We start from the raw sequence: 57,671 nt of genomic DNA on the forward strand, positions 1-57,671 counted from the left end.
AGGCTGGTATTTTGTATTTGGTCATTTTTTAACTATTTCAACCGATGTTTAAATCCTGAAACGACCAAACTACGTTAAATAGTTGAGAATTTTCTCAATTATTTTCGACATACTAAAAAACCTATCCTTGAAAGGAAGAAAAGGGGGAGAGACTTGTCTTCAACTCTTCAGTTCAAGAAACCTTTGCCTGCTTGACTTTTGTGAACTTTTGTTCGGTAATGAGGGAAACAAGGAAAGTTAAAGTAAACAGGATTCAATCGTCGCTACAACTGATTGAGAAAGAGTATCAAAATCGTAACCACCTTCTAAGCCAAACAGAATTTTACGAGTTAGCCCTAGACAATAATTAGTAAATAAAGCATAGTCTTCTGGCTGCAAATTGATACTTGCTAGAGGATCGGCGGCATTGCCATCATAACCAGCACTCACAATCAGTAAATCCGCTTTAAAATTCTCTAAAAACGGTATGACTTGCCTTTCAAATAGTGGCTGATACACTGCAATATCACTACCAGGAGGTACTGGTAAATTTAATACATTATTATGAAAGCCGCGTTCTGTGGCTCTCCCAGTACCGGGATAACATGGATATTGATGTAGGGAACAGTAGGCGATACGTGCTTCAGTTTCAACGATCGCCTGAGTACCATTACCGTGATGCACATCCCAATCGAGAATGGCGACGCGGTTAATTCCGGGTTGTTCGAGGGCAAATAAAGCGGCGATCGCAGCATTAGAAAATAGGCAAAAGCCCATCCCAGCATCGCTTTCTGCATGATGTCCTGGGGGACGTGCTAATACAAAAGCTGGATTAGCCGACCTTAACACAGCTTCAACACCATCCAGCCATGCACTAACTGCCAACAATGCCACATCATAACTGCGTGGGGAAACTGGTGTATCTCCATCCAAAGGGCCGCCGCCACTAGAAGCGATTTGCCAAAGTTTTTTGATGTAGGCTGGGCTATGAGCTTTAACCAACATAGACATCAGTGATGACTGTTCTGATACTGGTGTGGGCGATCGCCAGTCAATTTTATCTGTGAATGTAGCTGCTTTTAGGGCATTAGCGATCGCAGTTAAACGTTCTGGTTTTTCGGGATGGTATTTTCCAGTCTTGTGATCTAAAAATTCGTCGGAATAGATGACTGGCAGCATAGGACGAAAAAAGTCGGCAGTAGGACAATAAACAATTCGTAATTCGTAATTCGTAGTTATGTCGTGTGACCGAATTTTAACCCCGACACAAAACAAGCTGTGTATGGGAACGGAGGTATCAACCCCTATTCAATTAGTAATTACGAATTATGATGAATGCTATTGTATCGTTACTGGTACAAACAGTTTTTTCTTGTATTAGATGATTGGTCGTTTACTTTCGAGGATTTCTGTTGCTTTCTGTTCAGGAAGTGGCCGGTAGAAGAAATAGCCCTGTACCTCCTCACAGTTGATAGATTTCAAGAACTCCAATTGCTCTGCTGTTTCCACCCCTTCGGCTGTCAACTTCAATCCCAAGCTGTGTCCCAAGGTAACTATGGCCTGGATAATATGAGATACTTTTGAATCCGGTTTCAAATCTCTCATGAAAGACTGATCTATTTTGAGATTGTGGAGTGGCAAAAGCTGTAGGCGCGAGAGCGAGGAGTGACCCGTACCAAAGTCATCAATGGAGATGTTAACACCCATCTGCTTTAGCTCCTCTAACACCGTTCTGGTAAAACCCAAGTCCTCAATGGCTGTGGTTTCCATAATTTCTAATTCTAAAAAGTGGGCATCTAGACCCGTTTGCTCTAAAACTCTGGTTATAATCTCCACCAATTTGGGTTGGCGGAACTGCTTCAGAGAAAGATTGACAGCCATAGTTATAGGTGGCAATCCTGAATCTTGCCAGGTTTTATTTTGCATACAGGCTGTCCGTAGCACCCATTCGCCGATGGCGATAATTAATCCGCTTTCTTCGGCGAGGGGAATGAAGACACTGGGTGCAACCAATCCCATTTCTGGGTGCTGCCAACGCAACAGAGCCTCCATACCAGTAATTTCTCCTGTGCCAATGTTTACACGAGGTTGATAGAACACCGTAAATTCTTCACGTTCTAGGGCATAGCGCAAACTCTTTTCTAAAGTCAGAAGTTCAGGATTCTTGGCGCTCAGAGAAACACTATAAAATTGATAGTTATTCCGCCCTTTGTCTTTGGCGTAGTATAAAGCGGCATCTGCGTGCTGGATTAGTGTTTCGGCATCAGGACTGTTGTTATCAAGCAACGCAATACCGAGGCTGGCAGTCACATAAAGTTCATGCCCTTGGAGATAAAAAGGATCTTCTAAGGTTTGTAAAATTCTGTACGCCACTTGCGTTACTTCTTCAATATCAGTGACTCGTGGGAGTAAGATAGTAAACTCATCGCCTCCCCAACGGGCTATAGTGTCTCCCCCTCTGAGTAAATTTTGTAATCTTTGAGCGACGTTTTTTAACAATTGGTCTCCCAAAGTATGCCCCAGAGTGTCATTAATTACCTTGAAGCGATCCAGGTCGAGGAAGATCACAGCTAAACTTTCGTCATTCCGAGTGGCATTGGGCAGAGTTTTACTCAGCAGTTCGTTAAATAGTAGGCGATTGGGCAACCCTGTCAGCATGTCATGGAGGGCTTGATAGCGGATCTTTTCTTCTACTTGCTGACGTTGCCGGGCACCAATAATACTAGCGGCCATTGTCAAAAGTGTAGATTCTTCGTGCTTTGACCAATGACGCTCAAAGGTACAGTCTGCCAAGCCAAGATAGCCCCAGCACTCATTTTCCAAGCGGAGAGGCACCAAAAGAAGGGATTGAATGCCATCTCTAATGAGGAATTCTTGTTCGGCGATCGGAAATTTTTGGGTGAGTCCGCTAATTGACTGGCCGCTACAAAGAACAGTATACCAACGGGCTAATCCAGAACCTTGATAAACCTGATTCTGCCAATGGTGGTGGGTAGATTCAATTAAAGATTGCGTCCATTCAAACCGCAAACTGACTGCTATTTCCCCTGTAGCAGGATGGGGATGATTCTGAAAAAGATAAGCACGGTCTGCTTTGGCAGCTTCGCCCAGTATAGCTAAAGCTTGCTCAATACCAGTTTCGTAATTCATTTCCCCCAGCAAATAATTAGCGGCTTCTGCAACTGCTTGCAGCAAGCGATCGCGCTGACGCAATTCGGCTGTAGCTTGTTTTTGCTCTGTAATATCCCTAATAATAAAAGTTCTAATTAAATCACTTTGAGGAAGGTAGAGAACAGATTGTTCAAAAACTTCTGTATCTACTTCCACCTCCCGCACAAAAGAATTTTTTTCTAAATTTTTAACCGTACTCAGGAGTCCTGCTAATATTGGGTGTTCTGTGCCAAGTTCCCTAAGTTTGGGAAACTTGAGAGTAGCAGCAGGATTGATATAAGTAACTATTCCCTCAAAATCCATCTCAACAATTGGATTGGGGATGAGTTCAGGGAAAGATGCTAGACGAGCTAAGGCAGACTCACTAGCTGCTTCCAAGCTGGGATCGATAGCTAGGGTTTGAAAAGGATTTGCAGGACTGGCTTGCTCTGATAGGAAGCCAGATAAGTCTTCAACATCAAAAGATTCAGAAAATACTTCTTCTGAAATGTTGGAAATAGCATAATATTTAGCCTGAGCTTGATGACTGCCAAAGTCAATGGTATCTCCATTTCTAAGATTATGAGAAAAGGCTTTAGTACCATTTATAAATAAACCATTAGTACTTCCTTTACCCTTGAAGTTGCCATCAATAATTTGGAAGCCATATTGGTCAGTCTCTGGAACAGTTACTCGCAACAAAATTGCGTGTTGCATTGATACTGACCGGGAAACCAAGACAATGGTGTTTGCAGGATGCCGGCCCAGAGAATAAGTAGTCTCTCGCAGGGGGACAGTTCTCCGCCCTTGCAGGTCTTTGATGACCAACAGATGGCGTATTTTTTCCCGCTCATTTCCTAACATGACTGTTCCTCAAATTCTCATATATTTTTGTCTTAATCTGAAAAATACAACTCCCAGAAATGCGATCTGAAAGTCTTAACTTCTAGCAAAACTTGCTTCATAAAATTTGTCACCACCTACAGATAACAGTTGCGTTACCTTATCGCGATAACACACCCTACAACCACGATCATTGGTTGAAAAATTTTTAGCTGGAAGTCCCAGAGATAAGTTATCAGCTTTGTCCCTTCGTCTATTCAGCCCAACCTTGTCTTTCTTAGGATACCCAGAATAAAATCAAACACTGAATAGAATATATAGTATATTTACGGGTTTTTATTCTGAGTGGTAGAGAAACTCCGAATTATATAAATAACCGTCTGATTTTTAGTTTTTAATGGCGGGAACCCCCCGTTAATGTACTCCTAGGTCGAAATAGCATCTCGTTAGAGAAGCCTATTGTAGATGAGGTAAGAGAATAAACTGTTTCTAACACCTAAATTTTAAAAAGGATTATACAGTAAACTAAAATACAGACCGTTTTCTTGTAATGTTCTCTCATTTGATTCAACTGATATTAAAGGAACGCCCCAATCAAGACGAACAGTAAAGCGATCGCCCTGTGACCAACGCAACCCCAGACCAACAGCAGCTAAAGTATTAGGGTTAGGATTCTCTCTACCTGAACTATTCCAGCCAACACCAAAATCCACAAAGGGAACAACCTGTAACGTGCTATCTATCTTGGGTAAGCGCAGAATTGGTACTTGAACTTCCGCAGAGACAAAAGTGCCATTATCCGTTAACAGGTAATCTTGACGATAGCCGCGAATACTATCTTGTCCACCTAAGCCAAATTGCTCTAAAGGCAGAAGTGTTCTAGATGCAAGTTGCGTATTTAAACGAAATAACATTAAGGTTTCAGGAGCTAAAAGGCGTACCCACTGCGCTTGCCCTTGCCAAGCAAAAAAACGGCTATCGGGAGCATTTTGATTAATCGTGGGACTTAAAATATCTATACCCAAACTAAATTGAGAGCGGAGGGCGATGACTTCACGGCTGTTACGACTCGTCCATTCTTGAAAAAATCGGAATGCAGACACCTTAGTGTGTCCCTGTTCATCAGCTCCAGGTGAAAGTACAGAGCCGGGAAGGCCTTCTCTCTGTAGCAAAGACGAAATATCACTTTCCCGTCGGGAGGCTGTCAACCCAAGGGCGAATTCTTGTGTCGGAGTTTGAACTATGGGCTGGCGGAATGTCAGTTCGTAATAGCGAGAATCTGAGTGGATATCTAAAACGTTGAAAGGAGGTTCAATCACATTGCTTGATGTGATGCCATAGTTGAAAGTCAGTGTGCCATTGCGGGGATTGAGTGGTAATGTATAGTTCGCGTCAAGGGAGTTGCTACCATCGGTATTAGTGTAAGCGACACCTAGAGCGTCTCCCAATCCCAATAAGTTGGCTTCATTCAATTGTAATCGGCGGCGAAAACTGCCAACACTAGGCGATCGCCCATTATCAAGAACTATCTGGCTACTAAAGGTTTTTGCCTCACTAACCTTGACTTCTAAAAGACTCGAACCAGTCCGCGATCCTGCGGAGAGTTCAGCAGAAACATTTTGAATCAAAGGATTCAGTTGCAAGAGTTGTAGTGCTTCTAGTAGACGCTGCCGATTCAGAGGCGGTGATGTAGCGATTGCTAGGCGGCTGCGGACATAATTCGGATTCAACCGCCGAGTTCCAGTTACTTGAATATCTTCTAATTTACCTTCAACGACCTGAATTTTTACAACACCAGATTTGATTGTTTGGGGTGGGATGTATGCACCAGAGGTAATATAACCATTTCTGACGTATAGATCAGTAATTTTAGAACGTGCTTGATACACTTCAGTCAGCGAGATTGGTCGTTTGGTAAATTCAGCAGTGGCGAGGGCTAACTCTTCGGGACTGAAAACTGTGCTACCAATAACTTCAAACCGTTCAACAACAATAGTTTGAGGAAACTTACCAGGTAGTGGTTCATCAGGTGTGGGAGTTGGGACAGAGGGGGGAAATAGTTCTGCTGGTGGGGGAAGTGGCTGAGGCAGTTCAGGTGAGGGAACTGGTGAAGGTACGGATGGTTGTAAATCTTGTGGTGGTGGGAGTTGTTGTTGTGAAAGGATGAAAGTACTAGTTGGTAATTGTGTAGTATCAACAGCCTGAGCTTTCACTGGATTAGAAGAGATGCTGCTGAGTAATACAAGCATACTCAGTGGTAAATGGGACGCTATAAGATTCTGAGGATATTTATTAATCATCGCACTGCACTATTTTTTGTCCGTAACTATGGAATTATACGGAAACTGTCTCAGATGTGAATCTTACTTCATCTTTTGCCGCTAAGGTTAATATCTTGGGCAAATCTCAATTTAAAAGCTAAAGAATTTGGTAATTGCAAACTTCAAAGCATTGATGGTGTTCAATCTGCATCAGCAAGAAGACATAGCCGCAGCAATAGACTTAGTGGTTTGTCTCATTAGCTAAGAGGGCTGATCGGAACTTTATTCCTAGATTTTTCAGCACTGTTCGCGCAATGTTCCCACAGGGTAGTGCTTACTACTAAATCATCAGAATTAATGGTTCATGTCATTCAATTTGATTAGTTTATTTGTCATCAAAACTTTCTAGAGACGTAAAACTTTGCGTCTCTACAACCCATTAAATGAAAGCTTAAAAATAATAGTTTTTACTCCATATCCCTTTGCTGCAACATCCCCATCAATTTACGTTTACGAGCGTGGGTTTGCATCAAGTTTTCCCGATAACTTAACCAGTCAGCTTTCTTCCCAGATTCCAAGTAGGCGGCACGGACTTTTTTTAACCATTCAACCGCATAGTAGTAATATTCTGCCTTACCTCCATCCATAATCTTTTCAGCACGGCGACGCGCATTAGCAATCACCCAAGCAGGATTGTGAGGGATAGCGGCATTCATGACGCGATGAATCAATTCTGAATAATAAGAACTGAGTTCACTAGCGATCGCAATTGCATCATCAATTAGCCCCTCATGCAAGAATATATCTACCTTGGCTGATTCTGTTCCCCAACCACTATAAGTACGAATAATTCTCAGCAGGTCTATTTTGACAGTTTCCCAGTTTTCCCCAGCTAATCCTGCCATCCTTTCGTAGTCAACAAAAGAGGGCTTGACTTGGAAAGCCGCCTTAATTGCTAATAAAGCAGCTTCGCTATTACCCAACTCAACAGCTAAATCACTTGTCCAAATTCCTAATTCGTACTGACAATTCCCTGGTAAAGTTAACCCACTCTGGGCTATATCTAGTGCTTGCTGTAATGCCCCTTGTTCGCTGATTGCTTTCGCTAGGGCAAACGCCTCTTCTATTGAGTTCATCTGGGTTTGAGCAGCATCAACTGCTTCTTCTACTCTGCCCAAACGCCCTAACATTGTGAGATAGTGCTGGGTTTGTCCTTCTGCTTCTGCTAAATAGAGATATTCTTGGTAACGTTCTTGACGTTCGAGAATTTTTAGCCGAATTAGTGCCAAATCATCTGCATAGTCTGGCACGTCTTCTTCCCAAGCTCCCCTTTCGGTAATATTACCTTGGAGAACTTGCACTAGGGGCAGATAATCCCAACCTTGCCGTAAAGCTTCCATAACTAGGCCAAAATCAGCATTCCACTCATCTTGCCAAGCCTCCAAATTTATTTGAATATCAACTTTTTCTTCTGGGGTAAGTTCAGCAGTCAGAATTGCTTCACACCAAGCCTCATTTAATTCCCCGACAATTTCATCATTTTCAGCACCGTAATCTGCAATATCGTCCCAATTTTCTACACAAGTAAAGGTAATCGCTTCTAAAATAGCGATCGCATTTTCACCCTCTCCCCGTTCGCTAAAAGCTACCGCAGTTTGCACCACACTCACCAATTCTTCGGCAATCGGGTCTTCTTCACACCCTTCCTCAAAAAAGCGCACAGCATCCCGAATAATTTGCCGGACTTGCCGTCGAATGGGAGCTGGATCAATAGTACGGCGACGCAAGGGTTTTATGCTTGTTTGCTCAACAATAGGATTCGTCATCCAACCTACATGACGGTCAATCGCATCAATTAGTGGTGGGTATTCATTGACCAACTCTTGCAGCAGCCTTTGAGTTTGGATATTATCCAGGCGATTGAGTAGTTGTTCTAGGGTGGGGCGCTGTTCAATACTTTCTGAATCACGCACACAGACAAGCATCGTGGCGATAATGTGTTTGCACCACCCGTCAAAGTTGTAGGCACAGGTGCAGTTTGCTGAGGTTAACCCACTGCTATCGAAACTCAAATTGACATGATAAGGTCTTGCTTCAGTACCTGCAACTTCCGCTTGAAGCAGATGACCACGTTGGGTAACAGTATGAACAGCACCAGCCTCATAGTATGCCTCGCCGCGTTGGAAAGATTTGGTGTTGGCATGACGGCGGATAGTAAATTCAGTAATTTGGGGAATAGACATCGAGCGATCGCCTGTGTAAATCCTCTGGATGAATCCTAAATCCAGCTTAGGTGTTAGGCGATGGCGCTGTAAAGTTATTGGGGATTGGGGATTGGGGATTGGGCATTGAGCATTGGGAAGTAGAGACTGATTCATCCACCTCAGAACCTCATTTCCCATTCCCCATTCCCCATTCCCAATTCCCAATTCCCCATTGCCTTTAAAAAAATAAGTATCTAGATTTGACTATAATTACTGAAAACATCCATCTTTTCGCCCGAAGTCAGTGAATCATAATTGAAGTTAGCAACACCTGAACGTTAAATCAGTAAATAGTTATCAGGCAGATGGTAGGGGATTTAAATCAGTTAGCAGTTTCCAGTGTTCACTGAAAACTATGTGTTGGGGGCTTAAACCCAGCAATAAAACTGACAACTGATAACTGATAACTGTTAAAGGGGTTGCGCTGATTGTCGGTCAAGTTGAGAATAAATAGGCGAAGCAGACGGGGAACCTAACGTGAGTCAAGGATTTGATTACGATTTAGTCATTATCGGCGCTGGTGTAGGCGGGCATGGCGCAGCCTTACACGCCGTAAGTTGTGGTTTAAAAACAGCGATTATTGAAGCTGGTGATATGGGAGGAACCTGTGTTAATCGGGGTTGTATTCCTTCTAAAGCGCTGCTGGCGGCATCTGGACGGGTGCGGGAGTTACGCAATGCCCACCACCTCAAATCGCTGGGAATTCAAATTGGTAGCGTGGAATTTGATCGCCAAGCGATCGCTAATCATGCTAATAATCTCGTCTCGAAAATTCAAGGGGACTTAACCAACAGTCTCAAACGTCTAGGAGTCGATATTATCAGAGGTTGGGGAAAAATCGCTGGGGCGCAAAAAGTTGCTGTCACCGGAGACGGTGGCGAAAAAATCATCACAGCTAAAGACATCATCCTTTCCCCTGGTTCAATTCCTTTTGTACCTCCAGGAATTGAAGTAGACGGCAAAACTGTCTTTACTAGCGACCAAGGTGTGAAGTTAGAGTCGCTACCAGATTGGGTGGCGATTATTGGTAGTGGTTACATTGGCTTGGAATTTTCTGATGTTTACTCAGCTTTGGGTTGTGAAATCACCTTGATTGAAGCCCTAGATCAGTTAATGCCAGGATTTGACCGCGATATTGCCAAACTTGCCGAACGAGTCCTGATTACTCCCCGCGATATTGAAACCAAAGTGGGGATATACGCCAAAAAAGTTACCCCTGGTTCACCAGTGGTAATTGAGTTAGCAGATTTCAAAACCAAAGAAGATGTAGATGTCATCGAAGTAGATGCTTGTTTGGTGGCTACAGGACGCATCCCAGCGACCAAAAATCTTGGTTTGGAGTCTGTGGGTATAGAACTCGATCGGCGGAATTTTATCCCAGTTGACGATCGCATGGCAGTGCTATCAGCTGGTGAAGTAGTACCAAATGTCTGGGCAATTGGCGATGCTAATGGGAAGATGATGTTAGCACATGCGGCTTCTGCTCAGGGCATCATCGCGGTAGAAAATATAGTTGGGAGGGAAAGAATAGTAGACTATCGCAGCATCCCCGCAGCAGCTTTTACCCACCCAGAAGTTAGCTATGTAGGTTTAACAGAAACCGCAGCGAAGGAATTGGGACAAACCGAAGGGTTTGAAATCGCCACAAGTCGGAGTTACTTCAAAGGGAATTCCAAAGCGTTGGCAGAAAATGAAGCCGACGGTATTGCCAAAGTGATATATCGCAAAGACACAGGAGAAGTCTTAGGCGTTCACATTTTCGGGCTGCACGCCTCAGACTTAATTCATGAAGCGTCAGCCGCGATCGCAAACCGTCAATCCGTCCAAAGCCTCGCACATCTAGTTCACGCCCACCCAACACTCTCGGAAGTCTTGGACGAAGCTTATAAACGAGCTATTTAGTCATTTGTCCTCTGTCATTTGTCCTTTGTCAATAAACAAGGACAAATGACCAATGACAAATGACCAATGACCACTGACAAATGACTAATTATGCAAATCCGTCGTCGTTCCCCTAACCCAGCTATTGCTGTATCCATGTTACGTTACCAGGCTGCCGTACCTGATTCAGCGCCAAACAATATCTTGGAAGAAATTGTCTGGCAGAAAGAAGCAGAATATGACTTGATGCGGGAAAAGGTTCCTTTACAAGAATTGCGAAAGCAGGTACTGACTGCGCCCCCAACCCGTGATTTTGTCGCTGCTTTGCGCCAAGGCAAGACTAAACCAGCATTGATTGCCGAAGTTAAAAAAGCTTCACCAAGTAAAGGCGTTTTCCGAGAAGATTTTGACCCAGTAGCGATCGCCCAATCTTATCAGCAAGGTGGTGCTAGTTGTCTTTCGGTGCTAACCGATGTCAAGTTCTTTCAAGGTAGTTTTGAAAACTTAGCCAAGATTCGGGCTGCCGTAGATTTGCCCCTATTATGCAAAGAGTTTATCATTTATGCTTACCAAATATACTTGGCACGGATTCATGGTGCAGATGCAATTTTATTGATTGCGGCTATCCTGAGCGATCAAGATTTGAAATACTTCCTCAAAATTGCTAACAACTTGAAAATGGCAGCCCTGATTGAAGTCCATAGCTTGGCAGAACTTGACCGTGTGTTAGCCTTGGATGGGGTCTCTTTAGTAGGAATCAATAATCGCAACTTGGAAGATTTCTCCGTTGACTTGCAAACTACTTGCCAACTTTTAGCTGCAAGGGGTAGCCAATTGCAGGAGAAAAACATCCTTGTTGTCAGCGAGTCAGGACTACACAACCCAGATAATTTGAGTTTAGTGCTTACAGCAGGTGCATCTGCTGTACTCATTGGAGAGTCTTTGGTAAAACAACCAGATCCCGGCGCTGCGATCGCCACTATATTACCGAAAAATTTCTGAAATAAAAACTTCCCCTGTACCTCTTAGTACAGGGCAACTAATGGGGCATACTATGCGTAGACACGCAGCACTTTGCTGTCAACTATTATCAATATCTTTGCTAAATCTTCATCGCTAATCAAATCAAAGCCATAAGCAACTAGTTATTTCTTATGTAACAATTTATGTACGAGAGATGAAATTTGACTAAGGCAAAATTCCAAATATGAAATCAAAATTAAACTTCATGGAGCAAATTCCTCTACCTTCACCTATTCATTACGAACTTATACTTCAACTTTTAGAAAGACAAACTATGTTAGCGGTTAATGATAATCCAGATTTACGACATCAAGTAAATCAACTAATTATTACTCTCCGTAAAGCTGCGGTACAACAAAAACGACTAGAAGAAATTTGCGAATTTTCCTCTGTAACTGTCGATCACCGTTGGTCAATCAACCATCATAATGGTAGCAAAGTTGTTGCCCCCGATTGAAGCTGATAACTGGATATCTCAACCTCAAATTTGGCATCTTTTTACTTACTTATGTAGAAAAAGACTGTCATCTTTCTCAAATTTTGGATTGTAACAAGTTCATACTGATTTAGCGGAAACTGTAATTCAGCTAAAATATTTATGAGATTCTCTCTCGAATTTGACGAAAGATGAAATATAACAGCATTGATGAACTCTTCAGAAATAATCAGGCTTGGGTTGCAGAGAAATTAGCTATAGATCCAACTTACTTTCAAGAATTATCTAAGGGACAAACACCACCTTTTCTATACATCGGGTGTTCTGATAGTCGTTTACCCTTGACAAACCTTACTCGTACAGAACCAGGAGAATTATTTGTTCATCGTAATATTGCGAATCAAGTTTCTCTAACGGATATTAACTTTTTAGCCGTTTTAGAATACGCAATTTTACATCTTCAGGTGGAACATATTATTGTTTGTGGTCACTACGACTGCGGAGGAATTAAAGCGGCTTTAGAAGGAAGAACCATCGGCATTCTTGATAATTGGGTAAATCCGATTCGGGAACTGTATTTACACAAACAAGAAGAAATTGATGCTTTACCAACCAGAGAAGAACGTCTGAATCGTTTGGCAGAAATAAATGTAGTGGCGCAAGTGAAAAATCTCTACCAAACTTCTATCATGCGTCAGGCACTTTATGAGCGAAAAGCGCCTATGGTTCATGGTTGGGTACTAGATATACGCACTGGCTTAATCAAAGATTTAAATGTCTCAACTGTGCAATGGCAGTTACACATCTGCCCTTTGCTTCTAGAGTTTAGACTCTATGCGATGTTAAAAAATGAGAGCTAATTTGGGATTGACTGCCACAGAGATTAATACTTTATCGACATGATTTATTGTGTCTTTAGAGTTTTTTAATTAAAAGAAATATGGTATTGTGATATATCCGTGCAGACATCCAACTCAAAAGCCTTTTTGTAGAGGCAATTGATTAATTGCCTCTGTAGAGATGGTTACACCCAATTTACTCGTACAAAGAATTATTTCTTAGCAATTATCCATACTGCATGAATAATTCCAGGAATGTAACCGAAAAGCGTCAGAACTATATTAATCCAAAAGTCTATACCAAAACCTACTTGTAAAAAAACTCCCAAAGGTGGTACGAAAATGGCACACAGAATCCGAACTAAATCCATTTAAACCTCCTGTTTATCTCACTAAAAATAGCTTGTTAGCGAAGTAATCCACCACCGTTCAAGCATATTTGTACTTTTCAAAGATAACATTCCATTTCTCAATCTAGGTGACAGTTAAGATGCGGTAAACCGCACTCAAAATTAGCCACCGCTAATTTTGGCTTTATAACCTAGCTTGGTCAAAATCTCGACAATTTTCTGCTTGTGTTCGCCCTGAATTTCAATTTCGTTATCTTTAAGTGTCCCACCTGTCCCACACTGGGTTTTTAACTGCTTTACTAAATCTGCCAAGGTTTCTGGTTTAGCTTGAAAACCGCTAATCACTGTGACAGTTTTGCCTTTACGTCCTTTACGGGAAGCTTGTACTTTAAGATTTTGTTGTTGTGGGGGTAGTTCTGGAATTGGTCTTTCTGTGGCGGCGGAGTTGTCATTACCAAATTCGCGGTAGGCGAAGCTTTTGTCAGAAGATTTAGAATTGGAAGAAGACATAAAATATTTGTTAAGAAAAATTTCAAAGGCAGTGGAAACTTCTACGCAACCATTCTGCTGGGATGTCAATTTCTAGGCTAACATTACAAATCCATTGCCAGGAATTGGGAATTGTTTTTCTACCTCATCCCCAGGTATACCCCAGATATGCCCCAGACTTTTCTATAATAATTAAGTCATTTCCGTCATCGAAAACAGCCTGTGACTACCACTCCCCTCTCTCCAAGTTCAACTGCTCAGGTTCCCGATGCGTTAGGTCGCTTTGGACGCTTCGGCGGTAAGTATGTACCTGAAACGCTGATGCCTGCCCTTTCTGAATTAGAAACAGCTTATCAGCAATACCGCAATGACCCTGGTTTTCAAGCAGAATTACAGCAGTTGTTACGAGACTATGTGGGACGCGCCACACCATTGTATTTCGCGGAACGCCTGACTGCTCATTATGCGCGACCCGATCGCACTGGGCCACAAATTTATCTAAAGCGCGAAGATTTAAATCATACAGGCGCTCACAAAATCAATAATGCTCTTGGTCAGGTTTTGTTAGCGAAACGCATGGGTAAGCAACGGATTATTGCCGAAACTGGTGCTGGACAACATGGAGTTGCTACAGCCACAGTTTGCGCTCGTTTTGGGCTGGAATGCGTAATTTACATGGGCGTTCATGATATGGAACGCCAATCTTTAAATGTTTTCAGAATGCGGTTGATGGGGGCAGAAGTGCGTCCGGTGGAAGCGGGAACTGGAACCCTGAAAGATGCCACTTCGGAAGCAATCCGCGATTGGGTAACAAATGTGGAAACAACTCACTACATCCTGGGTTCAGTAGCAGGCCCCCATCCTTACCCGATGATGGTACGTGATTTCCATGCAGTAATCGGCCAAGAAACTCGCGCCCAAGCAATGGAAAAGTGGGGCACATTGCCTGATATTCTCTTGGCTTGTGTGGGTGGTGGTTCCAATGCAATGGGACTATTCTATGAGTTTATTAATGAGCCTTCTATCCGGTTCATTGGGGTTGAGGCAGCCGGAGAAGGTGTTAATACCGAAAAACACGCAGCAACCTTGACAAAAGGACGGGTTGGTGTGTTACACGGAGCAATGAGCTATCTATTACAAGACGAGGATGGGCAAATCATTGAGGCGCACTCAATTAGTGCAGGGTTAGATTATCCCGGTGTGGGGCCAGAACATAGCTATTTGAAAGACACTGGTCGCGCTGAATATTATAGTGTGACAGATGCAGAGGCAATGGCAGCATTCCAGCGATTATCGAAATTGGAAGGGATTATCCCAGCATTAGAAACAGCCCATGCGATCGCATATCTTGAAACCTTATGTCCCCAACTAAGCGGCAGTCCTCGGATTGTAATTAACTGTTCTGGACGCGGTGATAAAGATGTACAAACGGTAGCTAAGTTATTAGATCCAGCGTAAATCTACTTAAAATATTTGGGAAGAAGCAATGATGGATCAACAATTCCAACACGCTATGCTACCACAACCCACTCATGATGAGTTGGCACGCCAAAACTTTGTGCAAAGCCTGAAAACGCACATTTTCAGGAATATTTCTCCTGGCAATAAAGTAGTTTATGAAAAACTAGCCAAGCCGAAGTTTGAACAAGAACATCAGCGTCCTCCCCAAAATCGCCATGAAATTCGGGAAGTAATGCAGCATGAACCCTACTACCGATGGACTAGTGCCCTCAAGCGCATCAACCAAGAAATATTATGGAATGCTGTAAATACCAGTGTTGACAGACAACTACCAGAATTGATTGAGCGTGCCAAAGATCGTGGTAGTGAACTGGGTACTTTAACTCTCGACCCAAATTTTCAAATACCTAATTATCAAAAAGCTGTAGACATTCACTGTATGCCTGGAGGATATCACAGCGAATTCACTGCTGATGATGTGGCTGCTGGCGCAACCTACGATCGCGGCGCTTACCTTTATGGTCTTGGTTGGTTGGGGCCGCTTAATAATGATATGGGGCTATCTATAGTCCAAAACTACCTTCTGCCAGAGTATCCAGACTTTCGACCCAGAAAAATTCTTGATATGGGATGTTCTATTGGTAATAGCACATTACCCTACGTAGATGCTTACCCAGATGCAGAAGTCCATGCCATCGATGTCGGCGCACCCATGTTGCGTTACGGTCATGCAAGAGCCGAAGCTTTAGGCAAACGGGTACACTTCTGGCAGCAAAATGCCGAACATACTAACTTTCCAAATGAATCATTTGACTTAGTGGTTTCTCATATTTTGCTGCATGAAATTCCCCCGCCAGCCGTCCGTAAAGTCATGCAAGAATCTTATCGTCTACTGGCTCCCGGTGGAATCATGCTCCATCTGGAAGCACCCTTATATCATCACATGGATATTTATACACAGTTCATTTTTGATTGGGAAACCGCTAACAACAACGAACCCTTCTGGAGTGCAGTACGCGATCTGGATTTGGTGACATTAGCTACTGAGGCTGGTTTTGCAGCAGATAAGACATTTGAGAAGTTTGTCCCTAATGGGGCATGGAAAGCAAAAGTAACTAATGGTCTTTTTCAAAATGGTAACTCAGGCAGCCTAAACACGTGGTTTGTTGTTGCTGCAACGAAGTAAATACCAATTCGTAATTCGTAATTGAGAAAGCCAGATTTTATCTGGGTTTCTTTGTTTTGTGTATGTAGTCTTACTTTGGGAGAATTGGTATTAGGATGACAAAAATAGCTAAGGGCAAACGACCTGTTTACTTAGACAATCCACAAATCGATAAATTGTTAGCGATCGTCATGGCTTTGACTGGCGAGGTGTCTGTGCTGCATGAGCGTCTGGACACCATTGAAAGGTTACTAGAGGTTAAAGGTATTTTATCGGCTACTGAGATCGAAGCTTACGAACCAGATGCAAAAGTAACAAAAGAGCGAGAACTGTGGCGTGCAGAATATATTGCACGGGTGTTACGTGTAGTGCAGGAAGAGTTATAAACCCTCAACCAAAGCTATTCGCACAGAGGCTTTAGTGGAGAAAATTATGCTATTTAAATAGCGAAAATAATCCTAATGATAGAGGGAATTTTTTCATAAACAGCACTTTTTTCGTAAGATTGTGAATTTTAAAGTTTTGTAGTCGCGTTTGAACAAAAAAGAGCATAAACAGAAATATATAGACCTATAAGCAATTTGTCACATTTAGATTAGTTTGATTAGATTGTCTGGAAGTTTACTTTCAGCACATGATTAAAAGAACAATCTACGGCGTTGCTTTAGGCACTATTGTCCTCAGTAGCGGAGCGATCGCTACTCCTGTAACAAATTCAACTTTTACACCAGTGTCTTCATCTATATCAAGTGATGCTTTCAAAATTGCAGCATTTAGTATCAACACTACTGCTGTAGAGCAATCGGTTTTCAACCAAATTAATAGCTACAGAACTTCCCAAAGGCTACCAGCACTAACTCGTAATTCTGCTATCGATAATCAAGCTAGGATTCATAGTCAGAATATGGCTAGTGGGAAAGTTCCCTTTGGACATACAGGATTTTCACAGCGTATTCAAGCAATCGGTATTTCTTACACATCTGCTGGTGAAAATGTTGCTTACAACCAGGGATCTACTGACCCTGCGACGACAGCCGTTCAAGGCTGGCTCAAAAGTCCAGGGCATCTAGCCAACATCAGAGGCAATTTTAATAAGACGGGGATTGGTGTCGCCAGCAATAGTGCAGGCAAAGTCTACTTCACACAAATTTTCCTTCGCTGATATAGCGGTTCTCAATTGCATAGAATACAGACTTAACAAGAGCAACCCCTTACCTACTAGCGTTGGGGAGTAAGATTCAAAACCTCTCTCATAAAAGTTTTCTCAAATTCCCCAGACTTCAGTCTGGGGAAAAAGCTTGTTCTAAATTAGGACTTACGCAAAAAGGCAGTGAAAGCCTTGATTTACCTAGGGGCAATACTCTGTGGGAAACCACTTTGCATCTATATGAATGCCCCGACATTTCATACCTAATCTGTAAGTCTTGTATAGCAGTTATCGTTTGAATGCAATACAGTTTAACCTCTCTCCTAAAAGTAGAGAGGCTTTGAGTCTTACTCCCCTTCCCTTATAGGGAAGGGGCTGGGGGTTAGGTCTATATTGCACTCAACTAAGAACCGCTATAAATTAAATGTTGAATTATGTAGTATTTAATAGACAAATGTAATTGAAACTACATTATTTTTTAGTAATTCATGAAAATCTTAAATTCTCAGCAAAAATAACCGTTATTTGATGAAGATGAACTATTGAAATATTGACAATTGAAAATGATTTTTTCTATTTCTTGTAAAGGATGCAGCCAGATTGCCGAAATTCATCAATCCTTAATAGTATCGTGGTATATATCGTTGGAACAATAAGGTAGAGTAGAAGTCTTATATCTCTACACATCACGCAATTCTCCATGTTCCGACAAACTGCTTTTGGCATCGCTTTAAGTGCGCTTGTCCTTGCTAGTGGATTAACGACTGTTCCGATACCAAATCATCCTTCTACGAATACATCCACCCGTAATAAGCTGTTGTCGCTTTTTTCCAGTCAGGTTGCAATATCGACTCCTACTTTTAAAACTACTGAGCTAGAAAAATCAGTTTTTGAGCAAATTAATCGATATCGGGCTGCTAAAGGACTGCCAAAGTTGACCCTGAATGCAAATATTACTCGACAGGCAAGAATTCATAGTCAGAATATGGCTAAGGGTAAAACCCCATTTAGCCATCAAGGATTTGAAAGGCGAGTCAAAGCTGTCCCTATTCGCTACAACAGTGCGGCAGAAAATGTTGCTTTTAACCGGGGATATAGCAACCCCGTAGAGGAAGCTGTTACTGGTTGGATCAACAGTCCCGGGCATCTAAAGAATCTGAAAGGAAATTACAACCTGACTGGAATTGGCGTTGCTACTAATAATCAAGGCGAAGTCTACCTGACACAAATCTTTTTTCGCACTAGGTAGATTTAATTTATGATTTTTTGCACAATAATAATGTAGTGTCTGACAAGACTTGTATCTATTGGACACTGCTATTATTTTTGAACAATTCATGACATTACAAGATTTTCAGGTAAGCGATCGCGATCTCAGTGACGCGGCCCTTGGACAGTATTTAGAATCGACAGCGATCGCAGTTGATACAGAAACGATGGGATTATTGCCACAGCGCGATCGCTTGTGTCTTGTCCAGCTGTGCAACCTAGAAGGGAAAGTCACTGTAATTCGCATAGCCAAAGGACAAACTGAGGCCCCAAATTTAAAAAAACTCTTCGAAGCGGCCAATGTTGTAAAAGTGTTTCACTTTGCTCGCTTTGACATTGCCACTTTGCGGGCCAATCTGGGGATTCAGGTTAGCCCTGTTTTTTGCACCAAAATTGCTAGTAAGTTAGCCCGTACTTACACAAATCGCCACGGACTCAAAGATGTGGTGCAAGAGTTAGAAAAAGTAGAACTAGATAAAAGCTCTCAAAGTTCTGATTGGGGTAACGCCATTAGCTTATCTGAAGCTCAACTGAGTTATGCTGCCAATGATGTGCGTTACTTACTTAGTGTGCAGCAGAAGTTAACAGAAATGCTCAAACGAGAAGAACGCTGGGAAATTGCTCAAGAGTGTTTTGAATTTTTGCCAACGATAGTTTCTTTAGATTTATTGCAATTTAAGGATTTATTTGAACATTAGACCAAACACTAAATCTATTTCAAAATAGTGTATTGGTTATTGCAAGAGAGATTTTCATCTTTCCTTGTGAGTGTAATTCATGGAGTCTCTTGCAAAATTTATTGATGCTGTATTCCAGCATTAAAAGTCAAAATCTTCTGTCTTTCGACTAGTAAATTGTGACCTCTTTGCTCATACCAAATCAAGATTAGACCTCTTGGAAAATTCTCTAACACCCCACCTGTAGCCTCTCCCTGCAAGCAAACAGGGGAGACTGTGGTGTAACTCAAAGGTATAGTGGGGTTTTTATTCTTGATTTCTGCAAGAGGTCTATCGCTGATTTTCTCAGTTATTTTTCCTTAAGAGCCGACATTGGAATCATCTCTGTCTTTAGATTCACTAATGCCTTCTTTAAGGTTGCTAGCTCCCTCTTGAATACCTTCTTTGAGATTACTAGCTCCTTCTTGAATGCTGTCTTTGAGGTTACTAGCTCCTTTCTTGATGGCTTCCGTCGCGCTAGTACCTCCCCTTGGCTGATTTTGTTCGTGATTCTTTAGCCGATCTACGATATTGTAGTCGTCTGCACCTGCGGGAGTTTTTGATTCAACAATCCCTTCTGTTGGGCCACCAATAGCCTTCCATCCAGCAAGACCACCTATCAGTTGAGAGACATGCTCAAATCCATTAGAACGCAGTTGTTGCGCGGCTTGAGCAGTTTCTTCTTCATTAGCGCCGTAAACGTAAATATCACGGCTCTTATCTAAAGAAGGTACTGCACGCTCTACCAATTCATCTATGGGCATGGGCATTGCTCCCATAATGTGACCTTCATTGAAGGTGTTGCGATCGCGCACATCCAGTATTGTAAAAGCTGGTTCGCCCCATTCTAAACGAGACTTCAGGACATGAGCATCAGATTGTCCTTGTATTGGTGGTTGGGGGGGAATGATGCCGCCTACTAAATTGTTAACCATAGGTATTCCTTGCTGACGATATTAATAGCAATTTAACGGAGTCAATATCTTTAATTACTCTTTCTCTAGGCTGAATCTATTCAAAATCTCTCTTGAGATAGAGTAGCTAATTAAAATATTTTCTACCATTTAACCCATTGCAAATATAGTCAAATTAGACTATTAAAAGAGATTTTTATTTATATTATTTTTAATAAAATGTTTAAAATTAATATTTTGGATATTTACTTATTTAAATAATAGGCTTTATTCTATTTTATTAAACATCCTATCCAAAATCGTCTAAAAATTAAAATTATTCAGCGAATATTAGAGGAATTACGTAGCTTTTCAATATCTGCGATCGCTAATAATAATGTTTCTTCAATCTCGTGCCGCACTATTGGAGTTACATCAGCCGCAATATTGAGGCAATCAACTAGTAATTTATTACCATTATAATATTTTTGGAGCAATTCTTTTTGCTGTTCGTTGAACTGCCAATCATAACCAATATGGCGATGCTTAATTAGCATATCTCTTAATTGTTCACCCCAAATTTTACTTTTAGCTTTCCACCAGTCCCTAAACTGCTCTGGATTACTATCTATTTTTGGTAATTGTTTCTTGAGTTTTTGCAGCACTTGCTTAAATTTAAGATCAACAACAACCTCAATAGCTTTATCAAAGGCAATAACAAGAGCATAAGCATGATCGAGGGTATCGTTGAGGGTATACTCAAAGGCCAAGTCAAGATCGTGAATACAGGCAACAGTACTGAATAAAAACTCATCTAATACAAGCTCTGCATTAAAGGTGATGTTACCTACAAGAGCGCACTCAAGGTCATAACCAGAGGCATATACAAAAGCATTATGTCTACTGCAAATGCAAGAGCTTCGCTCAACGCAAATGAGATAAAAAGCACGAATACCTGCTGCTTTGTAACTACTAGAAACTGAACTAGATTTTTGATGCAGCCAGGTTAAAAAATACTGCAATTTTTCATCGTCAGCCAATAGCAAATCAATTTTTTGTTTCATTAAATGTAGTATTTCATTAGCATTTGGCAACATAGTAACAGTTAGTAAAAATACTTGCCGCCAGTGCCTTTCAGTTATATGATTGACGAGATTGTTACAATCATAGTCTTGGTAACTTTCAACAATTTTTCGAGCCGTGAAATACTCTTGAAATGTCAGATGAGAAAAAGAGTAAATTCCCCGTGCCCTTTCCACCAATAACCCATTCTGTACCTCAATTGCTTTTAGCACTGCTTCATTATCTAGCTGGCATTGAGTTGCATCAGAGTTAAGATTTTGTATGGGTTCAAGATAGTCAGCAATAAGTTGCAGGATATTTTCTTGTTCAAAAAAGTATTTTTTTTGCTCAAAAGTGATAGCTGCAAGTTGAAAAATCAGTTTTTTCTTACTTGCTAGAGTTAAATTATAAGCAACGCGATCGCGTTTAATTCCTCTGACTTCATCCCATCTGAACAACAAAATGTTCAGTGCTTGCTCATATAACTTGGCTGGATTTACGGGAAATTGATTTTTTACTTGGAACACTAAGCAAATCAAATGCAGCAGTAAGGGAGTGACCGCCAATTCTCGGATATGCTGATTTTCTGGTAGATGAAGCTGATTAATAAATAAATTTCCTATTGCTTCCCCATCTTCTTTAGACTTAAGAGCAACTCCAACAAACCAATTTTTGGCAAAAAATTCTATTTGTCCTTGGTCAAAGTCTTCTAACTCAACTTCAGTAAATCCCTGAAATCTATATTTTTGGGCAGCAATCCGACAGCTAATAACAAACTTATTTTTATAAAAAGTTTGAGTAAGTCTCCGAATTTCGATTGTTAATTGTTCTGCCTTTTCTGCTGGCACTTCATCTAATCCATCTAGCAAAATCAGCAGTTTTCCTTCTGTCAGCAGAGTTTTAGTTGATTCCTTTGCAACACCGCAATTGAGAAAATCTTGGATGATGTAGTTTAATAGATTGAATTCACTATCATTTTTGACATCTTCAGCAAATTCTTTCATCCTAATAAAAGTTGCGATGCGGTTTGGCTGAAAATCGCCTTTGTTACACTCAATCGCTAGATATTGTAAAAATATAGTTTTACCTGACCCTGGTTTACCCAGCACCATCAGTTTTGAGTGCCTTAATACTGCTTCCAACCCTGGTAATCTTTTCTGACGGTTGTATCCTCCAAGTTGATTAAAGTCTGATTCAGATTTCAAGTCTTTCAACAGATCAGAAATTTCTTGCCATTGTAGGCTTACTATCTCCTCTAAGACATTAGTATTGGTGTAAATATCCATCAGTTGGACTGTCTGGGAAATGTCCAACATTTGCAGAGTGTTGCACTGGTCTTGAATTTTCTCTTGGCGCTTTTGACGCACTTCCCGCACCAGTGTATCGAGGTCAGTACCTTTGATTTGCGTCTTAGTAGTTACCTCAAATGCCACATTTTCAGGTAAACCAGCAACCTTTTGCCAAGACAACCCTAGCTGTTGGCAAATTTGCACAAAACAAGATCGGGAAACTGACTCACCTGCAAAAAATTTGGAAACTGGTTGACGTGTAATGCCTAAAGCTATTGCTAATTTATGCTGACTCCAAGTTTTGTCTGTTAAAGCTGTTTTTGCTGCTCTTATACCTTCTGGTGATGCTCTGAGTCCTTGGCTTGTCATAGTCTCAGGCTGAAATTTGTAGTATAGTATATGCTTAAAAGGGTAGCTACATGTAAATGCACGTAGAGTGAATTTTCGTAGTCCCTCTTCAGGAGCAGATACTAGTTAGTTCAAGTAGGATTGGGTAGAATCTAAATTGGCTTATGGCTTAGTTTGTGGGCCTCTACGAATCACTAATTAATCAGGGAGTACATTGCTTTTCCAAAGTTGTAGGAAACTGCCGTAGCGTCTGGTGTCTCTCTAGACTATTTTTGATTATACAAATTGTCTCACATTACACTTATCTTAAGTATTAAAGTCAATAATTATACAATGTAAATTCAAAATTATACAAAAACCATACAAAAATCATACAATTTATCAGCATTACGGTGGCTGAAGTTTTCACAAACTTCATGGAAAATTAATTGTATACAAGTACTACAGTAGCGATCGTACTCAGCAGAGACGCGCGTGAATCCACTCTCAACAGAAACACGTACAGCAAAACTGGGACAACAGCGAATCGCCCAATCTACAATAGGCAGCATTATGGTTATGATTACCGCTACTACTCCTAAAATTCTGATTGTTGATGACGACTTCGGCGTGAGAAATCTCGTTCATCGTTTTTTGAGTCGGAAATATCAAATAGAGGCAGCAGCAGATGGTAAGACTGCCTTATCGATGTTTGAGCAATTCAACCCAGCCTTAGTAATTCTGGATTGGAATTTGCCGGATGTTAATGGTTATAGCCTTTGTCAAGAAATGCAGAGTCGTACTAATGTTTTAGTGCTGATACTGACTAGTAGGACTGATGAGGCTGATAAAATTAAAATCTTGAGTGCAGGTGCTGATGATTTCATGACTAAACCATTTAGTCTTGCAGAAGTAGAAGTTAGAGTAGAAGCTCTTTTGAGGCGGATACGCTATATCAACCCTTCACCAACACAACGGATCATTTTCAAGCAGCTAGTAATTAACCCAGAAGGACGGGAGGTAATACTAAACGATAAGCTTCTCGCTTTAACAGCACTGGAATTTAATATTTTACATTTTTTGGCAAGTCATCCTAATCAAGCTTGGAGTCGTCCACAGTTAATCCAAAAAATCTGGGGTTGCGACTACGTAGGAGATGGCCGGGTAGTTGACGTACATATTGGTCAGCTTCGCAAGAAGATGGAAGTCGATCCTAGCGTACCAGAGTTTATTAAAACTGTACGCGGCTATGGTTATAAGTTTGAAGCACCCGACGAAAATACTACTTCCTGAGCTTTGCGATTTCAGGAGTAGTTTATAACAAAAAATTAGTCAGCATTTATCCTATTGCTTACTTAAATACTTTTACTGAGGCTTGACCGTATAAATTACGTTAATTTGGGACGTTTATATATCCCAGAAATTCTCAAGTATCAGGTGAAAGAGTCAGATTTGGTGGGTAATAGAGAATGGTTTTTAGAGTTAACCCGTCAGCTGCATAAAAGTAGAGCGATCGCTGTTGGGGGTATACTCAGGCAGTATATGCGGGAATTAGAGGAGAAAAACCAAGACCTCATTGATGAAAGTGAAGAGACAGACGAGGTGGATGGAGAAAGTTTGTATTTCCGATGGGAGCGCAAGTTACAAAGATTTAATATAGAGTGACACCTTCCAAAATTAGGAAGCAAAAAAACCAGACAAACAACTAGTGAATGACTGAGATATGCAAATTAGCTTCACTCGAAATTAGTAAATAACTTCGAGGGGCAATTTATAAATTGTAAAAATAAATTGGGAAGGTATAAGACTGAGCGATTTAAACTGTCCTTAAAAAATCACCTCATGCTGACTTCACTGTTACTGCTAGCTGTAATCCCAATGCATCCAGTAATTTCGTCAGACAATAAAATTCAATTTCTCCTTGCTGAGATAACATCAAGTCAAGTTGCTCATAGCATTGCTTAACTTGCGCTGGAAACTGATCAATCCCACCCTGTGCTTCAATTAAATTCTTGAGCGCTTTTCCTAACATTTTAGGATCGCCCTCTTCTAGAACTACTTCAATATAAGATGCTGCTTCTAGTGGATCTTGGACATGTTTAACTAGTCCTTCGTGATAGCTTACACTTCTAGGCATTATCTCTACTCCTATAGTCTTTCCAATATTCCTGAGCTTTATCAACATCTTGTTTCTGAGTGCTTTTATCTCCACCACATAAAAGAATAATAATTGTTATATCTTATTGTCCAAAGTATATGCGGTAGCCTTGCCCATAATCGATTCTCAATTCAAAAACACCTTCTCCAACTGACTTACTATCACCTAAATTACCATCTTAAATTCGGTCAAGTCTGGCTCTTATTTTAGCTTTTGCTTTTCTATCTCGCAGAGAATCAAGCCACTCATCAAAAATATTTTTTCCATCTACTGTTAGATAATTCCTAATTTCTCTTGGTTGCACTTCCACGATTCTTTGGACAAGTCTATTTATAAATCATGAAATAATTCATAGTTTTCTCGCCGCCAGCCTTTGACTAACTAACTCAGCCGCTAAATGTATTGCTGCTTTCATACTCGTAGCATCAGCAATTCCCTTACCCGCAATATCAAACGCTGTTCCATGATCCGGTGAAGTCCGAACGAAAGGAAGACCAATAGAAGTATTAACTGCCCGATCAAACGCCATCAGCTTCACAGGAATTAAGCCTTGGTCGTGGTAAAGTGCCAAGTAGCCATCAGCAGGATTTTGTACTAAAGAATTTCCATACCAAGCTTGACCAGGTTTAACCCACATCGTATCTGGTGGTATTGGCCCATCTAGTTGTAATTTTGGTCTGTTTTGCCGCTCTTGCTCCAACCAGGGAATTAACCAATCCTGTTCTTCATGTCCAAGTTGCCCTTGTTCGCCACTGTGAGGATTCAAACCTGCGATCGCAATTCTCCCATTTTTTATGCCGAAATCTTTCTCCAAACACTCCACCAGCAAATCCAATTTCTGTGTCAACAATTGTGGTGTCAATGTATCCGCTACTTGACGGAGGGGAATATGTGTGGTAGCAAGTAAAGCGCGGAGTGTCCAGTTAGTATGGGGCGATCGCGCTACAAATAACATTCCAAAACGGTCAACACCTGACTTGTGTGCCAAAAGTTCCGTTTGCCCTGGATAATTATACCCTGCGGCTTTCCAAGCAGATTTAGCGATCGGCCCCGTGACTATCCCATCAAATTTACCAGCGAGTGTTTGTGCGATCGCACATTCCATATAAGCAAAACTAGCCGCACCACTAGCCGCATTACCTATTCCTGGAATAATTTGACCTTTAATTTTTCCATCCAATTGCACATCACTAACAGACAACTCTTCTGGATTTGCCAAAGGTGCTAAATTCTCGATTAAATTCAATTTGTGATAAGTCTGTGCCAGCAAATCCCCATTACCCACCACTGTTACGTCGTATTTTTTACTAATTTCCGGTTCTGCTAAAGCTTTTAAAATCACCTCCGGCCCAATACCTGCCGGATCTCCCAGCGTCAGCGCCAAACGTGGGCGATTCTTTTTGCTAAAATTCACTAAATCACCTTGATTATTTTGATACATAAAATTTATTCATAATTATTATCATTAAAATTTTCCCCATCCCCCTCATCTCCCGCTCTACAGTAGGGATTGCCCCCCAAACCAGTAGGGATTACTTGCTAAACTAGTTTAAAATTATTTACACAGGTCTAATCCTACAGTAACTATTGAAAAGCTTCTGCTAGACCTAGTTTACACACACTAATTTGCATAAGGAGAATCACACCAATGGGCGGCGAAATTTTGAATGCAGCTATATTGTCCTTCGGTTTAATCTTCGTGGGCTGGGGCTTAGGCGCATTGTTACTGAAAATTCAAGGCGGAGAAGAATAACTTCTACGGTAATTGAGTATTGAGAGGGAAGAGGTTTTCCTCTGCCTTGAAAAGTTCTGTTCGCCCCAAGCTGGCGTTCATACTTTTCGCTAACTGGGAAAAAAGCTTGTCCGTTTACCGGACAGCGATTTTCCCATGAATTCTTCCATAACAAACGATTTTCTTAGAAAAGATGTAAACTTTTGTTTACATAGGTTATTCTGATAACATTCTTTTCATAAAACATTAAAATTTATTACAAACCTCATGACATTATTAATCGTCGGTGCCACTGGCACCTTAGGAAGACAAGTGGCTCGTCGTGCAATCGATGAGGGATATAAAGTACGCTGCCTCGTGCGGAGTAGTAAAAAAGCAGCTTTTCTCAAAGAATGGGGTGCAGAACTTGTACCAGGAAATTTACGTTACCCCGATACCCTAGCGGCAGCTTTAGTTGGTGTAACCCAAGTTATTGATGCGTCAACATCTCGTCCTACAGATTCATTGAGTATCAAACAAGTTGACTGGGAGGGCAAAGTAGCATTAATTCAAGCAGCAAAAGCAGCAGGTGTAGAGCGCTTTATCTTCTTTTCAATTTTGGATGCGGATAAATACCCAGAAGTACCGCTAATGGAAATTAAGCGTTGTACAGAACTATTCTTAGCTGAGTCAGGCTTGAATTATACCATCTTGCGGCTAGCTGGTTTTATGCAAGGGTTAATCGGTCAATATGGGATTCCCATTTTGGAAGGACAGCCAGTTTGGGTGACAGGTAATTCTTCTCCTATTGCCTATATGGACACTCAGGACATTGCTAAGTTTGCAATTCGTGCATTGAGTGTGCCCGAAACGGAAAACCAAGCTTTTCCTGTAGTTGGTACTCGTGCATGGAGTGCAGAAGAAATCATCAACCTGTGCGAACGCTTATCTGGAAAAGATGCCAGGGTAACGCGGATGCCAATCAGCGTACTGCGTGCCGTGCGGGGCTTAATGCGGTCTTTTCAGTGGGGATGGAACGTGGCAGACAGGCTAGCGTTTACAGAAGTATTGGCTAGTGGTAAACAGCTAAACGCTTCAATGGATGAAGTATATACAGTTTTTGGTTTAGATCCGCAACAAACCACAACTCTAGAAAGCTATCTCCAAGAGTATTTCAGCCGAATCATGAAGAAGCTCAAAGAGGTAGACTACCAGAAAAATAAAAATAAAAAGCAGAAACCTAAAAAAACTCCTTTTAAACAGTCTTCAAAAGCCAATAGTCAATAGTAATTACAGAAGAGACATTAGTCATGAAACTCTACACTCTGGATATTTGACTCCAGATTAATGACTACATGACCCAAAATGTGTAAGGATTACATAATACAAAGCATCGCCTAAACTTGGATATTTGAGTGTGCCGAAAGCAGGCATTATCTACAATGACGTTAAACCGATAGCGGGTCGTGTCGCTATCGAGTTGAAAGACAAGCTAACCGCAGCCGGTTGGGATGTGTGTATCACATCAAGTATCGGTGGAATATTAGGCTACTCTAATCCAGATAGTCCTGTATGCCACACCCCCATTGATGGTCTAACGCCCCCTGGTTTTGACTCAGATATGGAGTTTGCAGTGGTGTTAGGGGGAGACGGCACTGTTTTAGCAGCGTCTCGTCAGGTAGCCCCCTGTGGTATTCCACTATTAACAGTGAATACCGGTCACATGGGATTTTTGACAGAAACTTTCCTGAATCAATTGCCCCAAGCACTTGAACAGGCAATGAATGGTGAGTATGAAATTGAAGAACGAGCCATGCTCACCGTCAAAGTATTTCGGGGAGATGCAGTACTGTGGGAAGCTCTCTGCTTGAATGAAATGGTTCTGCACCGAGAACCTTTGACCTCTATGTGCCATTTTGAAATTGCCATAGGTCGTCATGCACCAGTAGATATCGCGGCGGATGGTGTGATTGTTTCTACGCCTACTGGTTCTACAGCTTACTCATTGAGTGCTGGTGGCCCAGTCGTGACTCCTGGTGTACCTGTTTTACAGCTAGTACCCATTTGTCCCCATTCTCTAGCTTCTAGAGCATTGGTATTTCCAGATACTGAATCGGTGAACATTTATCCAGTCAACATTCCTCGGCTAGTGATGGTGGTGGATGGTAATGGAGGGTGTTATGTCCTACCAGAAGATAGAGTATATATGGAGCGATCGCAATATAGTGTGCGATTTATTCGCCTGCAACCGCCTGAGTTTTTCCGAATTTTACGAGAAAAATTAGGTTGGGGTTTACCACATATTGCCAAACCAACTTCGGTAGAATTACCGTAATTATTGGGCATTGGGCATTGGGCATTGGTTATTAATTCTTCTCCCTCAGTCCCACCCTGCGGGAAGCTAAAGCTACATCACCCTATTCTCTATGCCCAATGCCCAATTTACTGATTTCCGTCCAGAATTACTGGTACAGGGATGGTATTTGGAGTTAGTTATTAAGATTGCATCGGAGAATTCGATTGCTGACACCTGAACGTGCTAAAAGATTCTTAGCCGTGCGTCAAATCAGGATTGCTTCATCGTTAAAAACTCGTAATTGCACTTTATAACTGATGTAAAGATTTTCTCTGGAACATCTTTACAATCCCAAATCCAATATCCCAAATTGTTATGACAGTTGCTCCAAGTCCCTGTGTTTTGGTGATTGAAACCGATGAGAGCCTAGCAAATCAGCTCGCTTGCGATTTGCAAGAAGCTGGCTATGAATCGATATTGGCTCATGATGCGACCAGTGGTTTGCAATACTGTCGCGATCGCCAACCTGCTTTAATTGTTTTAGACCGGATGTTAGCAGGAGAATCAGGACTCTCATTGTGTAAAAATTTGAGAAGCACTGGTATGCGATCGCCTGTGTTGATTTTAATGGCAAGAGATACCGTCGATGATCGTGTAGCTTGTCTAGAAGCAGGAGCGGATGATTACATCCTCAAACCTTACCGCTCTGAAGACTTTTTGAAGTTAATTCGGCTCTACTTAAAACCCGATGTGGATACCACGGAGCAATTACGCTTTGGGGATCTTATTTTAGACATCGCAAGTCGCCGTGCTATCCACGGCGGTCGGGCAATTGACTTGACAATGAAAGAATTTGAACTATTAAAATTCTTAATGGAACATCCCCGTGAGGTGTTAACCCGCGAACAAATTTTAGAAAATGTTTGGGGTTATGACTTCCTGGGTGAGTCGAATGTCATTGAAGTGTACATCCGCTACCTGCGCCTCAAAATCGAAGATGAAGGTCAAAAGCGCCTAATTCAGACAGTGCGCGGTGTAGGGTACGTTTTAAGAGAATCCTAGTAGAGATGGCGAAAGTTTGCCTACCTTTGACAATGGGCTTAAGCCCATTGTCTAGTTAATTCAGCCTGAAAACGCCTGTGTATTACCAGACAAATAAAAACGTGAGCTTTCTAGCTTAAATTCTGTAAAATTGAAATCTAAATTACAAAATCAAAAATAATTATGAATCGTTGGCTAGGTTTATTCTCAATGTTGCTGAGTGTTTTATTGATGGGCTGTTCTGTGCCAACAACGGCTAAACCTCCAACCCCCACGTCTGATTCTAAACCTCCAACCCCAGCGAGTTTAGGTCAAAAACTACCAATTTCTGCAAAAGCCATTCTTCCTAATGGCACAACTATTCAGCTAGAAGTCGCGAAGACACCACAACAGCAACAAATGGGGTTGATGTATCGACCAGCTTTACCAGATGACCGAGGAATGCTATTTGGGTTCGCTTCACCACAACCAGTTAGTTTCTGGATGAAAAATGTACCTGTAGCCTTGGATATGGTATTTTTACAGAACGGTGTAGTTAAATATATCCAATCTGCTGCACCTCCTTGTGCAAGTGAGCCTTGTCCTACTTATGGCCCCAACACACCAATCGATAAGGTAATTGAACTTCGCTCTGGAAGAGCTGCCGAATTGAAGTTGAAAGTGGGCGATATTGTCAAAATTGAGAGTTCTGAGACTTAGCTACTTTTCAAGGATAAAGATTTGGATAGTTGCTCTGTTCAGACCGTATACTACCTAAATCGATGTTTTTTTTGTAAAAAATGTCACGTGCTGTAGCAAAAAGTCATCTGTAACGCTACTATTTAAAAACTGTGGTAATAATGTAAAATTCTACTGTCTCCAATCTGAAATCGCGAACTTGAGGTTTGGTTGCAAAAATATTCCCTTCGGCGTAAGTGTAAATAGTCGCCAATAAGAGAGTATAGGTTATGGAATCTTTGTTACTACATGTGTAATTAAAAAAACTACACAAGTAAACAAGATAGAGTCATTGAATTAAGTAAAAATGCTGCTTGATAATTGAGCAGATGACAAGCCTCTCTTAAAGGCAAATCAAAAAAAACTGTGCTGGGGTGTATAGCCAATAACGGCACAGTGACAGATGAAATACTGGCTACTGGCTACCGAGCAATGGTGAACTGATATATGACAATACATTCTGCACAAGGAGGTGAGATTCAAATGTCACCATCAAAATATTCCCGACTGATTCATTTTTTGCAAGAAGATTTGGCAATTTCCACAGCATCGCTGGCGGTTGCACTGCGCCATCGGGAGCAAGACCCAGGCCCTTTGGCAATGATTCTTTGGCAGTATGGTTTGATTACTCTAGAACAGTTAGAACAAATTTATGATTGGCTGGAGACGGCATAATTTATGCCAATTTTGGGTTTTGGATTAAAAGTCTCTATCAAAAGGCTGTTACCGGAATCTCAAACAATACTATGTTATGCAAATTCTGGATCGTACTAAGTTGCCAAAGTTGGTATTGTTTGGTGTCAAATAAGCTGTGTGACTCTCTCAGAAGCAAATAATACTATCTAGGGCAAGTTGGTCTCATTTAAGAGAATAAAAGTATGTCACATCAACTCTATCTTGTACAAAGGTTGATATATAGGTTTATTAACTCTGACGGTTTCTACTTATTTATATACAACAAATCAAAAGAGCGAGTTGATAATTTAACTCGCTCTTTTGATTTATTAGGACTGACTAAACACTTTAACTGCTGCTGCTATACCAGAACCAGGGGTGAAGTCTTTGTATCCAAGTTCTGTTAGGGTAACTTCTAAGGATGCTATACAGCTAAGGATATCGCGATCGCTCACAAAGCCCAAGTGACCAATGCGGAAAATCTTATTACTCAAATGGTCTTGACCACCAGCAAGGGCAATATCAAAGCGTTTTTTCATCAATGACCGAATCTTATCCGATTCAATTCCCTGTGGTGCTACAGCCGTAATCGCCGGACTAGCGGAACTATCTGCTGCAAACAGAGGCAAATTCAACCCTTGAATGGCGGCGCGGGTAGCATTTTTCAGCCGTTCATGTCGAGCAAATATTGACTCTAATCCTTCCTCTTTCATCATTCGCAACGTGGTGTGTAACGCTACGATCAAGTTCACGGGTGGAGTAAATGGAGTTGTATTTTTGGCTGTGGCTTTGCGATATTTGCCTAAGTCCAAATAATATTTCGGTAGTTTCGCAGTTTTGTAAGCTTCCCAAGCTTTGGGACTAACAGAGACAAAACCCAATCCCGGCGGAATCATATAACCTTTTTGAGAACCGGAGGCGACTATATCCAAACCCCAAGCATCTACCGGGAGATTGAATGCACCCAAGCTTGTGACGGCATCAACGATAATCAAAGCTTCACCGTGTTCTTTCACATGGCGGTTGATGCTTTCTAGGTCATTCAACACACCTGTCGAGGTTTCACTGTGGGTAATGATTACAGCTTTAATTTGCTTTTGGGTATCTGCTTGGAGTTTTTCGGCAAATACTGCGGGGTCTAAGGGTTTTCCCCATTCCACCTTAACTTCTTCTACATTCAAACCGTAGGCTTGGCCAACTTCTACCCAGCGTTCGCCAAATTTACCATTAGAGCCAACTAAAATGCGATCGCCTGGAGAGAGAAAATTAATTATTCCAGCTTCTACAGCACCCGTACCACTGACATTCAGTGTCAGCACATCACTTTGAGTTTGGTGCAACCACTTCAGGTTTTCCGTCACCTCTGCCAAGATGTTGCTAAATTCACTGGTACGGTGTCCAATCGGATGCTTGGCTAATGCCAGTAAAGCAGCTTCTGGCACCGGGGTTGGGCCTGGAATCATTAGCATCAGCTTATCGTTCATGTGTCTATCCTAAAAGTCAAATAAAAGTCAAAATTGTGGGAAATTGGTTTAGTCTGGTAGCAAATTTTAGATATTCATCTACAAATTACACTCAGATCGCCACCAGTCTTGTTGTATATTTTCCAAATACATAGGAAAAGTATCGTGGGAGTTAATGATCGGTCAGCTTGACCTTCGCAATTTCTACGAGACTCCAACTCAAATAAAACCTCTGTTCCAGGCAATCTTACCATACACTTAGACACCAGGTTAAGGCGTGTGCTAGTAGGGGAGTAGCTAAAATAGCTGAGGCTGAAGCGTCCATTTAAGCTCTCCCAATTTTAGGTATAGATATTATAAATTCTTTAATCTTCCCCATCATCGGCCTCAGTTGTTTTGATAGAAATATGCGAAATCGATTTAAATATCGTGGAAATCGTCGGTGAAAAAGCTCTGTTTTGCTTCAACCAAGGAAGTAACCGCCTACACTATGCGGAAGAGTTAGATGTCATCGTTTGCTAAGAGATAAAAGATACCCAACCAAAAGTTTTCAATCTGCCTAGGTAGAAGATTTGTTCTTTGGTTCTCATTCTCTAAAGAATAGCTTTATCTATTGAGGAGGTGATGATTTTATTGCAGTCTAAATCGCTTTCATGCAGATATATAAGCCATCTCAGGCTTACTTGATGGCGATTTTTCACTGATACCTTCCAGTTTATTTGCTGCTAAATTTGAGATATTTATGCTGCTAATTGCTGCACATTTTGAAGCTTTACTCAAAGGCAGGCAATGCCTATGCCTACGCTAATCAACTATAAGTTTTTATACTATACTTACAAACTTGCTACAATTGTGCTTAGTTTCGTTAATTACCATTCATGGTGAGTCGTTTTTAACTAGTGTTCAGTTCATAAACTGTCACTCACCAGATCCCCGATTTTCTTGTAAAAGAGATATTCTTAGTTAGTGCAAGGAGTGATACCATTTCACCAAATGTTTGTCACAAGTTATCCCCGCAATACTCCCTGATAAGGGGGTGTTGCAGATTTCAAATGTTGCATCAAACAAGTGAGTTGGTATAAGCTTTTACGGGGAAGCGCTTGAGTGAGCAAAACTCTCAAGCGCTTTTTCGTGTATAAATAAAACAGTTTAACTCTTTGAACGATAATTATAGATGTTTTTAAATACACACATACCAGAGAAAGAGACTACTGTTACAATATTTTTTGCAACAGATTCTTGATGGTTTTAACATCTGTGCATTCCATCAAAATCTTTTTAAGTGACTGGACGTACCACACGAATTAGTTTTCCTTGCAACGCTTGTTCTGCTGTGACAGTCTCATCTATCCGTGATGCAAACTGTCCCCAATTACGATTGTTCGTACAAACAATAATACCGAAGTGGTTAGAATCACGACGATGCAAACGGATAAAATCAATTCTGTTGATAGTTAATATCGAGGGTTCTTGACTTACAGCAAATGCTAGCACTTCCTCATCAGGTACACCTTGGTCTGCATTTTCTGCTTCTTGAACTGTCAAAACATCATGCCCCAAAGCGCGTAATAATTCCACAACTGGAAATGGAAACTGCTCATCTGCGTAAAACCTTGCCATCGACTAGGCTACCTCATTACGCTCAATTGCCAATTCGATTTCATTAAGATGAGCTTCTGCATATACCCAAGCATTGGCTAAATCTGTAGCTGTAATAGTTGGATAGCTCGTCAAAAGGTCAGCATCACTATATCCAAGACGGCTAGCTTCCACAAGTACCCAGACAGGAATACGAGTTTTAGCGATACGAGCCTCTCCACCACAGACTTTAGGAGTTTTCTCAATTCCTTGCCAATTGTTGCCGAGGCTTTGAGCAAGTAACTGTATAGCCTGCAATTTTTCACGCTTGTCTGAGGGCAAGAAGTTGTTGTTCTAACTCTTTGAGTGTCACGGATGTAAATCCTTTGGTGTTTTGGAAGTCTTGAGCAACTGGTGTAGTCTAGAGGGAAAGACATTTCAGGTTTTCAGTGCATAAATCCTAAGCATATCTCTTCCCTCTACTTTTAGCTGACTACAAAATTCACTAACTTTCCAGGCACTACAATTACCTTCTTAATCTCTTTGCCTTCAATGTAACGCTGGGCAATTTCTGATTCACGAGCGTATTTCTCCAACGCTGCTTTATCTGCTTGTGCTGGTACTTGAATCGCGCCACGAGTTTTGCCCATAACTTGAATCACTAAAGTGATTTCATCAGCTACCAAAGCAACAGGGTCAAATGATGGCCAAGTTTGAGTGTGAACTGAATCACTTTCACCCAACAAATGCCACAATTCATCAGCAATATGTGGTGCAAAGGGTGCGAGTAACATCACCAAAGTCCGAATACCTTCTGCGTAAATTGGTGAATTTTTGTCGGCATCACTTAGGGCATTACTCAACTTCATCAATTCGGAAATAGCTGTGTTGAATTGATATTCGTCTTCCACGTCTTCCGTTACCGCTTGAATAGCCGTGTGAATCGTCCGCCGTAATTCTTTTTCAGCCTTAGTTAAATCAGAGAGTTGAGCTTTTTTACGAGATACCCCAGCAGTAATATAATCCGTCACCAAACGCCAAACCCGATTTAAAAAGCGGAATTGTCCTTCCACATCGGCTTCATCCCATTCCAGGTCTTTTTCTGGCGGCGCTTTGAACAAGATGAACATCCGCGCTGTGTCTATACCGTATTTGGTAACTACATCTTCTGGCGCGACACCGTTGCCCTTTGATTTAGACATGGTGGCGTAGAGACGTTGCAAAGGTTCGCCTGTCTGAGGGTCACGAGGGTCAGCAGAATTGACCAGATTAGAAGGAATCCATTTATCCTTACCGCCCTTATTGGGATTTAGATAAGTTAAACCCTGTACCATCCCTTGAGTTAACAGACGTTGGAAAGGTTCATCAAAGTTCAGTACCCCTCTGTCGCGCAGTACCTTAGTAAAGAACCGCGAATATAACAAATGTAAAATCGCGTGTTCAATCCCACCCACGTACTGATTCACTGGCATCCAGTCATTAACTTTACTGGAATCAAAAACCTGTTGTTCATTTTTAGCGTCAGGGAAGCGCAAGAAATACCACGAGGAATCAATAAAAGTGTCCATCGTGTCAGTTTCGCGCTTCGCTGGAGTGCCGCAAGTTGGACAAGGCACATTTACCCAGCTTTCCAACTGAGTCAAAGGTGAACCCCCACGTCCAGTAAATTCCACTTCTTCTGGCAACTGGACTGGCAAATCTTTGTCAGGTACTGGCACTATTCCACAGTTTGGACAGTGAATTACAGGTATCGGTGCGCCCCAGTAACGCTGCCGGGAAATTAACCAATCCCGCAAGCGATATTGCACCCGCACTTTACCAAAACCTTGTTTTTCGGCGTATTCAATTATGGCTTGTTTAGCGTCTGTGGAAGATATACCAGTAAAAGCCCCAGAATTAATTAAAATTCCTGGTTCAGTGTATGCCTGTTTATAGTCAACTTCGACAAGTTGTGTGATTCCATCAATCTCTGATGTTGGAGTTAAGTCAAAACCTGCAACATCATCTGGGGAAGCGATGACAAAATTAATTGGTAAATCGTAATTTTTAGCAAACTTAAAATCTCGGACATCGTGTGCGGGTACACCCATCACTGCCCCAGTACCATACTCATACAGTACATAGTCAGCAATCCAAATAGGCACTTCTTCCCCTGTAAACGGGTTAATTGCCACCCCACCGGTTGGGATACCCCGCTTAGGTTTGTCTTCAGAAGTACGTTCCAACTCACTTTGATTAGAAACCTCTTTAATAAAGACTTCTACCGCCGCTTGTTGTTCTTTTGTGGTAACGCGATTTGTTAAGGGATGTTCTGGTGCTAATACTAAATAACTGACACCATAAACGGTATCTGGACGCGTGGTATACACGGCAATTTTTTCATCTATCCCGATAATGGGAAATTCTAAATAAGCGCCTGTGGATTTACCAATCCAGTTTGCCTGCATCAATTTGACCCGTTCTGGCCAACCTGTCAACTTATCTAAGTCATTGAGCAATTCTTCGGCATAGTCAGTAATCTTAAAAAACCACTGCCGTAACAATTTGCGCTCAACTATTGCACCACTGCGCCAGGAACGTCCTTCGTTATCAACTTGCTCATTTGCTAATACAGTTTGGTCAATGGGGTCCCAGTTTACGGCTGCTTCTTTTTGGTAAGCTAACCCTGCTTGCAAAAACTGCAAGAAAATCCATTGTGTCCACTTGTAATAATCTGGTGAACAAGTAGCTAGTTCACATTCCCAATCAATTGATAAACCAAGACGCTGCAATTGCTGCCGCATCTGGGCAATATTCTGATAAGTCCACTTTGCTGGCGGTACACCACGGTCAATAGCGGCATTTTCTGCTGGCAAGCCAAAGGCATCCCAACCCATTGGGTGTATTACCCGATACCCTTGCATTCGCTTGAGGCGGGCAATCACGTCAGTAATGGTATAATTACGGACGTGACCCATGTGTAGGCTGCCCGATGGATAAGGGAACATGGATAAGGCGTAGAATTTTGGCTTGTTGCTAGCTGAAGGTGTTTTATCTAAGCCAAGTTCTAACCATGTTTTCTGCCATTTTTCCTCAATCGCTGCGGGGTTATATCGGGAATCCACCAAAAATTCTCCTAATGGGTCTGTCGTAGGTTAACCTTTTATGTCAACCTTTTAGGTTAACCTATATTGTAGGTCAACTAATCACAGATTTATATAATTGAGCATCAGCCAAATTATGCCTGAACTGCTAGTGTTTCAGGTATGGCAACAGTCATTTGATAAAGGTTTAGATGGTTGAATTAAATATAAAATTTTCTGATTTGGTGCGGGTTTTTGTCTACGGCACACTCAAACCAGGTGAGGCTAACTATAAAAAATACTGTGCTGGCAAAGTAGTTGATGTCAAAAGAGTTTTTGTAGAAGGTAGATTGTTTGCTCTGCCAATGGGCTACCCAGCAATGACGCTGGGAAATAGCAAAGTTTACGGATATTTACTTTCTTTTCCCAACACAAGAATTTTAAATGAGCTAGATGTGCTGGAAAATTACCAGCCCACTAGACAACCCTCAGAAGACCTCTATAATCGGCAAATTATCGAGGTTTATAAACCACAGTCGCTCTTTCTGGGTTGGGCTTGGGTTTATTTAATGGCTCTAGAGCAAGTTGCCCAACTAGGAGGATTACTCCAACCTGACGGCTGGTGGAGTGGCTGTGGTTTAACTGCAAAGCACAATTACGAGCTGTGAACCGTTAACTTTGCAATTAGTTTATGTCCTGTTTGGAGTCGTGCCGTTGTGGTTGTACCGGATAAATTGGATTTTTTGGAGAAGCTACTGCTGCTTTAGGAATCTCAATTACCGGGTTATTTAGTCCCACCATCAGAGGAGAAGGTGGAATTATAGACGCTGAGGATGTTTGAATCGGTTCTTTTTGTGGTCGTTGCGCCAGTTGCGGCACATTCAAACCACCAGGTACTAAGCTAGATACTGCACCGATTACGCAAGCAGCAACGGCTGCACCTCCCGCCATCCAGTTTAAACGGGAACGGCGGCGCAAACGTGTGAATACTTGCTGAACTGTTGCTTCTGGTGACTCTTGGGCTGTGGTGGGGACTGGAAGAGTCCGCAAGCCTTGGCGCAGCTTTAACAGTCGGGCATACAAGCATTGAACCGAGGCATCATTTGCCAGCCATTCTTCTACTTGCCTGCGTTCAGGGGCTGTGACTTCACCATCAAGGTAAGCACTCAATAACTCGAAGCGATCGCGCTTCACCATATCCATAAGACCCGTTGATTCATTGGTATGCTTGGCCATTCCATCTGACAAATCTTGAGGAAGTTGCAAAGAAGAACGGTCGTAAAACTGAGAATCAGTAGTCATCTTAACATTATTACCAATTCATACACGGGTAAACTGGGCGGGAATTTCGGGAAAATTAGCCATTTTTCCTTCTTAAGATAGAAGTGATCTACGTCTTTATGCTAATTCTTAATCTATGCTTAAATTCTGTCATTGGGCAGAGGCAAGATGCTGTAAATTAGGAGTCTAGATAATTCTGCAAGTGAGCTTGCAGCCTCGATCTAGCTCTGGCTATTCTTGACTTCACAGTTCCTAAAGAAACTCCAGTGATTTCAGCAATTTCTTCATAAGCCATGCCCTCGATTTCTCTCAGGACAATGGTAGTACGAAAGACTTCTGGTAAATCCGCGATCGCTTCCCGCAATTGCTCGTAAAATTCTCTAGTTGTCAGTTCTTCTTCAGGCCCGGGAGTATCGCCAGCGATTTCCCAATCCATCTCACCGTCCTCTAACGAGCGGGGAGCATCCAGTGATAAAGGGCTAACAACCCGCTTGCGTTTCCGTAACTCATCGTAAAACAAGTTGGTGGCAATGCGGCTTAACCAGCCCCGAAATTTAGCAGGCTCTTGTAATCGGTTAATATTCCGATAGACTCGAATCCAAACTTCTTGAGCTAAATCGGCTCTGTCAGACCAATCTGGAGCTAGGTGGTAGAGAACTCTATCAACTTGACTTTGATAGCGGCGTAATAGTTCTGAAAACGCAACACGATCTGGCCGCAGTCCCGCTTGACAGCGCAAAATTAAATCGTGGTTAGGGAGTTTGTCAACTTGCACTGATGCTTCTGGATACTTTGCATCAACCGTTGACCAGGATACAGTAATCGACTGACTCATAGATCGTACTGGCTCTAAATCATCCCTATCTATTAGACCTGCTAATGGGACAGAAGTTCCATGCTAAGGTGACGGATTTATGACTGGAACACGGAGGCAGACAATTTTGGATACATTTATAGCAATAAGGTGAGCCACTTTTTCCTTATACTGCTCGCATAGTTGCCCTTACAACCATCAACTCAAAAAAGCGCAGCAATATGCACATTTTAGTACTTTTAGCAACTGGGTATATACGCTTGATAAAAATAATTAAATCTGGTTATTAAGGATGAAGAGAAAAATTTTGTAATTCTACCTTCTTGATACCTTTAAAATTCAGGTAATAATTTCTGGGAGTTGGGTTGCTGTGGTTACTATAATGGTGATTTATTTTTTTGATTTTGTTACCAGAATAGTTGCTGATTGTTCTAGTTGTGACCCGTAAATAGCACCAGAGTTATGTTGCTCTGGTACACGAACTTGAAAAAATAAATTGAGGGAAAATGTAATTGTGACCGCTAGCAATAGTTTTTCAAACATGGTTTTTCTCCCGCCGACACCACTAATCATTGATTGCTACATTGCAAAAGTTCCGCCAGAAAGTCTAAGTATTGGCTTACAACCCCCAGAACTTTGGAGGAATGAGGTTGGTCACTTGAAGTTTTGCTGCTGGGACAATTTGCATAGTCTTAGTTTGCCCAGAGGTGTTGGCAGATTTATAACGGAAATGATAAGTATTGATAAATTTTTGATAATCGGATGATGAACACATCCAATTTCTCGGCTGGATATGTCAGGGATAAACAATAGGCGATGGCAATGGTAAGAAACGAATCTGTAGGGCGGATGGTAATGTTGCTCTGTTTTGGCACAGCATTTTTATCTTTAGCTGTCCATTGGCGCATTACTACGGCACAACGGCAGTCTGATAAGTCTGCATCTACTTCGATGCGGCGAGATTCTACCCTAACCAATCCCAAGGGAAGCCGCTCAGAGGAAGTCTACAAGAATCTGTCACAAGTGAGTTTAGGGGAAATTGCGCTGGGTGCATCTGTGCCACCTGCTGAAGTTGCCCAAGGCTCAAGTGTTCAGAGGGCGGTTACACCAAAGTCCTCTGCTATTAAGCCTCGAACTAAGTCGAAAATAATTAAGAAGAATGTAGCTAAAGCAACGACTCGCAAGGCTTCTACACTCAAATATTCTGCGATTAAGTCGAAAATAATTAAGAAGAATGTAGCTAAAGCAACGACTCGCAAGGCTTCTACACCAAAATCTTCTACTATCAAGCCTCAAACTCAGCCGAAAACAATTAGAAATAATGTAGCTCAAGCAACTGAACTACCAATTAAGATGCAGCTGGTGGCGCAAGCCGAAAGACAAAATCCAGTTGTGGATAGTTGGCCAAAAGGTTTATGGTCTAAGGCTTCAGCCCAACAAGCACCATCCGCATCTGATAGTCTGGCAGATGGCAAAACGCAAGTGGTGGTTGATTTAAGCGATCGCCGCACTTACGTATATGCAGGAGATGAGGTAATAGCTAGCTACCCAATTGCTGTAGGTAAGAAAGGTTGGGAAACGCCCACAGGTTCTTTCCAGGTGATCCACATGCGACACTATCCAATCTGGCGGCACCCAATTACAGGCAAAGTATTTGAGGCTGGTACGGATAGTCCCTTGGGAGACAGATGGATTGGTTTTTGGTCAGATGGACGCAATGAAATTGGCTTTCATGGTACGCCGGAAATTGACCTGGTAGGAACAGCTGTATCCCACGGTTGTTTAAGAATGCGTAATTCTGATGTCAGAATGCTTTATGAGCAAGTAAGTATAGGGACAACAGTACTGGTACGTAATTAATTAAGAGTCATTAGTCATTAGTCCTTTGTCTAAAACAAATGACAAATGACAAATGACAATGACTATTGAAATTATAATTTTTGCTCAAAATTAGGTGCGTATGTCTGGAGTAAGGCACTAACCTGGCGTACAACCTCATTACCAGTATTTTTGCCCAAAGCTTGCCGTTCTGGGAAGAAATTGGGTCGATCTAGGTAACGATTAATCGCTTCACTCACTTGCTGAGAAATTAATTCTTGCAGTTCTGCCTGAGCCGTTTGGCGCTGGAAGCTAGCACCCTCTTCTGTAGTAGCATACAAAGGTGGTAGTCGATTGAGAGCATAAGCAGCAATATCTCCTACATCTAGAGAACTTTCGCTGGTGGCTTCAATTTCTGCGACTCTGGCGATCGCTTCTGTCAATACCAATTCTTCCATAACGTTAATGAATTGTTTGCGAGGTACCGCCACTACCTCACCAGTCAATAGCGCTCCCATGAGCCGATCCAGCGCCATATACTCTTCAATTGAGAGTTCCGAGGCGTTATCACAGATTCTACCGACTTCTGCTTCCATTGCTGGTGTTAAATAACCATCCTGGAGAGCTTGTTCTACAATTTTTTCGATACTCATAACACTTATCATCATTTATGTTAGCCAAGCAAGGTAGGGACGGTATCAATCCAATTGATTTTGCTTAATCTTCAGCAAAAAAAACACAAATTACGCACAGACGCGATTATTCCGCCTCTACTAATTAACGACCTTAGTTCGCCAAGGTGTTGGATCAACAGATTGTCCGTTGACATACAGACCCCAGTGCAAATGTGGACCTGTGGAAGCACCTGTTGAACCAACTGCACCAATTAGTTGACCAGCTTTCACAAGATCACCTTCTTTAACGTTAATACGACTCAGGTGCATGAAAATACTGGTTACTCCTTGACCGTGGTCAATGCCAACTACGTTACCGTGTATCCTAAACCCTTGGGATACCCTACCCACCAAAGCAACTCGCCCAGCAGCTGGGGCAATCACCGATGAACCGGCAGCACCAGCGTAGTCAAGACCACGATGATAGTAGTCCTTTGCAAATGTACCATTATAGTAGCGACGAACACCATAGGTTGTACTCATTCGCCCTGCATTTGGTTTCAGAAATACTCCATTCCAATACTTTTCTGGTGTTTTTAATGCTTTAAAAGCCGCTACACGCTTAAGTTCGTATTCTGTGGCATCTACTCCGGCTTTGCCAGGTGGCAAAGTAATGCGTTGTACAGGGAACTTGCGATTAAGCACATTCACTGCCAAGTTTTGGACTTGACCATCCCCTACAACGCGAAGTGTTCTAGTTCCAGGTTTTTCTAGGGGAGTTGTGGGAACAAAAGCCCGATACTGATTGGGGGCAATTTGAAAGGCTGGGTATGTATTATTACCATTCGCTACTGTTGGATTTGTACCATTCTCAGGATTATCTAGATTAATCTCTACCGAGAGTGTATCCCCTAATTTAGGACTAGTTGGAGTCACCTTTACTTGTAAAGCATCTACAGGCAATGCCAAGGTGATAGGGAGAACAGCAAATATTCCCATTAACACATTTATTGCAAGGCGATTGGCTGTCAAACTTTTGACATCAAAACCGAGCAACTTCTGGTTTGAACTACTAGCACTATTCTCAATAATCATAGAGCTACAAAAATTCCTTGCTTGTGTTGGAAAATAGACTAGCTTATTTTTACTCGTGTTTCCTCTTTGACGTAGATGTTTTTGAAACCCTCCAGAGACTTATAGACCTCAGAGTTACATCAGGTAGGAGATAAGAGAGAATGATTTGTAACTGTAATTTAGTTAGTTGGTATTAACTTTATGTATTACATTGACATTGGTAATGATCTTAAAATTTAACTAGATTGGAGGCAAAGACTCTATAAGTGTTTGCCAAGGTATCATTTATTAGGCAACAAAAGAAACACCTTGTGATTATACCCATTACATAATAATACTTGAAGAAAATCTTGGAATCAACTGGACACTTGTTTAACTGGACACTCGTACTAGATTGCTAAGTTAAAATTGGTGTAAGTAAATGGCGCAAGCCAGGTAAACCCTGACTTTTCACGGCATCTGCAAAACCTCTCTCTAAATCTCTCTCCTAAAAGAAGAGAGACTTTGAATTTTCACCCTTCCCGTGTCGGGAAGGGGGTTAGGTTTTTGGTGGACTTTTCCACATAATGTGAAAAGTCAGGGTAAACCAAGGGCAAAGTATTAGAAATAACCCTATTAAGCTTAGACAAAGTTCGATTTATTAAGTTATTGAGCATTTAATTTGCAAAAGTAGGGTAGGCAAGATACCTACCCTACAATAGTTTTTAGTAAAATATAGTGTGAAATTATATTATTTTTAATTTATCTAATTCTTAATCACCGTTTATACACTAATAACAGATATTATTATTGTTAATATAAGGTATAAAACAACAGTGATTATACTTAAATTGTTCTGGTTTCGATTTCTGAGCTTGAGGAATGAAAGCTGATTAACTTCAGGTTGAGAGCGTTAATTCTGACTTCAGCTTACCATCTTCCATATCAACGATGCGATCGGCAATGTCAAGGATGCGGTTGTCATGAGTAACCATCAAGATAGTACAGCTTTGTTCTTTTGCCAGTTTTTGCATAAGATTGACTACATCCCGACCTGATTGACTGTCAAGGGCGGCGGTGGGTTCATCCGCTAGGATTATTTGAGGATGACTGACTAAGGCGCGAGCGATCGCTACTCGTTGCTTTTGTCCTCCAGATAGTTTTTCAGGATAGTAATGTAAATGATTTCCTAATCCTACCTGCTCTAACATCTGGGCTGACCTAGCTAGCATATTTTTTAACCCAAGATATTTGTGCAATTCCAAAGCCATTTTGACGTTTTGGAGTGCCGTTAAACTCCCATGTAAGTTATGTGCTTGGAAAATATAACCGTTATGCCGTCGCGCTTGTACTAATTGTTCAGCACTAGCACCACAAAGTTCTCGCCCCAACACCTGCAAACTACCAGATTGAGCAGAACGCAATCCACCAACTAAGGTTAGCAAGGTAGTCTTTCCAGAACCAGAGGGCCCAGTCATAATAATAATTTCACCGGCGTTAATCTCTAAGTTGATATTAGATAAAACTTGCTTGCGGAGGGAACTGTTACCAAAGTGGTGGTCAAGATTTTTAATAGAGATCACAGGTTGACTAGTCATAAATGGCTCGATTACTGGTAACAATTGTCATTGGTCATTTGTCCTTTGTCCTTTGGAAATGACCAATGACAAATTACAAATTTAGAACATATCAGCAGGATCGGTGGCTTGAAGTTTGCGGGTGGCGATCGCACCGGAAATTGTACACATAATGATAGTCAGCACTAATACCTGCAATGCCCGAATCGCAGTCATGTACATGGGTAAATTTGTGGCGCTGCGAGTCAGTTGGTAAAGTGCTAAGGACACTCCCAATCCGGGGAGGAAGCCTAGTGCTGCTAATATCAACGATTCTTCAAGCACCACACCCAGCAGATAGTAATTGCGATATCCCATTGCTTTAAAGGTGGCGTATTCACGAACATGGGCATTAACATCGGTGGAAAGGACTTGATAGACGATAATCACGCCCACCACAAAGCCCATTGATACACCCAGGCTGAAAATAAAGCCAATTGGGGAATTTGTCCTCCAAAAGTTGTTCTCAAATTCAATAAATTCGGCGTGGGTTAAGACTCTGACATCATCTCTCAGGTAGGCTTTTAAGCTTACTGCTACTTTTTTTGGGTCATAGCCTGGTTTTACCTTAATCAAACCTAGACTGATGCTACTTGACTGTCGCCCAGAAAATAGCCGCAAAAAGTTTTGATCGCTAGTAATCAGATTGCCATCAGAACCAAAGGAAGCCCCGACTTGAAATAAGCCACTAATGGTAATTGTGCGCCGTTCTATTTCGGTGGTTAGGGTTTTACCTTGGTTAATTTGAGCGATCGCTTTTTGATAATCTCCTCTTGCGCCACGATCGAACAAAACCGTATCTGGTAGCTTAATTGCCTGCAATTGCTGGTTAACATCCGGTAAGTCAAAGGCTGGCTTATCTGGATTAAACCCGATAACTAACACCCCCGTCTCACGATGTGTTTGAGGATTTTTCCAGATTGTATTATTGAAATACATTGGTTCTGCCGACTTCACCCCTGGTATATCCATTGCTTGGTAAAGTCGCCGACGAGAAAATGTAGACAAGCTTGGCAGGTTACGGGCTTGGGGACTGGTTAAAACAATGTCTGCTTGCAAACTGCGATGTAGTCTGGTGTTACTGTCATACAGCGCAGTCTGAAAGCCCAGCTGCATGAACATGAGAAGATCCGCAAAAGCAATACCTGACAAAGCCACCAAGAGGCGGCTTTTTTCATGGTTCAGTTGCAGCCATCCTAGAGGGGTTCGCCGTCGCAGTTGTTTGATCAATCCCATAATTAGGTACTGGGTATTGGGTATTGGGGACTGGGTATTAGGGATTGGGATTATTCTTCCCCAGTCACTAGTCCCTAGTCCCCAATCCCTTATTTTTCACAATTCAATTACTGCCTTAACTTGCATATTGGTTAAGCTGGCAGCTTTTCGACTGGAAACTTCATCTAGTCGGATATAAACTTCTACTACTCGGTTGTCGATATTGCTGACAGGATCTGTGTTAATGACACTCTGTCGTCGCACTTGCAAACCTTTGCGATCTACGATTCCCTGCAATTCAAGGGGGAGGTAATCACCAAATATTCGTACTTGTTGCCCTGAATGAACTTTGCCGATATCGCTTTCATAGACTTCGGCTATGACATACATTTGGCTAGTTTGTCCAATATCAGCAATGCCATTATTTGATACTAATTCGCCAGGATGGGTGTGGATCTCAAATACCTGTCCATTTTGGGGCGATCGCACTTGGGCCTGTTTTAGATTGATTTTTGCCAGATTCATGGCTGCTACAGCCCGATTAATTTCTGCTTGGGCAGCTTCTACATCTACTCCTCGTACCTCAGCAATTTCCTCAAGGGTTGCTGTGGCCTGTTTTACCTGTTGCTGGCTAGCTGATTGGGTACGATTTAACTTTGCTTGTGCTTCTTGCAGGCTTTTTTGGGCGGTTTCTAGGTTTAAACGTTTAGTATCTCGTTGGGAGGCGGAAATTGCACCTTGTTGATATAGTTGCTGATAACGTTCGTCTTCTGCTTGGGCATTTTGCACTTCGGCTTGGAATCGCTCAATTGTCGCTGCTTGAGTATTAATATCACCTTGGCGTTCTGCTTCTAAGCGAGCGATCGCGGCTTTTTGAGCAGCAATTTCACCACGTTTAGCACCTGCTTGGGTGCGGTTTAGATTTGCCTGTGCTACTTTTACCTGTTCCTGCGCCTCTTTTAATTCTGCCTGCAAGCGATCGCGGCTATTCAAAATTGCAATCAATTGTCCCGCTTTTACCCAATCCCCCTCCTTTACTAACAACTTTTCTACCCGGCTTCCTTCAGCAGATACCGCAGCAGAAAGTTTTATTACCTTTCCCTGTGGTTCAATTCGCCCTAAAGCTGTTACCGTTTTTAACTGTGGCAATTGTGCTGCTGGCACTTGTGTTTCTGGATTTGCATAATTTTGCCAGCGTTTTACTATATAAAAACTTATTCCGCCAACCAATAAAGATGCAATTATACCTATAGCAACAGATGGACGCAGAATAGACTTAGGGAACGTTCTGTACCCTAGTTTTGAGTTTCGCACCATAGATTACCTCTTAACTAGTGGCGCAGAAAAAACTAAATAGATTAAGTTTTTATCCTTACTTCTGTTAGTTGTTGTTAATTTATCAATTCAAAGTTCATAAAAAATGAAAATTGTTGACAATTTATCAATCTGCTGCGGTTTTCTGTATACGATAATAAATCACTCTTCAGTATTAATACCATTTCACTTTAAGGTCGATACAAATAGCCACCAGGAAAGCAAGGTGACAGAATTAGAGACAAATCATTTGTATCAGTCATTTCGTGAAATGGTATAAGAGCCTTATGTTAATGATGAGCTAGTTTTCTTTTTTGAAAGTACTTAGGTATAGTAAACGGTTTCCAAATCACGGGTTGTAACAGTGCCAACAATCAGAGGTAAATTAAGCCAAAAAGAAATATTCTTTGTCATGATAAATTAATAATCTTTAATTCCTAAAAAATCTCTTTAGATTTTATATCTTCATAATTTTTTGTGATATATTTTCACTGTCAAAAGTTATTTTTATAAATTAATTCTGTTAGCATATCCGCAATTTCTTCAGATGTCACAAGCTTTTATTGAGATATAGCTTCTAAATATCTATCCACATAATAAGGGCGCACAGCTAAGTGTACGCCCCCATAAATAAATGTATTCCACTGAATTGAAATATGTGATTTAGCTGATCGAATTGCTCAAAAACACGATGCCGATCGCACAGAAAGCAAAGCCAGCAATGCTAATTTTCCAGGGTAGAGTTCGGTTTATTTCTCCCATACCCATTGCACCACCAATTTCTCTGGCACTCATAGCAACCACAAACAGAGTCAATGTCATACCTACTATATAGGCAATTAGTGGGAGCATTCCTGCCCCAATAATAGAATCAGCAACAGTGTAACCTTGAAATAAACCAGCACTGATACCCATTAGAGCAAGTACCACAAAGTTTGGTTGATTTGGCATCATCAGCATAGTACTAAAAACGATGGTAGAAATAGCGATGGCTATTTCTATGCCTGGGAAATTTAGCTGGAATAGATGAATTACAATACCCAAGATTGCTGCTAAGACGAAATATCCAGCGATCGCAGCGCCACGAACAAACATAGATGACAGTAAGCCAATAGCAACAATCCCCACTAAACAATCTAAGGCAATTACTGGATCTGCCAATCCCCAGAGAAAGCCTTCCCACCAGGTAGTGATGGTATGACTATCTGGTGTTCCACTCAATGAACTCAGTAAGCTAATTAAAATTAAAGCTGCGATCGCTCCAATATGGCGATCCATTACCTTCGAGGTGGACAATTCCTGTGAAGCACGGAATTCTGATAATTTCCTTTTGAACATCACTATATGCCAAATTAGTTTTTTCGGTAATTTATACTACCCACCTATCCCAAAAAACTAACGTGGTAATTACACTACCTTGTACTAGCTTCATGAAGTTATCCAAAGCCACGGTGATTGAAAAGTATCACGGTCTACGTAAGCACTGCTATAGCCTCTTGTAGAGAACCCGTCACAGACATCGCTACCAATAATTAATTATCAATATTTGATATTAAACAGGGTATCTAATAGACTGCAAATGTAGTAAGTGAATAGAGCCAAATTTCCTTGTGTCCTGGTATTTTCTCTCAGATAGAATGCTCACCTTTACTCAACCTAAAACTTATCTTAATTGAACTCTATTCAAAAGAAGACTAATCTAGAAAATATCTTCATTGGAAGAGAGAATGAAACTCATCAAATTGTTGTTACTATTTAGTACTGTTCTCATCTTCTTTGTATGGATTAGTCCACTGCATGCTAGTCCAATAGCCCAATTGCCAACTCCTTTACTTCCAGTTACTCAACGGGAAACAACATCTCTAAAAAATTCCCAGGATGTATTGACTGTTGCAACTTTTAACGTCGAGAATTTAGACCCAAAAGATCGACGCTTTGATGATATTGCCAAAATTATCCAAAAGAATTTGAACGCCCCAGATATCATCAGTTTGGTTGAAGTTCAGGATAACAACGGGCCAACCAATGATGATGTTGTGAATGCAAACGAGACTTACCAAAAACTGATTGCTGCGCTCGAAAATATCGGTAGTCCGGCATACGATTTTGTGGATATTGCACCCAGTGACGATCAAGATGGTGGAGAACCTGGAGGTAATATCCGTGTCGGTTTATTATTTCGGCCCAGTCGGATAACTCTAGCAAAACTGCCTAGAAGAGGCGGTTCATTAGATGCTGTGGCTATTACTCAAGGTACAAATGGTCTTGACCTTTCACTCAACCCAGGTCGGATTGATCCTACAAATAGTGCTTTCGAGGAAAGCCGTAAGCCACTTGTAGCAGAATTTATATTTAACGAGCAAAAGCTGTTTATCATTGCTAATCACTTTGTTTCTAAGCTGGGAGGTTCTCCTAGCGATGTTCAACGAGTCAAGCAAGCCGAAATCGTTAATGAATTCGTAGGGCAAATATTAGAAGTTGACCCGCAAGCCAAAGTAATTGTACTGGGTGACTTAAACGATTTACCCGATTCCTTACCTCTGAAAACTTTAAAGGGTAATATTCTTGAGAATCTGACGGATCGTTTACCTGCTAGCGATCGCTTTACTTTCAAATTCCGGGGAAAACCTCAACTTATTGACCATTTGTTGGTCAGTGAAAACCTTTCTGGTTTTGCTCAACCAAAAATTGACATTGTGCATGTCAATGTTGGCTTTAGTCAGCCTGTCAGCGACCATGATCCTGTGATTGCAGCGTTTACATTACCTACTAGCCAGTCCACCTCTGACCCTATTCCTCCTGTTGTTCAACCTACTCCCGTAAATGATTCGGCAATTATATTGCCTCAATTATCCAAAGTCGCTCTAGTTGAAGAACTTGCTAAGAAGTATACGCCTAGCAAAATTTTGAACTACGATCGCGCAAGAGACGAAATGTTTGGCATTATTGACAACCAAGCAGGTATTGTGACAGATATCTATGCCAGTTACCAAATTCGTCTAAATGGTAATGGCGATCCTAGTCAGGAAGCTGACAAATTAGGGCTGAATACTGAACACGTTTGGCCACAAAGTAAAGGGGCTGACAACGGTAATGCTCGAAGTGACCTTCACCATTTATTTCCTGCACGAGAAGATATTAATACTGAGCGAGGAAATAAACCCTTTGATGATATAGCCGACACAAGTACTAAAAAATGGTATCGAAATGATACTGTTCAATCTACAATTCCTAGTAGAGCAATTGACGAGTTTAGCGAATCATCTTCTTCTAAATTTGAGCCTAGAGAGAAAGTAAAAGGGGATATAGCTAGGGCAATTTTCTACTTTTACACTATCTATCGGAATCAGGCTGAGAAGGTAGACCGAAATTACTTTCAGAATCAGCGTCAGACTTTGTGTAAATGGAATCAGCAAGACGTACCGGATATTACTGAAATAGAACGCAGTCATGTGATCGCCAAATTTCAAGGTAATGACAATCCATTTGTGCTAGATGTCACATTAGCTGAACGGGCATACTGTAATCCCTAAAGATTTGGATAGCACAGTTGTGCTATCCAACAAACAATAAAATATGCTTTAAGGTCAAAACTTTAATGCAGTAATTCTTCAACTTGATGCTGGCTCCACAAAGTTCTGTATAAACCCTGTTGTTGCAAGAGTTCTAAGTGATTGCCTATCTGAACAATTTTTCCCTTCTCCATCACAAAAATTCTGTCAGCCGCAGCCGCCGCAGATAATTGATGTGTAATGAAAATTACTGTTTTGCGTTCAGTACCACTGGAGAGATTTTTGAGGATTTGCGTGGCTGTTTGATTATCCACACTAGAGAGAGCATCATCCAAAATTAACACTGGCGCATTGACCAGCATAGCTCTAGCTAAGGCAGTACGTTGTCGTTGACCACCAGAAAGAGTAATACCGCGTTCACCAACAAGAGTTTCATATTGCTGAGGAAAACTGTTAATTTCTGATTCAATTTTGGCAAGTTTAGCAACAGATTCTATCTGCTCTTGTTCGCTAATTGGATCGCCATAGCGGATATTATTTTTGATTGTAGTACTAAATAGAAAACTATCTTGAGGAACGTAAGCGATCGCACCTCGTAAATCTGCCAAAGCTATTTTAGTAATATCCAGCCCATCTAAAAACAATTGTCCTGATTCAATATCCAACAAGCGCGGTAAAGCATTCGCCAAAGTGGATTTTCCCGAACCAATTGCCCCAACAATGGCCACGGTTTCTCCAGGAGCAATAGTAAAGTTAATGTTTTCTAAAGCTGGAGTAGAAGAACCAGGGTAACTGTAGCTAAGATTCTTCGCTGTCACTTCCCCTTTTAGTTCCGCTGCTGGTAGATGTATGGCATCGGCTGCATCTTGAATTTTCGGTGTGACAGAAAGAATAGATTCCAGGCGATCTATACTAACTTCACCCCGTTGGTAAGCAGTAATTGTGAATCCTAAAATGGCTGTCGGGAAAACTAGACGCTCTACATAAATTAACAGTGCTAAAAAGTCGCCAACCTGAAGCGCCCCAGAAGACATCCGTGCTGTCCCTAGCCAGATAATTACCAACGAACTGACATTAGCTAGTCCACCAATTAGCGGAAAAAGTGTATTTCGGAGTTTTGCCAGTTCCAAGTTAGCAGTCAGTAACTGCTGATTTTTTTTGGAGAAGGCTCGACGCTCGTTTGCTTCTTGGGCATAAATTTTAATTAAGGCAATGCCACTAATATCCTCCTGGATGAGTTCGCTGATTTCAGAGAGTTGCTCCTGGACTGCTGCTTGTTGTTTGCGTAAGCGATCGCTAAACAGACTCACCAATAAGAGCATAAAAGGGTAAACTGCCAGAGACGCTAGCGTCAGATCCACACTAATAGCTAGCATTACTGGCAGTGTCAGGGCGTAGGCAAACACCGTATTTGCCAAACTCAAAACGGCAAAACCCAATAAACGTTTGATATTGTCCACATCACTGGTAGCCCGATTAATCAAATCGCCAGCAGTATTACTGGCAAAATAAGCCGGCTCCAGTTTGAGTAAGTGTTCAAAAATCCGTTGTTTCAGGTCAAATTCCACCTGACGACCCACCCCAAATAGCCAAATGCGTGATGCCATCCGCATTAGCCACATCGCCGAACTGAGCAAGACAATGATTACTACATAATGTAGTATTTCGTTCCAGTTGAAGGTTGTTGAGAGTTTATCAACACCAGCACGAATCAACCAAGGGATATAAACGCCCAGTGCATTGACAGACAACAAAGCGAGAATGCCTAATGACGCTTCCCGCCAATGGGGTCGTAAGTAAGCACTGAGTTTAGCGATTCGTCGAGATTTTGCCATTAAAGCAATTTTGCAACTTTATCCTAGATTAACTGCTAGCCCAAGCAGGCAGCTATGTAGAGGGAATGGGGAATGGGGAAGGGAAAAACCTATTTGGGGACAGTGGCTAACTAATTCAACCCTTTGCCCTTTCCCTTTACCCTTTATCCTTTACCCCTTTTTTTAACTTTATTACCGTTGAACACGCATGAACCTGTAAACTTCAGCGAGATAACTTTCCCAAGTTCTTGTTGTCAATTGCAACGTTTCCGAATTTGGTACAAAGTCTTCAAGTCGTAAACCGCGTGTGCGAATATCTTGAGGATTTCCTTGTAATAGGTAGGGAGGCACTCTTAAATTATAAGAAATAATGCTATCTCCCTTTACATCTGAGATATTTGCTGTGGTGTTTGGTTGCCCTAATGCCACCAGTGTCCCAGATGTTGATACAGCAGATGCTACAGATGTGTCACCTGTCATTGCTAGAGGTGCCCTATAGAGGAAATAGGCGACTGCTGGTGTACTTGCCAACAGCAAAATCGTCAGTGCCCAACCTATCAAGTATCCTCCTGGTTTTTCTATTCCGCCTCCTTTAATTTTTTGAGCAGCCAAAATCATCAGTAAAACAGAGGCCCCCAGAGGCTTGAGTGGAAAAGATAGCATTCTCCACAAAGATGCCACAGCTGGTTCACTGGGGTTCAGAAATGAAAGGGCTACGATTACCAAGATAACGACTAAGATTAATCGCCCTACAAAAGTTCCAGAGGGATAAAATCGCTGGAACAAAGAATATACGATAGTGCCAATCAGCAGCCACAGCAGTACCCGGCTTAGCAATAGAAACATAGATTAACTCTCAAATTTTCTGGTGCGGTGAGCCAGTGTGGTGGTAAGACAGTCCACTTGACTAGGGGTTTTTATGCCCCAGGAGGAACTGTCCTGCATGGTTTCCCTGTATAAAACAACTAGTGACTTCTTAGCCGCGACGCTAAAAGCGTCACCCATAAGGTTCAACCTAGAGGTTTCGGGAAATGGATTTATTTTATTGTCAAATTGTAATCGTACTGTTTGACTTAAAATACTTCAAACCTCACACCCAAAGACTACCGTCGTAGTGATTTTAGTTCAAATTTTTAACACTGCGCCTATTATTTATAATTTTCCAGAAGAGTAATGTGGCACCGGTAAACTAAATTAATTGAGTAATCCACTTAAAAGGAAAAACTATGTCGTCTGGAAAGCCTACCATTTTAGTCACGGGGGGAGCTGGATACATTGGTTCTCATACGGTGCTAGCTTTGAAGCAAGCGGGTTATAACGTTATCATCCTTGATAATCTGGTCTATGGGCATCGTGACCTGGTAGAAAAGATTTTACAGGTAGAACTGGTAGTAGGGGATACAGGCGATCGCGCCTTACTAGATCAACTATTTAAAACCCGCGATATTGCTGCTGTGATGCACTTTTCTGCCTACGCCTACGTAGGAGAATCAGTGACTGACCCAGCTAAATACTACCGCAATAACGTTGTTGGTACTTTGACTCTGTTAGAGGCGATGCTGACAGCATCTGTAAAGAAATTTGTCTTTTCTTCTACCTGTGCTACCTACGGCGTGCCAGAATTTGTACCCATTCCAGAAAACCATCCTCAAAATCCGATTAATCCTTATGGCACTACAAAGCTAATGGTAGAGCGGATTCTTTCTGATTTTGATGTTGCTTATGGTTTTCAATCAGTGCGTTTCCGCTATTTTAATGCTGCTGGTGCTAATCCCAATGGCTTACTCGGCGAGGATCACAACCCAGAAACCCATTTGATTCCCTTAGTGCTGATGACAGCTTTAGGCAAACGAAAATCCATCTCAATTTTCGGCACCGATTACCCCACGCCTGATGGTACTTGTATTCGTGATTATATTCATGTTAATGACTTAGCAGATGCCCATATTTTGGGATTGGAATATTTATTAAAAGGTGGCGATAGCGAAGTTTTTAATTTGGGTAATGGTAGCGGCTTCTCTGTCAGAGAAGTAATTGCAGCTGCCGAACAGGTGACAGGAACTTCGATACCAGTAGAAGAACACGATCGCCGTCCCGGAGATCCCCCAATTCTCATTGGCACCAGTGAGAAAGCCAGAACAATCTTAGGCTGGCAACCTCAATATCCATCCATCGAAGATATTGTCGCTCATGCGTGGCAGTGGCATCAAAAGCGACATTTGTAAAAGAAGAATTCAGAATAAATTAGTGGGGGGATGGGGAGAAATCTGACCCCGCACACTCCCCACACTCCTCTGCCTACAGTATCGTGAGAAATCCGGGTGAAAGGGCAGATACGAAAAACACTTACACAAAGAATCGCTTAAAATTAAGGCGTAAAAGTGATCGCATAAATTGGCGGTATGAAGTACCTCAATATTCAAGATACAGATAGTACTCTCACAGCGCTATTGGATGAGGTGACAGCAACTCAAACCGAAGTTGTAGTTACTCGTGATGGCATTCCAGTTGCTCGCATTGTGCCTTGGCAAGCAAAACAAACTTCTACTCATCACTACCCATTGCGGGGGCTGCCGATTGGAATTGCAGAAGATTTTGACGAATCTATGCCGGAACTTTGGGAAGCCTTGGGCGAATGATTTTATTAGATACTCATGTTTGGCTCTGGTTACTCCATAATCCAAGTCAGTTATCGAGTCAAGCCCAAGCCGCAATTGATTCAGAAGAACCACAAAGTGGCTTGCTCGTCTCTACTATTTCAGTATGGAATAATTGCAATCAAATTCAGCATTGGAAAACTAACCTTACCGTTACCAATTGATGAATGGTATTCCTTAGCGCGAATGCACTCAGGTATTGTTATCGAGTCTTTGAATCCTCTAGATGCGATCGCCAGTACACAACTGCCGGACAATTTTCATAAAGATCCAGCAGACAGAATTATAGTTGCGATCGCTAGACGATATGGAATTCCTCTGGTAACTTGCGATGCGAAGATTCTGAATTATCCTCATGTACAAACGATCTGGTGAAGTGAATTCACACAAAGGGAGACACAAAAAAATGTCTCCCTCTGCTCCCTACTCCCCACCCCCTCTCATGTTTCGCAGTACGACAACTAAGATGCCGATAAATCCGAAGATTGGCAGTGCGATCGCCCAAATGGGTAATTTCTGAGATTCACCCTCTACGAAATCACCATTGACATCTCGCTGAATTTGTGTATTTTGTGTAGAACCGCCTGCTACAGTAACTTCAAATTTGAAGTTAAAAGGTTTGAATCTTGCCCCAGAGACTGGTTTACCATTTAGTTGCAACTCATAAATACCTGGTTTGGGAAAGGTAATTTCTGTACCTGGAATACCTTGATAACGTTCGGCTGCTACAGCTTCTAACCGTGGTTCTAGCAGTGCAGGCTCTCCGGTTGCATAAGGTTCGGCATAAACAGCCAACCGACAATTACACTGTGACAGGGGAATAACCCTTCCGCCTCTGCGGGTAAGCGCAAACCAGACTTGGGAGGGTTCTCCAGCCCGAGGATTATCATTTGGCTCAATGTGGAGGGTGCCACCAACATCTCCAGAAACTTCCACCTTATGAGCAGATGCAGGGTAAAGATTAGTGACTGATATAACTAAGAAACTCAGGAATAATAAATACTTTATTGTTCCTTGACTCTTCCAAGAAATGCCTTTGAGTAGGTGATGCCTCTGTTTTTGACTCGTTGGGATTGAGCCAGAGAACAAGGATAATTTACCGCGATTTTGTTGGGGGGACATAAAACTTTTCTACGGCTAACTTTGACCAAAAAAAACGCGAGCGCACTAGTAAGACACTGAGGGTAATAATTCCCATCAGTACTGCCGCTAAGTTATTTCCCCAAGTTGATTGCAAGGAACCCAAGTAATGGGAACCAATCAACACAGCATGAATAGCACTCAAGAGCAAGGCTGGCACACCCAATAGATGAATCTGTCGCCAACGCTTGCCCAAAGATTTCTGCAACGATTCCCAACTCGTTAAAGCGGCGGGGGACATTAATACTAATGCTACAGCACCCGCAGCCATACCCCACTGAAATTCTGGCGGCATAAAAGAAAAGGCGGCAAAATTCCATTGCAATGAGTGTTCTATCATGTGGAAGGTGTGAACGACAGAAAGCACAAAAGATCCCACCCCCAAGGCGCGGCGATAACGCAATGGTGAAGCCCACAACCCACTAATAGGACGCGCAATTAACGCCAATATTAAGCAGAATAAAGCGGCGTGCCCGGTGTAATCTACCATTGTGTCACCAGTCCGTAGCAGGGTAATGATGCCAATGGTGAGTGTCACCCAACCGCCTAATCGAAATAACTGACTGCGCTTGTCTTTACTTACCAACGACGTGGAGATGCCTACCCCTAGCATAGTTGGCAGAGTTCCCAGTCCAAAAGCCAGCATAGTTGCCCCACCCATCCATAAATTGCCAGTTTCAACGGCTTTGATTTGGGCAGCATACAGGAAACCACAGGGCATTAAACCCCAAGTCATCCCCAAAAGTATTGGTGTCCACCATTTAGTTTTAAAGGAAAGCTTAACCATTCCTGTGCTGAGGCGATCATGTAGCCTACCTTGTAATAGGGGATGTAGCACGGGAATACGCGGGAGCAAATCGGGTTTTACTTGTCCTAAGCCAAACCAAATCAGCATCACACCAGTCAAAATTGCCATCCAGTGCCGAAAGTCGCTGCCAATACCCGCTAGCTGTCCACTTTGCAGCAATACCGAACCTAACGCCCCAATGCCAGCACCGACTAGAGCATAGCTCAACATCCGCCCCAGGTTTAGCAAAAGATGAAATTTTAATTGTTGTCGCCAAGTAGCTGGCTTTTCTGAGGGTGATGTCCCTTTCGGCTGATGAGACAGGGAAAATGCCACTGTTAAAGGGCCACACATGCCAAAACAGTGCCCAAAACTCCCCAGGAACCCCAGGATTGAGATCAGCAACAAATCTACCATAAAAAAAGCCCTGAGTTCTGAGTCATGAGTTCTGAGTGTCAGAATAAAGATTTTGAAGAAGTAATAAGAAATTC

At 41.8% G+C, this 57,671-nt stretch carries 51 protein-coding genes and 2 pseudogenes; 24 read left to right on the plus strand and 29 right to left on the minus strand.

Features of this window, described 5'->3' with window-relative positions; all coding sequences use genetic code 11:
* Window positions 1-237: 237 nt before the first annotated feature.
* The 4 genes from IQ274_RS04915 to IQ274_RS04930 all read right to left on the minus strand — a co-directional run bounded on the left by IQ274_RS04915 (window position 238) and on the right by IQ274_RS04930 (window position 8,476).
* Window positions 238-1,158 carry a histone deacetylase family protein gene (locus IQ274_RS04915; protein WP_194141602.1) on the minus strand — a complete coding sequence of 307 codons (921 nt, stop codon included), beginning with the start codon at window positions 1,156-1,158 and terminating at the stop codon, window positions 238-240.
* A 198-nt stretch (window positions 1,159-1,356) separates the two neighbouring features.
* Window positions 1,357-3,993 (minus strand): EAL domain-containing protein, encoded by a 2,637-nt coding sequence (locus IQ274_RS04920; protein WP_194141603.1) that lies wholly within the window; start codon window positions 3,991-3,993, stop codon window positions 1,357-1,359.
* Between the two features lie 482 nt (window positions 3,994-4,475).
* Entirely contained in the window at window positions 4,476-6,272 is a 1,797-nt protein-coding gene (locus tag IQ274_RS04925; protein ID WP_194141604.1) for a ShlB/FhaC/HecB family hemolysin secretion/activation protein, read from the minus strand.
* Between the two features lie 428 nt (window positions 6,273-6,700).
* A complete protein-coding gene (locus IQ274_RS04930; RefSeq protein ID WP_194141762.1) occupies window positions 6,701-8,476 on the minus strand; it encodes an SWIM zinc finger family protein in 1,776 nt (591 codons plus the stop codon).
* Between the two features lie 498 nt (window positions 8,477-8,974).
* Here IQ274_RS04930 and lpdA point away from each other — a divergent pair, with 498 nt between their 5' ends.
* From lpdA to IQ274_RS04950, 4 genes are all read left to right on the plus strand, one after another.
* Window positions 8,975-10,399, plus strand: coding sequence for a dihydrolipoyl dehydrogenase (lpdA, locus tag IQ274_RS04935; protein ID WP_163929086.1), 1,425 nt, complete (start codon window positions 8,975-8,977; stop codon window positions 10,397-10,399).
* A gap of 90 nt (window positions 10,400-10,489) precedes the next feature.
* Window positions 10,490-11,380 (plus strand): indole-3-glycerol phosphate synthase TrpC, encoded by an 891-nt coding sequence (trpC, locus tag IQ274_RS04940; protein WP_194141605.1) that lies wholly within the window; start codon window positions 10,490-10,492, stop codon window positions 11,378-11,380.
* A 226-nt stretch (window positions 11,381-11,606) separates the two neighbouring features.
* Complete coding sequence (locus tag IQ274_RS04945; RefSeq protein WP_163929097.1) at window positions 11,607-11,858, plus strand: DUF5340 domain-containing protein; 252 nt, start codon at window positions 11,607-11,609, stop codon at window positions 11,856-11,858.
* Between the two features lie 170 nt (window positions 11,859-12,028).
* Window positions 12,029-12,697, plus strand: coding sequence for a carbonic anhydrase (locus tag IQ274_RS04950; RefSeq protein WP_163929084.1), 669 nt, complete (start codon window positions 12,029-12,031; stop codon window positions 12,695-12,697).
* 191 nt (window positions 12,698-12,888) lie between these two features.
* Here the strand turns inward: IQ274_RS04950 and IQ274_RS04955 are convergent, their stop codons facing one another.
* Window positions 12,889-13,047 carry a YqaE/Pmp3 family membrane protein gene (locus IQ274_RS04955; RefSeq protein WP_012410519.1) on the minus strand — a complete coding sequence of 53 codons (159 nt, stop codon included), beginning with the start codon at window positions 13,045-13,047 and terminating at the stop codon, window positions 12,889-12,891.
* 141 nt (window positions 13,048-13,188) lie between these two features.
* Window positions 13,189-13,536, minus strand: coding sequence for a translation initiation factor (locus IQ274_RS04960; protein ID WP_163929083.1), 348 nt, complete (start codon window positions 13,534-13,536; stop codon window positions 13,189-13,191).
* Between the two features lie 201 nt (window positions 13,537-13,737).
* Here IQ274_RS04960 and trpB point away from each other — a divergent pair, with 201 nt between their 5' ends.
* From trpB to IQ274_RS04990, 6 genes are all read left to right on the plus strand, one after another.
* A complete protein-coding gene (gene trpB, locus IQ274_RS04965; protein WP_163929082.1) occupies window positions 13,738-14,973 on the plus strand; it encodes a tryptophan synthase subunit beta in 1,236 nt (411 codons plus the stop codon).
* Window positions 14,974-15,001: 28 nt separating this feature from the next.
* On the plus strand, window positions 15,002-16,162 hold the full coding sequence (locus IQ274_RS04970) for a class I SAM-dependent methyltransferase (protein ID WP_228058040.1): 1,161 nt from the start codon (window positions 15,002-15,004) through the stop codon (window positions 16,160-16,162).
* A 95-nt stretch (window positions 16,163-16,257) separates the two neighbouring features.
* The gene (locus tag IQ274_RS04975; RefSeq protein ID WP_163929080.1) at window positions 16,258-16,527 is read left to right on the plus strand and encodes a hypothetical protein; all 270 of its coding nucleotides are present in this window, start codon (window positions 16,258-16,260) and stop codon (window positions 16,525-16,527) included.
* Between the two features lie 248 nt (window positions 16,528-16,775).
* The gene (locus tag IQ274_RS04980; RefSeq protein WP_163929079.1) at window positions 16,776-17,303 is read left to right on the plus strand and encodes a CAP domain-containing protein; all 528 of its coding nucleotides are present in this window, start codon (window positions 16,776-16,778) and stop codon (window positions 17,301-17,303) included.
* A 685-nt stretch (window positions 17,304-17,988) separates the two neighbouring features.
* A complete protein-coding gene (locus IQ274_RS04985; RefSeq protein WP_163929078.1) occupies window positions 17,989-18,537 on the plus strand; it encodes a CAP domain-containing protein in 549 nt (182 codons plus the stop codon).
* An 88-nt stretch (window positions 18,538-18,625) separates the two neighbouring features.
* Window positions 18,626-19,255: a ribonuclease H-like domain-containing protein gene (locus IQ274_RS04990; protein WP_114082948.1), complete on the plus strand. Its 630-nt coding sequence runs from the start codon at window positions 18,626-18,628 to the stop codon at window positions 19,253-19,255.
* 506 nt (window positions 19,256-19,761) lie between these two features.
* Here IQ274_RS04990 and IQ274_RS04995 read toward each other — a convergent pair.
* The 3 genes and pseudogenes from IQ274_RS04995 to IQ274_RS05005 form a co-directional block, all read right to left on the minus strand.
* Window positions 19,762-20,208: pseudogene (locus IQ274_RS04995) on the minus strand (rhodanese-like domain-containing protein); the annotation flags it as partial.
* A 299-nt stretch (window positions 20,209-20,507) separates the two neighbouring features.
* Window positions 20,508-22,886, minus strand: a complete 2,379-nt coding sequence (locus IQ274_RS05000) for an NACHT domain-containing protein (RefSeq protein WP_194141606.1) — start codon at window positions 22,884-22,886, stop codon at window positions 20,508-20,510.
* A 326-nt stretch (window positions 22,887-23,212) separates the two neighbouring features.
* Window positions 23,213-23,416, minus strand: a complete 204-nt coding sequence (locus IQ274_RS05005; protein WP_163929075.1) for a hypothetical protein — start codon at window positions 23,414-23,416, stop codon at window positions 23,213-23,215.
* A 1-nt stretch (window position 23,417) separates the two neighbouring features.
* On the opposite strand from IQ274_RS05005, the gene IQ274_RS05010 reads away from it, so the two are divergent.
* On the plus strand, window positions 23,418-24,137 hold the full coding sequence (locus tag IQ274_RS05010) for a response regulator transcription factor (protein ID WP_163929074.1): 720 nt from the start codon (window positions 23,418-23,420) through the stop codon (window positions 24,135-24,137).
* 105 nt (window positions 24,138-24,242) lie between these two features.
* Window positions 24,243-24,509, plus strand: a complete 267-nt coding sequence (locus tag IQ274_RS05015) for a protein rep (RefSeq protein WP_228058041.1) — start codon at window positions 24,243-24,245, stop codon at window positions 24,507-24,509.
* Window positions 24,510-24,684: 175 nt separating this feature from the next.
* Here IQ274_RS05015 and IQ274_RS05020 read toward each other — a convergent pair whose 3' ends face one another.
* From IQ274_RS05020 to pdxA, 3 genes and pseudogenes are all read right to left on the minus strand, one after another.
* Window positions 24,685-24,981, minus strand: coding sequence for a DNA-binding protein (locus IQ274_RS05020; RefSeq protein WP_194141607.1), 297 nt, complete (start codon window positions 24,979-24,981; stop codon window positions 24,685-24,687).
* Window positions 24,974-25,312: pseudogene (locus tag IQ274_RS36300) on the minus strand (type II toxin-antitoxin system RelE/ParE family toxin). Before IQ274_RS36300 ends, IQ274_RS05020 begins: the two are co-directional and overlap by 8 nt.
* A 39-nt stretch (window positions 25,313-25,351) precedes the next feature.
* A complete protein-coding gene (pdxA, locus tag IQ274_RS05025) occupies window positions 25,352-26,443 on the minus strand; it encodes a 4-hydroxythreonine-4-phosphate dehydrogenase PdxA (RefSeq protein WP_194141608.1) in 1,092 nt (363 codons plus the stop codon).
* Between the two features lie 207 nt (window positions 26,444-26,650).
* On the opposite strand from pdxA, the gene IQ274_RS05030 reads away from it, so the two are divergent.
* The 6 genes from IQ274_RS05030 to IQ274_RS05055 all read left to right on the plus strand — a co-directional run bounded on the left by IQ274_RS05030 (window position 26,651) and on the right by IQ274_RS05055 (window position 31,442).
* Entirely contained in the window at window positions 26,651-26,755 is a 105-nt protein-coding gene (locus tag IQ274_RS05030) for a PetM family cytochrome b6-f complex subunit 7 (RefSeq protein ID WP_012410508.1), read from the plus strand.
* 246 nt (window positions 26,756-27,001) lie between these two features.
* Window positions 27,002-28,000 carry an SDR family oxidoreductase gene (locus tag IQ274_RS05035; protein WP_194141609.1) on the plus strand — a complete coding sequence of 333 codons (999 nt, stop codon included), beginning with the start codon at window positions 27,002-27,004 and terminating at the stop codon, window positions 27,998-28,000.
* 130 nt (window positions 28,001-28,130) lie between these two features.
* Entirely contained in the window at window positions 28,131-29,048 is a 918-nt protein-coding gene (locus tag IQ274_RS05040) for an NAD(+) kinase (protein WP_163929070.1), read from the plus strand.
* 336 nt (window positions 29,049-29,384) lie between these two features.
* Window positions 29,385-30,071 (plus strand): response regulator transcription factor NblR, encoded by a 687-nt coding sequence (gene nblR, locus IQ274_RS05045; RefSeq protein WP_012410505.1) that lies wholly within the window; start codon window positions 29,385-29,387, stop codon window positions 30,069-30,071.
* 162 nt (window positions 30,072-30,233) lie between these two features.
* Window positions 30,234-30,749, plus strand: a complete 516-nt coding sequence (locus tag IQ274_RS05050; RefSeq protein ID WP_163929069.1) for a DUF192 domain-containing protein — start codon at window positions 30,234-30,236, stop codon at window positions 30,747-30,749.
* A gap of 465 nt (window positions 30,750-31,214) precedes the next feature.
* Entirely contained in the window at window positions 31,215-31,442 is a 228-nt protein-coding gene (locus IQ274_RS05055) for a DUF2949 domain-containing protein (RefSeq protein WP_012410503.1), read from the plus strand.
* Window positions 31,443-31,771: 329 nt separating this feature from the next.
* Here IQ274_RS05055 and IQ274_RS05060 read toward each other — a convergent pair whose 3' ends face one another.
* The 4 genes from IQ274_RS05060 to leuS all read right to left on the minus strand — a co-directional run bounded on the left by IQ274_RS05060 (window position 31,772) and on the right by leuS (window position 37,587).
* A complete protein-coding gene (locus IQ274_RS05060; RefSeq protein ID WP_163929068.1) occupies window positions 31,772-32,926 on the minus strand; it encodes a pyridoxal-phosphate-dependent aminotransferase family protein in 1,155 nt (384 codons plus the stop codon).
* A gap of 1,257 nt (window positions 32,927-34,183) precedes the next feature.
* A complete protein-coding gene (locus tag IQ274_RS05065) occupies window positions 34,184-34,525 on the minus strand; it encodes a DUF5615 family PIN-like protein (RefSeq protein ID WP_163929095.1) in 342 nt (113 codons plus the stop codon).
* Between the two features lie 3 nt (window positions 34,526-34,528).
* Window positions 34,529-34,825: a DUF433 domain-containing protein gene (locus tag IQ274_RS05070; protein WP_416209827.1), complete on the minus strand. Its 297-nt coding sequence runs from the start codon at window positions 34,823-34,825 to the stop codon at window positions 34,529-34,531.
* Window positions 34,826-34,968: 143 nt separating this feature from the next.
* Entirely contained in the window at window positions 34,969-37,587 is a 2,619-nt protein-coding gene (leuS, locus tag IQ274_RS05075; protein WP_163929067.1) for a leucine--tRNA ligase, read from the minus strand.
* 170 nt (window positions 37,588-37,757) lie between these two features.
* Between leuS and IQ274_RS05080 the strand changes: the two genes are divergently transcribed.
* Complete coding sequence (locus IQ274_RS05080; RefSeq protein WP_194141610.1) at window positions 37,758-38,213, plus strand: gamma-glutamylcyclotransferase family protein; 456 nt, start codon at window positions 37,758-37,760, stop codon at window positions 38,211-38,213.
* Window positions 38,214-38,229: 16 nt separating this feature from the next.
* On the opposite strand, the gene IQ274_RS05085 is transcribed toward IQ274_RS05080, so the two are convergent.
* The 3 genes from IQ274_RS05085 to IQ274_RS05095 all read right to left on the minus strand — a co-directional run bounded on the left by IQ274_RS05085 (window position 38,230) and on the right by IQ274_RS05095 (window position 40,183).
* Window positions 38,230-38,847, minus strand: a complete 618-nt coding sequence (locus IQ274_RS05085; RefSeq protein WP_163929065.1) for an anti-sigma factor family protein — start codon at window positions 38,845-38,847, stop codon at window positions 38,230-38,232.
* Window positions 38,848-39,004: 157 nt separating this feature from the next.
* Entirely contained in the window at window positions 39,005-39,661 is a 657-nt protein-coding gene (locus tag IQ274_RS05090) for a sigma-70 family RNA polymerase sigma factor (protein WP_114082966.1), read from the minus strand.
* A 369-nt stretch (window positions 39,662-40,030) separates the two neighbouring features.
* Window positions 40,031-40,183 (minus strand): hypothetical protein, encoded by a 153-nt coding sequence (locus IQ274_RS05095; RefSeq protein ID WP_167306191.1) that lies wholly within the window; start codon window positions 40,181-40,183, stop codon window positions 40,031-40,033.
* Window positions 40,184-40,762: 579 nt separating this feature from the next.
* Between IQ274_RS05095 and IQ274_RS36305 the strand changes: the two genes are divergently transcribed.
* Window positions 40,763-41,500, plus strand: a complete 738-nt coding sequence (locus IQ274_RS36305) for a L,D-transpeptidase (RefSeq protein WP_416209828.1) — start codon at window positions 40,763-40,765, stop codon at window positions 41,498-41,500.
* 71 nt (window positions 41,501-41,571) lie between these two features.
* Here IQ274_RS36305 and IQ274_RS05105 read toward each other — a convergent pair whose 3' ends face one another.
* The 6 genes from IQ274_RS05105 to IQ274_RS05130 form a co-directional block, all read right to left on the minus strand.
* Window positions 41,572-42,111 carry a late competence development ComFB family protein gene (locus tag IQ274_RS05105; protein ID WP_041565537.1) on the minus strand — a complete coding sequence of 180 codons (540 nt, stop codon included), beginning with the start codon at window positions 42,109-42,111 and terminating at the stop codon, window positions 41,572-41,574.
* A 120-nt stretch (window positions 42,112-42,231) separates the two neighbouring features.
* A complete protein-coding gene (locus tag IQ274_RS05110) occupies window positions 42,232-43,167 on the minus strand; it encodes a M23 family metallopeptidase (protein ID WP_163929064.1) in 936 nt (311 codons plus the stop codon).
* Between the two features lie 857 nt (window positions 43,168-44,024).
* Window positions 44,025-44,723 carry a DevA family ABC transporter ATP-binding protein gene (locus IQ274_RS05115; protein WP_163933833.1) on the minus strand — a complete coding sequence of 233 codons (699 nt, stop codon included), beginning with the start codon at window positions 44,721-44,723 and terminating at the stop codon, window positions 44,025-44,027.
* A gap of 81 nt (window positions 44,724-44,804) precedes the next feature.
* A complete protein-coding gene (devC, locus tag IQ274_RS05120) occupies window positions 44,805-45,977 on the minus strand; it encodes an ABC transporter permease DevC (RefSeq protein ID WP_194141611.1) in 1,173 nt (390 codons plus the stop codon).
* Window positions 45,978-46,073: 96 nt separating this feature from the next.
* Window positions 46,074-47,273: an ABC exporter membrane fusion protein gene (locus IQ274_RS05125; protein WP_194141612.1), complete on the minus strand. Its 1,200-nt coding sequence runs from the start codon at window positions 47,271-47,273 to the stop codon at window positions 46,074-46,076.
* A gap of 660 nt (window positions 47,274-47,933) precedes the next feature.
* Window positions 47,934-48,608: a HupE/UreJ family protein gene (locus tag IQ274_RS05130; RefSeq protein ID WP_194141613.1), complete on the minus strand. Its 675-nt coding sequence runs from the start codon at window positions 48,606-48,608 to the stop codon at window positions 47,934-47,936.
* Between the two features lie 389 nt (window positions 48,609-48,997).
* Here IQ274_RS05130 and IQ274_RS05135 point away from each other — a divergent pair, with 389 nt between their 5' ends.
* Window positions 48,998-50,803 carry an endonuclease gene (locus IQ274_RS05135; protein WP_194141614.1) on the plus strand — a complete coding sequence of 602 codons (1,806 nt, stop codon included), beginning with the start codon at window positions 48,998-49,000 and terminating at the stop codon, window positions 50,801-50,803.
* Between the two features lie 62 nt (window positions 50,804-50,865).
* Here the strand turns inward: IQ274_RS05135 and IQ274_RS05140 are convergent, their stop codons facing one another.
* Window positions 50,866-52,617, minus strand: coding sequence for an ABC transporter ATP-binding protein (locus tag IQ274_RS05140; RefSeq protein WP_163933822.1), 1,752 nt, complete (start codon window positions 52,615-52,617; stop codon window positions 50,866-50,868).
* Window positions 52,618-52,788: 171 nt separating this feature from the next.
* Entirely contained in the window at window positions 52,789-53,442 is a 654-nt protein-coding gene (locus IQ274_RS05145; RefSeq protein ID WP_194141615.1) for a hypothetical protein, read from the minus strand.
* 380 nt (window positions 53,443-53,822) lie between these two features.
* On the opposite strand from IQ274_RS05145, the gene galE reads away from it, so the two are divergent.
* The 3 genes from galE (at window position 53,823) to IQ274_RS05160 (ending at window position 55,628) form a co-directional block, all read left to right on the plus strand.
* Window positions 53,823-54,821: a UDP-glucose 4-epimerase GalE gene (gene galE, locus IQ274_RS05150; RefSeq protein WP_194141616.1), complete on the plus strand. Its 999-nt coding sequence runs from the start codon at window positions 53,823-53,825 to the stop codon at window positions 54,819-54,821.
* Between the two features lie 177 nt (window positions 54,822-54,998).
* The gene (locus IQ274_RS05155) at window positions 54,999-55,235 is read left to right on the plus strand and encodes a type II toxin-antitoxin system Phd/YefM family antitoxin (protein ID WP_163933813.1); all 237 of its coding nucleotides are present in this window, start codon (window positions 54,999-55,001) and stop codon (window positions 55,233-55,235) included.
* Between the two features lie 15 nt (window positions 55,236-55,250).
* Window positions 55,251-55,628 (plus strand): type II toxin-antitoxin system VapC family toxin, encoded by a 378-nt coding sequence (locus IQ274_RS05160; RefSeq protein WP_228058043.1) that lies wholly within the window; start codon window positions 55,251-55,253, stop codon window positions 55,626-55,628.
* A 48-nt stretch (window positions 55,629-55,676) separates the two neighbouring features.
* Here the strand turns inward: IQ274_RS05160 and IQ274_RS05165 are convergent, their stop codons facing one another.
* Both IQ274_RS05165 and IQ274_RS05170 read right to left on the minus strand, forming a co-directional pair.
* Complete coding sequence (locus IQ274_RS05165) at window positions 55,677-56,375, minus strand: hypothetical protein (protein WP_194141617.1); 699 nt, start codon at window positions 56,373-56,375, stop codon at window positions 55,677-55,679.
* Window positions 56,350-57,597, minus strand: a complete 1,248-nt coding sequence (locus IQ274_RS05170; RefSeq protein WP_163933810.1) for a sulfite exporter TauE/SafE family protein — start codon at window positions 57,595-57,597, stop codon at window positions 56,350-56,352. Before IQ274_RS05170 ends, IQ274_RS05165 begins: the two co-directional genes overlap by 26 nt.
* Between the last annotated feature and the right edge of the window lie 74 nt (window positions 57,598-57,671).

Source organism: Nostoc sp. LEGE 12447 (assembly GCF_015206985.1).
Classification (GTDB): Bacteria; Cyanobacteriota; Cyanobacteriia; order Cyanobacteriales; family Nostocaceae; genus Nostoc.

Coding starts and splice junctions, on each gene's coding strand:
- IQ274_RS04915 (WP_194141602.1), bottom strand. CDS start 1,158: ATGCTGCCAGTCATCTATTCCGACGAATTTTTAGATCACAAGACTGGA.
- IQ274_RS04920 (WP_194141603.1), bottom strand. CDS start 3,993: ATGTTAGGAAATGAGCGGGAAAAAATACGCCATCTGTTGGTCATCAAA.
- IQ274_RS04925 (WP_194141604.1), bottom strand. CDS start 6,272: ATGATTAATAAATATCCTCAGAATCTTATAGCGTCCCATTTACCACTG.
- IQ274_RS04930 (WP_194141762.1), bottom strand. CDS start 8,476: ATGTCTATTCCCCAAATTACTGAATTTACTATCCGCCGTCATGCCAAC.
- trpC (WP_194141605.1), top strand. CDS start 10,490: ATGCAAATCCGTCGTCGTTCCCCTAACCCAGCTATTGCTGTATCCATG.
- IQ274_RS04945 (WP_163929097.1), top strand. CDS start 11,607: ATGGAGCAAATTCCTCTACCTTCACCTATTCATTACGAACTTATACTT.
- IQ274_RS04950 (WP_163929084.1), top strand. CDS start 12,029: ATGAAATATAACAGCATTGATGAACTCTTCAGAAATAATCAGGCTTGG.
- IQ274_RS04955 (WP_012410519.1), bottom strand. CDS start 13,047: ATGGATTTAGTTCGGATTCTGTGTGCCATTTTCGTACCACCTTTGGGA.
- IQ274_RS04960 (WP_163929083.1), bottom strand. CDS start 13,536: ATGTCTTCTTCCAATTCTAAATCTTCTGACAAAAGCTTCGCCTACCGC.
- IQ274_RS04970 (WP_228058040.1), top strand. CDS start 15,002: ATGATGGATCAACAATTCCAACACGCTATGCTACCACAACCCACTCAT.
- IQ274_RS04975 (WP_163929080.1), top strand. CDS start 16,258: ATGACAAAAATAGCTAAGGGCAAACGACCTGTTTACTTAGACAATCCA.
- IQ274_RS04980 (WP_163929079.1), top strand. CDS start 16,776: ATGATTAAAAGAACAATCTACGGCGTTGCTTTAGGCACTATTGTCCTC.
- IQ274_RS04985 (WP_163929078.1), top strand. CDS start 17,989: ATGTTCCGACAAACTGCTTTTGGCATCGCTTTAAGTGCGCTTGTCCTT.
- IQ274_RS04990 (WP_114082948.1), top strand. CDS start 18,626: ATGACATTACAAGATTTTCAGGTAAGCGATCGCGATCTCAGTGACGCG.
- IQ274_RS05000 (WP_194141606.1), bottom strand. CDS start 22,886: ATGACAAGCCAAGGACTCAGAGCATCACCAGAAGGTATAAGAGCAGCA.
- IQ274_RS05005 (WP_163929075.1), bottom strand. CDS start 23,416: ATGCTGCCTATTGTAGATTGGGCGATTCGCTGTTGTCCCAGTTTTGCT.
- IQ274_RS05010 (WP_163929074.1), top strand. CDS start 23,418: ATGGTTATGATTACCGCTACTACTCCTAAAATTCTGATTGTTGATGAC.
- IQ274_RS05020 (WP_194141607.1), bottom strand. CDS start 24,981: ATGCCTAGAAGTGTAAGCTATCACGAAGGACTAGTTAAACATGTCCAA.
- pdxA (WP_194141608.1), bottom strand. CDS start 26,443: ATGTATCAAAATAATCAAGGTGATTTAGTGAATTTTAGCAAAAAGAAT.
- IQ274_RS05030 (WP_012410508.1), top strand. CDS start 26,651: ATGGGCGGCGAAATTTTGAATGCAGCTATATTGTCCTTCGGTTTAATC.
- IQ274_RS05035 (WP_194141609.1), top strand. CDS start 27,002: ATGACATTATTAATCGTCGGTGCCACTGGCACCTTAGGAAGACAAGTG.
- nblR (WP_012410505.1), top strand. CDS start 29,385: ATGACAGTTGCTCCAAGTCCCTGTGTTTTGGTGATTGAAACCGATGAG.
- IQ274_RS05050 (WP_163929069.1), top strand. CDS start 30,234: ATGAATCGTTGGCTAGGTTTATTCTCAATGTTGCTGAGTGTTTTATTG.
- IQ274_RS05055 (WP_012410503.1), top strand. CDS start 31,215: ATGACAATACATTCTGCACAAGGAGGTGAGATTCAAATGTCACCATCA.
- IQ274_RS05060 (WP_163929068.1), bottom strand. CDS start 32,926: ATGAACGATAAGCTGATGCTAATGATTCCAGGCCCAACCCCGGTGCCA.
- IQ274_RS05065 (WP_163929095.1), bottom strand. CDS start 34,525: ATGGCAAGGTTTTACGCAGATGAGCAGTTTCCATTTCCAGTTGTGGAA.
- IQ274_RS05080 (WP_194141610.1), top strand. CDS start 37,758: ATGGTTGAATTAAATATAAAATTTTCTGATTTGGTGCGGGTTTTTGTC.
- IQ274_RS05085 (WP_163929065.1), bottom strand. CDS start 38,847: ATGACTACTGATTCTCAGTTTTACGACCGTTCTTCTTTGCAACTTCCT.
- IQ274_RS05090 (WP_114082966.1), bottom strand. CDS start 39,661: ATGAGTCAGTCGATTACTGTATCCTGGTCAACGGTTGATGCAAAGTAT.
- IQ274_RS05095 (WP_167306191.1), bottom strand. CDS start 40,183: ATGTTTGAAAAACTATTGCTAGCGGTCACAATTACATTTTCCCTCAAT.
- IQ274_RS05105 (WP_041565537.1), bottom strand. CDS start 42,111: ATGAGTATCGAAAAAATTGTAGAACAAGCTCTCCAGGATGGTTATTTA.
- IQ274_RS05110 (WP_163929064.1), bottom strand. CDS start 43,167: ATGATTATTGAGAATAGTGCTAGTAGTTCAAACCAGAAGTTGCTCGGT.
- IQ274_RS05115 (WP_163933833.1), bottom strand. CDS start 44,723: ATGACTAGTCAACCTGTGATCTCTATTAAAAATCTTGACCACCACTTT.
- devC (WP_194141611.1), bottom strand. CDS start 45,977: ATGGGATTGATCAAACAACTGCGACGGCGAACCCCTCTAGGATGGCTG.
- IQ274_RS05125 (WP_194141612.1), bottom strand. CDS start 47,273: ATGGTGCGAAACTCAAAACTAGGGTACAGAACGTTCCCTAAGTCTATT.
- IQ274_RS05130 (WP_194141613.1), bottom strand. CDS start 48,608: ATGTTCAAAAGGAAATTATCAGAATTCCGTGCTTCACAGGAATTGTCC.
- IQ274_RS05135 (WP_194141614.1), top strand. CDS start 48,998: ATGAAACTCATCAAATTGTTGTTACTATTTAGTACTGTTCTCATCTTC.
- IQ274_RS05140 (WP_163933822.1), bottom strand. CDS start 52,617: ATGGCAAAATCTCGACGAATCGCTAAACTCAGTGCTTACTTACGACCC.
- IQ274_RS05145 (WP_194141615.1), bottom strand. CDS start 53,442: ATGTTTCTATTGCTAAGCCGGGTACTGCTGTGGCTGCTGATTGGCACT.
- galE (WP_194141616.1), top strand. CDS start 53,823: ATGTCGTCTGGAAAGCCTACCATTTTAGTCACGGGGGGAGCTGGATAC.
- IQ274_RS05155 (WP_163933813.1), top strand. CDS start 54,999: ATGAAGTACCTCAATATTCAAGATACAGATAGTACTCTCACAGCGCTA.
- IQ274_RS05160 (WP_228058043.1), top strand. CDS start 55,251: ATGTTTGGCTCTGGTTACTCCATAATCCAAGTCAGTTATCGAGTCAAG.
- IQ274_RS05165 (WP_194141617.1), bottom strand. CDS start 56,375: ATGTCCCCCCAACAAAATCGCGGTAAATTATCCTTGTTCTCTGGCTCA.
- IQ274_RS05170 (WP_163933810.1), bottom strand. CDS start 57,597: ATGGTAGATTTGTTGCTGATCTCAATCCTGGGGTTCCTGGGGAGTTTT.